Origin of the sequence: Azospirillum ramasamyi, from assembly GCF_003233655.1 — a bacterium.
Classification (GTDB): Bacteria; Pseudomonadota; Alphaproteobacteria; order Azospirillales; family Azospirillaceae; genus Azospirillum; species Azospirillum ramasamyi.
On record NZ_CP029831.1, the window covers coordinates 56,944 to 111,488 of the forward strand.

Consider the following 54,545-nt stretch of genomic DNA (forward strand, 5'->3'; position numbering starts at 1 on the left):
ACCAGTTCCGCCCCTTCGGCCAGCGAGCCGCGCGTCACCACGTCGAAGCCGAAGCGCAGCGCCTCCACCTCCACCCCGGCGAAGCGGCCGATCTCCAGCCGAACCTTCGTCACGCGGCTGAAGCCGTTGGCGCGCCCGGCCTCCTCCATCGCCTGGAGCAGGCTTTCGCAGAGCGCCATCTCATGCATCGCCGGCGTCCCCCGCCCCCATCCCCAGCAGCGCCCGGCGCGACGGCCGCACCGGCTCCGCGGCAGGTTCCGAAGCCGGTTCCGCAACCGCTTCCGCAAAAACCGCTTCCGGCGGCGCCAGTTCGGCTTCGCGGCGGCGGCGGATTTCCGCGGTCTGGGCGCCGTCCTCGCGAATCGACGGATCGAAGAGGGAGACCAGCGCCGCCGAGGCCGTCTCCGTCGCCTGGAGCATCGAGGCGAACTCGAACATCGGCGAGAAGAGCGAGCATGCCTTGTAGGCACCGACGCCCTTGCGGTTGGCATGGACGAACTCGTAGCGGCCGGACGGGAACTCGATCAGTTCCTTGGCGCCGGGAATCAAAGCCGACCAGTCGTCCCCGTCGCCCGGCAACAGGACGAGGTTGAGAAACCAGGGCGTCACCAGCGCACCCAGCCAGCGCCCGTCATGGCGGCGGAAGCCGACGGCCTTCACCGCCAGCGCATCGTTGACGATGGGCATGCCGCGCATCTGCGCGGTGTGAATCTCGCGGAAGGCCGCTTCCAGTTTGGCGATGGTCTCGACAGGCTGGGCGGGCGAGGAAGGGGCAGGGGAAACGGGCAGCGGGGCGGCATTCGTCTCCGCCACGGCGGCTTCGCCGTCCAGCGCCATGAACTGGTCGCGGGCGCCGTCGCAGACCGGGCAGCGCCAATGGCCGGGCAGGGCGGCGAACGGCGTGCCGGGCGGCACCTGCCAATGGTCGCAGCCCTCGGCCGGGTCGTAGACATGCCAGCAGATCTTGCATTCCATCCGGGTGGCCGCGCCGATGCGGGTCGCGTCGCCCAGATAGGAGCCCTCGAACCGTGTGGCGGCGGCGCTCATCGCACCCGCTCCAGGTCGGTCGCCAGCGCGTCGAGGATCTCCGCCAGCCGTTCGGTGCTGTCGGCGATGTCCTCCGCCGCGGCGCAGACCACCGCCGGCACGTCGACGATCTCCACCGTGTCGAGGATCAGCGTGTCGACCGAATTGTAGTAGCGCACCCACCAGACATTCGGCGTCGCGGTGGCGGTGACGCGGCAATTGCCGTAGCCGCGCGACAGGATGGTGGTGGCGCCGACGCCCAGCCGCCGTTCGATGAAGGCCAGATCCTCGGGCGTGTGCGGCAGCAGGCTGAAATTCACCGCGTGGGGGCCGTCGCCGCGGCGCCAGGCGGCGCTGCGGTCCAGCAGTTCGGTCAGGATCGGCATGCCGTTCATCAGCCCGCCCGGCAGCGGACCGGAGGCCGCCGGCGATGCCGGAGTGAAGGCGCGGTTCACCGCCACCCGTGGGAAGGCCCCGATCAGTAGGCTTTCGCGCGCGGTGCCGTCACCGGCCGTTCCATCGCCGAAAGCGCGGACACGCCAGACGCCGGCCAGCGAGGCTTCCTGAATCTCCAGCCGGTCGCCGGCGCGGTCGACCTTCACCGCCACCTCGCCTTCGCCCAGCGCCTCGTCCACCAGGGCGAGCACCGCGGCGTCGAGATCGTCGACCGGAACACGGATTTCCTCGCCCGCCGACCAGCCGGCCAGCGCCTGATGGATGCGAACCAGCACCATGCGCGCCGCTGCGGCGTGGGCTGGGTCGGCGATCTCCGGCAGGTGCGGTTCATAGACGCGCATGCCCGACGGCATCGGCAGATATTCCAGCCCTTCCTCGGTCGTGTCGGGCTGGCTGCCGGGACCGAAGCCGACCGGCGGATGGGTCATGCCGAACAGGGAGGTCATGCCGTCTCCCCTTCCGAAGCGCCTTCAAGGATCTCGCCGATCCGCTGCAGGTAATCGTCCCAGTCGCGCACGCGCGGGATGCTGCCCAGCAGCCGGTCGCCGCGCAGGAAGACCAGGGCCGGCAGGCTCATCATGCCGGTCAGCGCCAGCAGCGCGCGCTCCGCCGCCTCGCCCGCCACCGCCGGGGACAGGCGCGGGCGCAGCGCGCGGACCAGTTCCGGCAGGATGACGGCCACGTCCGCGGTCTCCGCATTGCCTTTGCCATGGCCGGGCAGGAAGACCACCCAGCATTTCGCCGGATCATCCAGCCAGGGGCGGTCGTCGGGGTTGTCGAGCCGTCGATAGCCGTGGACGTCGGTCAGCAGATCGACCAGCGGCGGCAAGGGCAGGCGCGGTTTGACGGGCGGGGGGGCGAGGTCGGTCATGGGGATCAGGCTTCCGTCAGGCCGGCCACGCGGGCCGCCTCCAGATGGGGGGGAAGGGTCGGTTCGCGGCCGGTCAGGTCGGCGAAGGCGCTGTCCAGAGCTTCCCCGTCCAGCGCTGCGGCCATCGCCGCCAGCGCATCGAGGATCTGCGCCGCCTCTTCGGGTTCGAGCAGCCGGCGGGCGGCGCCCAGGAAGCCGAGCACCCAATCGCCGGGTCCGGCCTCCGGGACCAGGGACAGGTCGATGGCCGCCCCATCCTCCGCCCGGCCCACGATGCCGTCGATGGCGGACAGGCGCAGGGGAATGCCGATGCACATGCTGACCGCGCTCCCGTCAGGATGCCGTGGCGGACAGCGCCGCCAGAATGCGGGGATCGCCGATGCGGCAGGCATCCTCGGCGCTGGGCCGGCCGGCCTCATAGGCGTCGCGGCCGATGGCCGGCGCGGCAATTTCGGCAGCGGCGTCCCGGCGTACGCCCTCCACGCCGAATTCACCGCGCAGCAGTTGCAGAATGACGCCGATGGTGGGGGCGACCTGGGCCGCGACGGTATCGGTCAGGCCGCCGCCGTAATCCTCCAGACATTCCGGCTGGACCCCCACGAGGATCAGCTTTTCCGGGCAGCGGTCGAGGAACATGGCGCTGGCCAGCACCTCCTGAAACCCGGTCTGGTGCAGGCTCATCTTCTTGGCGCCCAGGAAAGCCGGCACCTCGTCGCCATGGAAGACGCGGCGGGCGCCCGGCGGCAGGCCATAGTCGATGGCGTCGACCACGATCAGGGCGTCGGCATTCTCCAGATACGGCAGCAGATATAGCCCCTGCGTTCCGCCATCCATCAGCGTGACGTTGTCGGGAAACCGCCACTCGGCGGCCAAGCGCTCCACGGTGCGGACACCGAAACCCTCATCGGCCCACAGGATGTTGCCGATGCCCAACACCAGGATTCGCGGCGCCCCGCGCCCGTTACCGTCCCGAGTTCCGTCCATTCCCATGCCCCGGCCTTTGTCCCATTCCGCAGCGCTCCGCCGCCGGGGCCTGTTCGTACAAGTTCCATGCCAGGACCGGCCATAAGGCCAAGCCCTTGATCGGAAGACATATTCCTCCACCCATCGCTCGTCATGTCAGCGATTGTGGACATCAACATTACAGCATGCATGGAAAGTGGCAACTTACTTGCCGGTCTGGCTGCGCGCTTGCCGCAGAGTGTACGGGCCGATTGTTCGCAGCAGCCGAACGGTGAAACCGGGATCCGCGTCTTTATCCCGGCCACCTGCGGATTTAGATCTTGTCCATCAAGGCGGACATCCCCGGCGGGATGCTCCGCCCGATGGAGGTGGAAATGGCCAGAATGGTTTCTCTTCTGATGTTCGTCGGCGTCATGTCCTACGCGGCATTCATCGTCTCGTGAGCGCCGACCTGTGGCGACACTTCAACTTCATCATTCAAACGGCTGAATTGACGCCGATTTTCCGCAGAGCCAGACTTGCGAGCGAGGCTCCTGAAGGCATGGACAATGGACTAGGCTTCGTCGTATCCCGGCTCCCGCGTCTGGCCTTCGCGGTCGCTGGCCTTTTCTGAAGCGGGCTTCTTCGGGTCGTGCCCGGTCGACGGCGAATCCGGCGCCTGCCGATTGCGCTCGCCCTGGGTGGGTTGGTCTTCGTTGGGTTTGTCGCTCATGATGCGCTCCCTGCTTGGTGATCCAACCCCAACAGGCCTGCAACGGGTTCATCCCCACTCACGGCCCGCATTCGATGGCATCCGGCTATGCCGCAATCCGTGGGACGCTGTTCCACAGCCTCAGACAAACATTAAAAATTGCCGGCAATTCATTGATGTTTATACGAGATCGCGGCACGGATAGTACCGGCGAACGCTTGAACCGACTTCCCAAAGCGTTCGCCGGCCCCCGCGACGGCGATGGTGCGCCCATGAACGCCATGAGAAGGCAGAGGGCGCGCGTCGGTGCCCCGGCCCGCTGCCCGTCCGCAAAGTCCAGACATGCAGCTTCGCCCTGGCGGTCAGCCCTTCAGACAGCTGCTCATGAACGCCTTCCGGTCCTCGCCGGTTTTCCCAGCCGCCTCGGCATTGCACTTCTTCATCTTGCTCTGCTGGGCCGTCATCGGCTTGGCAGTCTCGGCGGCCGGCTTGTTCGAGAGGCAGGTGTTCATGAACGCCTTGCGTTCGTCGCCCTTCAGGCTCCTGGCCGTCGCATCGGCATTGCAGGTCTTCATCTTTTCCTGCTGCGGTGTGGCCGCCGATATAACCGAGCTGGAGGCAAACGTCACAGCAATGGCAGCAGCTGCAAAAACGTACCTTAGCATCTTCGGATCCTCCCAGGCACGCCGCCTCGCGAGAGGCATGTCGCGGTCGGCCGAGGATGCACCCTTGGAATCAAAGCGCCAACGGGCGCATCAGGGCAGTGAACGGTGGACAGATGCCTGGCCGGATCGTCGATATAACTGCGTTACTCCTCAATGCACCGTACAGACCATGCAGGGGTCGAAGGAGCGGACGATGTGCTGAACCGACAGCGGCGTGCGTTCTCCCTCCTGCACCGGGGCGCCGACCAGAGCCTGCTCCAGCGGGCCGGGGACGCCGTCGAGGTCGCGGGGGGAGAAGTTCCAAGTCGTGGGCGCGATGATCTGATAGCCGGCGATGCGTCCGCGCTCGACCCGCAGCCAGTGGCCGAGCGCGCCGCGGGCGGCTTCGGTCAGGCCCACGGCCTGGGCGCTGTCGGGCATGTCCGCCGTCATGCACCAAGGGGCGCTGGGCTCGATGGCACGCAGCCAGCCTTCCATGGCGCGGGTGGTGCGTGCCAGTTCCAGCAGGCGGGCGACCACCCGGCTGCGCACCGATCCGCCATCCAGCGCCACCAGCGCCCGAATCAGCGGATGGCCGTCCACCAGCTGCCGCGCAATCGCCCCGGTCTCATAGGGAAGTCCGGCCAGCCGCGGCGCCTTGCACCAGCTGTATCCCTCCTCGTCCGCCCCGTCGGGCACGGTCGAGCCGGCAAAGGGCGGATGGGGGCGGTCCTGCCCCGCCATGCGGCTGAAACGGTGATGCTCGGTCACCTGATCGGGGTCGAAATCGGCGTCCCGGCCATCGGCGAAGGTGCCGCGGCGGTAGAGATGCCCGCCCTCGGCCTCAGGATAGGCGCCGTAACTGAGAAAGCGGCCATGGGCGCGGCCGGAATGGGCGAGATCCAGATCCTCCGCGATCTCCAGGAACAGGCGGAAATCACCGCCTGGACCGGAAAGGCGCCAGCGTTCCAGATCCTCCGGCGCCGCAAGGTCCAGAATACGGTCCAGCGGGGCGCCGAACAGGCTGTCCTCCAGAAAGCGGCGGAAGGCGCCGACGGTGGCGAGCAGCCGCACCCGGTCGCGCGCATCCGCCGCGCGGGTCACGCCGCCGGGCTGAAGTGTCAGCGTGTGCGGCCACTTGCCGCCCAGGATGCCCAGCACATGGAAAAGTTCGGCCCGCGCCGCGGTGGCGCCACGCACGGCGCTGCCCTGCGCCGCCTTGAAGCGCGCCTCCGCCCGCTCGAACCACGGGCGGCCCTGGTAGGCGGGCCGGGCGAAGTCGGGCATGAAGAACAGGTGGAAATGGGTCAGGTGATCGGCGGCGTTCTCCGTCGCCGTCATCAGGTTGGTCGCCAGAATGCCGTTGCGCGGCGCCTCCACCCCCATCGCCCCGGCCAGCGCCAGCGCCGCCGCATGGCTTTGCGAGACGGAGCAGATGCCGCAGATGCGCGGCGCCACCACCAGCGCATCCATCGGGTCGCGCCCCTCCAGAATGCGCTCGAACCCGCGGAAGAGCGGGGAGTTCACATAGGCGGCGGAAACACGTCCGCCCTCGACCTCAAGCTTTACCTCAAGATCGCCCTCTACACGATTGAAAGGACCCACGATCAGGCGGCGTGTCGGCACTTCACTCACCGGTTCAGCCTTTCCGGGTGGGGCGGATGGTGGGCGGCACGACGATGCGGTCGGCGGCGGCGTTGCGGCGTACCCGTTCCGGGGTCGCCGCCTTGGCGAGGGAGGCCAGCGCCACGAACCACGCCTTCGGCATGTCGGTCGGCAGGCCGATGGGGATGCCGGCGAACTTCGGCGTCTGCTGGAACGGATGCCCCGGCTCCTCGAATCCCGGCGCCGTGCAGTTGATGCAGGCGGAGCCGCCGCGGGTGCAGGATCCCTCGCCGTTCCACAGGCGTGTGTTGCAGTCGGCATGGGCCTGGGTGCCCAGGCAGCCGAGATGCTCCATCAGGCAGCCGAGGTCCGAAGGCTTCTCCGCACTGGCCTTGTATTCGTAATACTCGTTGCGCGGACAGCCATGGTGGACCAGATGGTCGGCGTAGAAACGCGGGCGCTGGTACGGGTCGAGATCGTCGGCCGCCAGGGCATCCTCGGCCAGCAGCATCAGCGTCTCGGTCACCCAGTTGGGATGGGTCGGGCAGCCGGCGACATTCACCACCGGCAGGCCGCCGCGCGCGCGGAACTCCCCGCCCAGCGCCCCGCCGCGTTGCGTCCCCTCATATTGCAGGCCGCAGGCATCGGCGATGTTCTCGCCGCCCGCGGTGATGCCGCCATAGGCCGCACAAGTGCCGACGGCCACCACGGTGCCGGCGACGGCGGCCAGTTCGCGCGCCCAGTCGATGGTGGGCCGGCCGGTTCCCGCCAGGACGTGGAATCGTCCGGTGCCGTTGGGGCCGCGCAGCAGCGATCCCTCCACGCACAGCACGTCGAGCGGCTCCGTCCCGGACCGGATGCGCTCGAACAGATCCAGCGCCTCATCCCCGGTTTCCTCGGACAGGCTGGGATGCCAGAGCAGCCGGATGCCGGCCGTCTCGAACAGCGCCATCAGATCCGGGGATTCGGCGCAGAGCAGCGACATGGTGCAGCCGCCGCAGCCGCCCGATTGCAGCCACAGCACCGACAGCGGACGCTCTCTCATCGCTCGGCCGCTCATCGCACCGCCCCTTGCCTGTGCCCGGCCGCCGGCAGGGTCAGGGTAAACAGCGCCCCGCCGTCGGGATGGTTGGCAGCGGCCAGCGCGCCGCCATGGTCCCGAACCAATTGGTAGCTGATCGACAGCCCGAGCCCGGTGCCCTTGCCGACCGGCTTGGTGGTGAAGAAGGGGTCGAAGATACGGCCCAGGATCGTCTCGGGAATGCCGTGGCCGGTATCGCGGATGGTGACGACGACCTCCCCGGCCTCCTGCCGGCCATGCAGTTCCAGCCGTTTGGGCGCAGCGCCGGCCATGGCGTCGATGGCGTTCTGGACGAGGTTCATGGCGACCTGATGCAGATGACCGGGATGGCCGGCGATCTCCAGCGTCTCCGGCAGGTCGAAGACGACGGTCAGGTCGGGCATCTGCGCCTTCGCCACCCAGGTCACGGCTGAGCGAAGAAGTGCGGTCAGATCAAAGCGTTCGGAGGCATGCTTCTGTTCCGACGAGAAGCGGCGAAGCTCCGCCACGATGTCGCGCACCCGCTCCGTCCCCTCGAGCATGCCGTCCAGCGTCGCCGCCGCGTCGGCGCGGGCGCGGTCGATGCGCAACTCCTTGCGCAGACCCGCCAGTTCTGCGGCGCCGGCCCCCTCATGCACGCGGTCGAGATAGGCGGTCAGGCGGTCGACATAGCGGCGCATGGCATGGGCGTTGCCGTAGACGAAGGAGATCGGGTTGTTCAGCTCATGCGCCACGCCGGCGACCAGCCGGCCGAGCGAGGCCATCTTTTCCGAATGGACGAGCTGCTGCTGGGTCTGCTTCAGCCCCTCATGGGCGGCGGCGAGGTCGCGGTAGGCGCGCCGCAACTCCCCGATCGGCCGGCCGACCAGGACCAGCCCGATGGCATGGCCGCGCTGGTCGTAGCGCACCGTGCTGTTGACCGCGACGGGGAAAGGTCCGGTCGGCCCGTGCAGGGACAGCTCCACATCGCTGCCCCCCTCCCGCTGAAGTGCGGCGCTGCACAGCCGCGCGAAGGCGGCGTGGGAGCCGGGGTCGAGGAAATCGCGCAGCAGCCGGCCGGTCAGCTCCCGCCCGGTGCAGCCGAGCGCCCGCTCGGCGGCCGGGTTGGTCTGCTCGATCCGGCCGTCGCGGTCGCAGGCGATCAGCACGTCGGTCATGGAGCCGAGGACGCTGGCGATGAAGGCCTGCGCCTCCTCCAGCTCGGCATTCTTGCGCTCAAGCTCCACCTGCTGCGACACCAGATTGGCGTAAGTCTCGTCCATCTTCCGGATCACCTCGATCCAGGCGCTCTCGGCGTCGGCATCGGGCAGCATGCCGGGGATGGAAAAGGGCTGCGACAGGGGGGCGGTCATGCGCCCAGCCTAGCATGCTCCGCCTGCTTTGGGTGCGGCGGATTTCGTCAGGTCGTCCAGGCCGACCACAGCCCGGCAAGGCCGCTCAGCACCAGCACATAGAGCGCGAAGTCGAACAACGGCGGGTGCCAGACCCAGCCATAGGCGCCGACCGCGCGCAACCCCCGGCGCAGCAGCGCCGACACCGCCCAGGCCACGACGGCCAGCACCAGGAGCGGCGGAACGAACAGGCCGTAGACATCGATCTCGCCGATCATGCGCGTGCCCTTTCAGGAAAATCCAACTCGTCCGCCGGCTGGGGGGCGCAGATCGCGGCGTCGGGGAACAGGCTGCGCCGCAGCGACGCCAGCGCCACCACCGCCCGGTCGCGTTCGGGGCAGCGTGGAGCCGCGGCGACCGCCGACAGCACCGCGTCCATGCTGCCCAGAAGTTCGGCCGGAGCCGGCTCTGGGCGCCTGGCCGACAGGGCGCGGAAATGGGCGGCCACGCCGCGCAGAAGCCGGTCCAGCTCCGGCCCGGCCCTGGCGCCCAGCACCGGCCTGACCCGTTGAAGCTCCACCACGTTCAGTCCGACCCGCAGGTCGCGCACCGCATCGATGGCGTCCACATCCACCGATCCGCCGGCCTGCGCCAGCCGCGCCGAGAGCAGTCCCACGCGGTCAAGCATGCGGCTTTCGAAACCGTCCGCCGACGGAGCGGCCCTGCGTCCGGCCAGATCGGCGATTTCGCGCCAGCCGACATGGAGCAGGCGCCGGGCGCTCCAGGCGGCGCCGACCGACCGGCACAAACGGGTGACCAGCATGGCGGTGACGATGCCGACGATCTGCCCGGCGCTGCTGTTCAGGAAGGAGGCGAAGTCGCCGGTCCCGGTGTCGAGCAGGCTGAGCGAGCCGCCGAGGCCGAAGATCAGCGCCATCGCCTTGCCCATCGTCGCCGGCCGGGCGACGAATACGCCCAAGCCCACCAGCGTCGGCGCCAGACAGAGCACCAGGATCGGGAAGCTGTCGAAGGACGGCAGCACCACCAGCAGATAGAAGGCCGACAGCGGCATCGAGGCCAGCGTATAGACCAGGAACAGCCGGATGCCCGGCACCGGATCGTCGAAGGACGCGAAGAAGCAGGTGAAGACCGCCACCATCATCGCCGCCACCGAGCCGGACGACCAGCCGGTCAGGATCCAGAAGGCACAGATGACGGTGATCCCCAGCAGCGCCGCCGCCGCCGACCACAGCGCCATGCCGTGGTCGAGATGGAAGACGCCGCGAGACCGCTTGCGCGCCAGCGGGTCCAGATGGTCGGGCAGGGCATGGTCGCCGGAGGCGATGTGCGCCCGCAGGTTCCGACAATCGCGGTGGATTTCCACCAGCGCCCGCAGGCGCCGGATCAAGCTGAAGCGGATGGCAGCCTCCCAATCGCCGGCCGAATCCGCGGACTCCTCCGCCTCCAGCCGGTCGAGCCAGCCGATCAGGCGCTCGGCCTCCGCCGGATCGGCCGCGGCCCCGGCGGCGATCCAGTCGCGCACGGCGGTCAACACGGGGGCCACATCCGGCGGCAGCGAGCCGTCCGGCCGGCGCAGCGCGATCAGCCGGTCCTGAACCGCGGTCAGCACCGGCAGCAGATACGCCATCCGGTCCTGCAAGGCCCGCATCGGCCGGGTCATCCAGCGCAGGTCCGAAGTGTCGTAGGGCAGGTGGGTGGTCATCACCCGCAATTCGGTCAGGTCCGTGGCCATCTTGTGGCGGTCGCGCAGCCGGGCGTCCATCTCCGCCCCGTCCAGCGCGTCGAGCGTCCAGCGCTCCGCATCGCGCAGCGCCGCATCGAGCTTGCCGAGCAGCACCGGACCCAACCCGCGCGGCAGCACCACGCTGTGGATGACGGTGGCGCAAACGATGCCCAGGATGATCTCCTCCACCCGGGCAAGGCCGGTGTCGAAGATCGCTTCGGGATTGGCGACGCCGGGAAAGACGATCAGCCCGGCGGTATAGCCGGCCAGCATGAAGACGTAGCTGCGCGGCGTGCGGTCCAGCAGCGAGACGAACAGGCAGCCGCCGACCCACAGCCCGACCGCCAGCGACAGCAACTCCGGCGCGTTGATCAGCTCCACCGTCAGTATTATGGAGGCGATGCTGCCGATCACCGTGCCGGCGACGCGGTACACGGCCTTGGACCGAACGGTTCCCGACAGCGGGCTCGACACCACATAGGCGGTCAGCATCGCCCAGAAGGGGCGCGGCAACCCCATGCCGAAGGCGATGTAGAGCGCCAGCATGGAGGCCGCGAAGGACTTCAGCGAGAAGACCAGCTCGTCGAAGGTCGGCGCCCGGGGCAGGGCGAGGGCAGGGGATTTCGCCGTCACGATGCGCTCACCGCCCGGCCGCCAGCCCGGCGACCTCGGGCGCGCGGTCCGGAGCGCCGATGACCGACACCGTCGCGGTGCGTCCGGCCACCAGCTGCAGCGAGTCCGGCACCTCCTCCAGCGCGATGCGCACCGGAATCCGCTGTGCCAGCCGCACCCAGTTGAAGGTCGGGTTGACGTTTGCGACCAGCCCGGTTCCTTCCGCCCGGTCGCGGTCGACGATGGCATGGGTGATGCTGTCGACCCGCCCGCGCAGTTCAGCGTCCGTCCCCATGATCCGCACGGAGACGGGCGCCCCGGCATGGATGCGCGGCAGCTTCGTTTCCTCGAAATAGCCCATGACGTAGAAGGAATGCCGGTCGATCAGCGCGACCACCGCCTGCCCGGCGGCAACGTAATTGCCGGTCTTCAGCTGAAGATTGGTGACGTAGCCGTCGACCGTCGCCCTGACCTCCGTCCGCTCCAGGTTGAAACGGGCGAGGTCGAGCGCGGCTTCGGCCTGCTTCGCGGCAGCGGCGGCCTTCGCCAGCGCCGACATCACCTCCTGCCGCTGGGCGGTGGAGACGACGTTGTTGCCCAATTGCTCGTAGCGATGGGCCTCGGCGCTGCGGTAGGACTGCTCCGCCTTCGCGCTGTCGAGATTGGCCTGAGCCTGCTCCACCGCCAGCCGGTAACGGCCGGGATCGACGACGAACAGCACGTCTCCCTTGTGGATCAACTGGTTGTCGGACACCCGAACATCAGTCACCAGTCCGGCGACGTCTGACGACACCTGCACGATGTCGGCACGGACGCGGCCGTCACGGGTCCAGGGCTCGTTCATGTAATAGTCCCACAACCAGAGGCCACCGCCGACCGCCGCCACGGTGATCAGCAGGGTCACGGCGATCCGGGCCACGGTCCGCAGGGAAGGCAGGAATTTCACGGTCTTGGGCTCCGGTCAGGTGTGTTCGCGCTTGGCGTTGGCTTCGATGGTGGCGAGCACGCGGAAGCAGGCCTCCACGTCGGCCTCCGTCACATTCGCCATCAATCGCTGGCGGACGTCGTTCAATGCCTCGTTCACCTGCGCCAACAACTGACGTCCGGCGTCGGTCATGTGCAGGGTTTTCGCCCGCCGGTCGCCGGCATCCTCCCGCCGTTCCACCAGCCCCGCGGCCTCCAACCCGTCGAGCAGCCGGACGAGCGACGGTCCCTCAACGGCCATCTCCTCCGCCAGTTCCCGCTGGCGCAACCCGTCGCCGAGTTCGGCCAGCAGCATCAGGGGCGTGATCGCCGAGCTGGAGAATCCGCTCTCAGCCAACACCTTGTTCGCCGCCCGCCGCCACAGATGGGAGGCGCGGAACAGGTGCAGGCCGAAATTGGGAGGGAGGCGCAGGGGCTTATCTTGTAGCATACCTAATTAATAGGTTTGCTATCTAAATCCGGCAAGCCGCCTCAGCGCCGCGAAAGCCCCGGCTGCCGCATGGCTGGTCTGAGGCGTACGGAGCACGCGTTATTTTACATAAGAAACGTTATGCATTCTTGGTGCGCCCGCAAAGTGGGAATGGCAGTGTCCGATCCGCGCAACTTCCCCCGGCCGTCCCTGTCCGCTATCGTCGGCGGACCTTCCTGCCCGTATCCGGAGACCGCAAGTCATGACCCGCAACATCGACCGGCTGCTCGACGTGATGGCGCGGCTGCGGAATCCCGACGGCGGATGCCCGTGGGATCTGGAGCAGACCTACCGCAGCATCGCTCCGCATACGATCGAAGAAGCCTATGAGGTCGCCGACGCCATCGAGAAGGACGACAAGGTCGCCCTGCGCGAGGAATTGGGCGATCTGCTGTTCCAGGTCGTCTATTACAGCCAGATGGCGCGCGAGGAAGGCCTGTTCGACTTCGACGAGGTGGCCGGCGTCATCACCGACAAGATGATCCGCCGCCATCCCCATGTCTTCGGACCGGAAGAGGTGAAATCCTCCGACCAGCAGACCTCGCGCTGGGAGGACCACAAGGCGGCCGAACGCGCGGCCAAGGCCGCCGAGGAAGGCCGGGCGCCGTCGGCGCTGGAAGGCGTGATCGCCGGCCTGCCCGCCCTGACCCGCGCGCTGAAGCTGCAGAACCGCGCGGCGCGGGTCGGCTTCGACTGGACCGACGCCCGCGACATCCTCGACAAGATCGAGGAGGAAGTGCGGGAATTGCGGACGGAGATGGATGCCGGATCGGCCCAGGAGCGGGTGGCCGACGAGCTGGGCGACCTGCTGTTCGCGCTGGTCAACCTCGCCCGCCGGCTGAAGGTGGAGCCGGAAACGGCGCTGCGCGGCACCAATGCCAAGTTCGAACGCCGTTTCCACCGGATCGAGGCGCTGCTGTCCGAACAGGGCCGCAAGCCGCAGGACGCCACGCTGGACGAAATGGAAGCGCTGTGGCAGCAGGCCAAGCGCGAGGAACGCGGCGAATCCTGAGGCGTCAATAATCCCAGCGGTCGAAGGCGAAGGCCCATTGCCGGCGCACCGCGCGGCGGGCCTGCTCCTCCAGATCGTGGCGCGCGCGCCGGTAGTCGCGCACGCCGGCCAGATAGCGTTCCATCCGCGGCTGCACCGGCTCGAAGGGTCCGAGATTCAGCCCGTCATAGACCCGGCGCAACGTCTCCAGCGGATCGGCGATGAAGCGGTCATAGCGGATTTCCACCAGCCGGCCGGGCGGCAATAGCCCCCGGTCGCGGTCGAACCGCGCCATCATCGCCGGATAGAGGTCCAGCACCAGCCCGTCCACCACCTGGGGATCATAGGATTGCAGCGAGAATTCCCGCAGCAGGGTCAGCAGCATGCGGCGGGTGGAACTGAAGACCTCATAGGGGTCGCGGTGGATGTGGAGGAAGACCGCATCCGGCCGCAGGGCCAGCAACTCCCCTACCCTTGCGGTGTGGGCCGGATTCTTGATCAGCAGGCGCCGGCTGCCGGAATAGAGCTGCAGCTTGGTCAGGTAATGGTCCATCCTGCGGCGCCACAGGGCGACAGCCTGCGGACGGCAGCCTTCGAACAGCACGCCCTGACGGAAGTCGCGGTACAAATGCTTTGGGAAGAAGATGCCGTGGTAGTAGGACAGCGGCTGCATCAGCGCCAGCGCCAGCTCGTCCTCCTGCGGGGCGGTCGGGTCGATCGGCATCGGGTCGATGATCCGGTCGGGCGGCAGCCACGCCTCCAGCCGCGAGCGCCAGAAGGACGTCAGGCCCAGGAATCCCCAGGGCAGGCCGACCGCCAGCGGATCGGGGGCGGCGAAGCGCTCGTCCTGCGCCAGCAGGTTCAGCAGATGGGTGGTGCCGCTGCGCCAGTGGCCGAGGATGAACAGCGGCGGCGGGGCCTTGCCTTGCCCACTGCCCCGCTCCCTGCCCTGCTCCTTGCCTTCTCCGGTCAGCCGGGCCACCCGTCGCCGCTCCAGCAGGTCCATCGGCGCGCGGATGGCGGCGGCGCCGACCGCCGTCACCACCCGGTGCAGATGCAGCGGCCCCACTCCGCCGCCCTTCGCCAGGACCGTGGCCAGCGTCGCCGCGTCGGCTCCGGCCAGCGGGTGGAAGATGCGGTGGGCGTTGCGGCGCAGCCAGGGGGTCATGACGCCCCCGGCCCGACCGGATAGGCCCGCCCCCGCCATTCCGACGGCCGGCCATGGCGGGCGCGCAGCAGCGCCGCCCATTGGATCGCCAGCATGATCAGGATGCCGACGGGGTGCAGAATCGCGCCGGCGACGCTCTGGCGGAAGCGGACCACCAGCAGCAGCCGGAACAGCAGGCCGGCCGCCGCCGCCAGCCCCGCCATGACCACCGCCGCGCCGGGAAGCGGGGCCAGCGCCGCCCAGCCCAGCAGGATCCAGGGCAGGACATGGCCGCCGAACAGCAGGAACGTCCAGACCGGCAGGGCGGCCGGCGTCGCCATCCCCTCCGTCGCATTCTTGGTGAAGCCGGACCACACCTCCCGCCAGCCGCGATACATGCGGCAGCGGGCTAGGCCGGTGGCGTCGAACAGGTCGGTCCCCTGCCCCGCCCGCCGGAAGGCGCGCGGCAGAGTCACCCCGTCATGCAGCGACGCCGATATGGCTGCATGGCCGCCGGCCTGCCAATAGGCCTCCCGCCGCACCGCGATCAGCTGGCCGCAGGCGGCGCCGAAACGCGGATCGCCCGACCGCCGCATCCCCAGCATCGGCAGATAGCCCAGCAGCAGCACATGGATCAGCGGGATCACCAGCGCTTCCGCCAGCGTCCCGGTCTCCTGCCGGGGAAAACCGCTGACCAGACCATGCCCGCCCGACAGCAGGGCGCCGCAGGTCAGGCGGGCGGCATCGGGTGACAGCCGGACGTCGGCATCCTGGAACAGCAGCACCGGATGCCGCGCCAGCTTGGCGAGCGCCTGACAGGCATGCTGCTTGCCCGACCAGCCCGGCGGCAGCGGCGGCGCGCCTTCCAGCCGGACGCGCGGGTCGCGCACGGCGATGGCGCGGACGATATCGGCGGTGCCGTCGGTGGAGTGGTCGTCCAGCACCACGACCTCCACCTCGACGCCGCGGCTGAGCAGGGCCGCGTCGACGGCTGCGGCGATGCCGGACTCTTCGTTGCGGGCGGGGATCAGGATGCTGACGGCGCTGCCGGGCGGCGGCTCGGCGGTGGGACGGCGATAGAGCAGCAGGTTCACGATTCCCTGCCCCAGCGGCAGCAGGGCAAGGATCAGCGACAGCGCTGCGATCAGGACGATGACACTCATGGCCGCTTCACCTCCTGCCGCCCCACCCGCCCCGGCCCGCCGCCATGGGCCGGGGAAAATGCCCGTCCGCCGGCCCAGGCCCGCGCCCGGCGCCACAGGTCGTAAACCCCGCCGACCCCGACCGTTCCATCGATCAGCGTCAGGAAACGCGCCGGTTCGCGGCTCTGAGCGTCGAGCGCCAGCTGATCCATCACCGCCTCCAGCCGCGCCTCCAGCTCCGCCCCGATCTCGGGCACCGGCAGGCCGGCGAGGACTGCGGCATCCATCGGCTCGCCGAACCGCATCAGCGCCTCCGGCGTGCGCTCGTCCCAGAACGGGTATTCCACCGCCAGCGGCACCACCAGGGCGGACGGCATGCGGCGGACCAGATGGGCGATGCCCGGACGCAGGGTCACAGGCCGGCAGCGCGGATCGGTGAAGGCGCCTTCCGCCGTGATCCACAGCATGGCGCGCGGGTCGGCCAGGATGCGCTCGGCATTGCGCAGGAAGGCGACGGCCCCGGCGCGGCCGGGCTCCAGCCCGAACAGGCCGAGGCGCCGCATGAAGCGGTAGCGGCGCAGCATCTCCGCATCGATCGGCCCATAACCCGGCCGGCCGCGGAAACGGGTGGTGCCCATCATGATCAGCAGCGCGGGATCCCACCAGGAAGGATGGTTCAGATAGACGATTACCGGCCGGCCGGCCGGCAGCACCGGCCAGCCCGGCCGCGCCAGCCGCACCGCGTGGAAGCCGCGCCGCAGCCGCCGGGCCATGATGCCGCCGAAGAACCAGCAGCGCAGCCGGGACCGTAACGCGACCGGGTCGTCCGTCATCCGCCTGCGGCCCTCCGTCAGGCGACGGCGCGGGCGGCTTCCGCGCCGTCCCGCACGCCGCCGCGCAGGTCGCGGTCCAGGCTGTCGGCGGCGATCCAGCCCGACATCAGCACCATCGGCATGCCCGGCCCCGGATGGGCGGCCCCCCCGGCCAGATACAGCCCCTCCACGTCGCGGGACCGGTTGCCCGGCTTGAAGGCGCCCATGAAGCGGCCGTGGCTCGCCAAGCCATAGATGGCGCCGTTCAGCACATTGTAACGGTCGTGGATGTCCTGCGGGGTCAGAACATGCTCCACCCGGATGCGGTCCTCCAGATCGGCCATGCCGGCGGTGCGCTTCAGCTTGTCGAACACCACGCGGCGGTATTCCGGCAGCATGCGCTTCCAGTCATGGTGCGGGCGCAGATAGGGGGTGTGGACCAGCACATACAGCGCCTCGCCCCCCGACGGGGCGACGCCCGGCTCGGTGCGGGCGGGGGCGGCGATGTAGCAGGTCGGGTCGGGCGCCGGCTCGCCGCGGCGGTAGATCCAGTCGAACTCCTCCGCCGGGTCGCGGGAGAAGACGAAGTCATGGTGCAGCAGATGATCGTAGCCGCGGTCGAGCCCGAGATAGAACACCACGCCCGAACAGGCCGGCTCGTAGCTGCGGCGCTTGGCGAAGCGCTTGGCCGGCGCGCCCCCCACCAGTTCCTGATAGGTGCGGACGGAATCCATGTTGGACACCACGGCGGAGACGGGGATGCGCTCGCCCGTGTCGGTCTCCACCGCCACGGCGCGTCCGCCCTCCACCTGCAGGCGGCGGACGCCGGTGCCGGTGTGGATCTCGACGCCCAGCCGCCGCGCCACCCGTTCCAGCGCCACCGGCACGGCGCGGGTGCCGCCCATCGGATACCAGACGCCGTCATTGGTCTGCATGTGGGCGATGGCGCACAGCACCGCCGGGGAGCCATAGGGTGAGGAGCCGACATACTGGGTGAAATGGTCCAGCATCTGCGCCGCCCGCGCGTCCGGCACATGGCCGCGGATGGTGCCGGCCACCGTGCTGCCCATGCGCAGGGCCAGGACGTCCGACAGGGTGCCGGCGTTCAGGCTGTTGCGGAAGTTCAGCGTGTCGCCGAGATCCTCCACCGACTTCCAGAAGAAGAAGCGTTCCGAGATGCCGTGCAGCCGTTCCGACAGCGCCTGGAAGCGGCGATAGCCCTCCCCCGCCCCGCGGCCGGGCGCCAGCCGGTCGAGTTCGGCCGCCATCTTGCCGATCTCCTCCGACAGGTCCAGCACCGTGCCGTCGTCGAAGAAGCAGCGCCATTGCGGCTCCAGCCTGACCATCTCCAGCTCGCGGTCGAGGTCGCAGCCGGCCTCCTCCAGGATGCGGCGCAGGACGCGCGGCACCGTCAGGATGGTCGGCCCCATGTCGAAGCGGAAACCGCCGTCCTCCAGCACGGCGGCCTTGCCGCCGACCCAGCCGTTCTTTTCCAGCAGGATCACCTTGTGCCCGCGTGCCGCCAGCACCACCGCCGACGCCAGCCCGCCGAGTCCCCCGCCGATCACCGCGATCCGATCCGTCATGCCATCCCCCCTGCAACGGCCTGCCTCAGCATGCCGGACAATCCCATGGTCTTTGCGCGCCAAGGCGTCGGCAGGCCCAGCTCCTGGGCCAGCAGCCGAGACGTGATGCGTGCGCCTTCGAAGATGACCGGCAGGCCGCTGCCGGGATGGGTGCCGCCGCCCACCAGATAGACGCCGTCCAGATCCTCGAACCGGTTGCGCGGCCGGCGGTGGAGCATCTGGTCCAGGCTGTGAGCCAGATTGAAGGTGGCGCCGCGATGCACCGCGAACTGGCTTTCCCAATCGGCCGGCGTCACCACCCGTTCAACCCGGATGCGGCGCTCGATGTCCTTCAGCCCGAAAGCGGCCAGCCGGTCGAGCACGACCCGGCGGTAGCGCGGCGCCTCCGCCCGCCAGTCGATGTGGCCGCGCTGGTGGCCGACCGGAACCAGGATGTAGAGCGTGCTGCCGCCGGGCGGCGCCAGACCGGGGTCGGTGACGCAGGCGTTCTGCACATAGATCGACGGCTCGCGCGGCAGCTCCCGGCATTCCTCGATTTCCGCGAGGTTGCGGGCGTAGTCCTTCGCCAGATAGACGGTGTGGTGGTCCAGCCCGTCCACCATGCCCTCGATCCCGAGATACAGCATGAAGGTGGAGCAGGAGAATTTCTTGGTGGCGAGCCGCGCGTCGGTCCAGCGCCGGCGCAGGTCGTCGGGCACCAGCGTCGTCATCGCCCGCGCGAAATCGGCGTTGATGACCAGCGCGTCGGCCGGATAGTCGCCGGCCTCCGTCCGCACGCCGACCGCGCGGCGGCCCTGGAACTTGATGTGGCGCACCGTCTCGTTCAGCCGCACGGTCACGCCCAGGCTTTCGGCGACGCGGCGCATCGCCGCCATCACCGCGTCCGTGCCGCCGCGCGGATGGAAGATGCCGTGCTCATGCTCCAGGAAGGACAGGATGGTGAACAGGCTGGGGCAGCGGAAGGGCGACATGCCCAGGTACTTGCTCTGGAACGAGAAGGCGAGGCGGATGCGCGGGTCCTGGAAATAGCGGGAGAGATCGCGGTCGACCGAACGGTGCGGCGACAGCTTGCCCAGCGCCTTCAGCATCGGCAGCGACGCGAGCGCCCATGGGCTGGAGAAATCGGATTCCAGCACCGGGCGGAAACGCTCCATCTTCGCCCGGTTGTCGGCCAGGAAGCGCGGCAGCCCTTCGGCGTCGCGCGGGCTTAGCCTGGCGATCTCCGCCATCAGCGCCTTCATCTGGGCGTGGACCCGCAACTCGCCGCCGCCTTCGAACACCAGCCGGTAGAGCGGGTCGAGGCGCATCAGGTCGACCTCGTCCGACAGCCGGCTTCCGCAGGCCTCGAAGATCTCCTCCAGGATGCGGGGATAGAGGAAGAAGGTCGGTCCGCTGTCGAACCGGTATCCATCCATGGAGAAGCCGGCCGACCGGCCGCCGATGCGGTCCTGCCGTTCCAGCACCGTCACCTTGGCACCGGTGAGCGCCAGGAGCATCGCGGATGCCAATCCGCCCGGTCCTGCACCGATGATCACGACTTGTCGTTCCATCCGCTTGCCAAACGCTCCTGCGCTGCCGACATCTATCGTGACGGTTACGAAGCTGGGTCGGAAATGGATCACAACAATATCTCCACCTCTCCAGTCGTAACCCCTTGGCCCTATGAGGTTATCGCACCATCCCCGGAAGTCCGGCAGGAATGGTCCGCTACCGATATTTCGTCGCGACTTGCGGTCATTCGCGGACTTCGCCGCAGGATCGCGGCCAATGCCGAGTACCTCGTGCAGGCATTGGCGGCGCGCCCCGGTCGTAATGCGGCGGAGAGCGTGAGCGCCGAACTCCTGCCGCTGGCCGAGGCCTGCCGCTTCCTGGAGCGCGAGGCCGCCCGGCTGCTGGCGCCCCGGCGCCTGGGGCGGCGCGGCCGGCCGGTCTGGCTGTTCGGCGTGGAGGCGGAGGTGCGGCGGGAGCCGGTCGGCACGGTCCTGATCGTCGGGCCGTCCAACTACCCGCTGCTGCTGCCGGGGGTGCAGGCGGTGCAGGCACTGGCCGCAGGCAACGCCGTGCTGGTCAAGCCGGCGCCGGGATGCCGCGCGCCGATGGATCTGCTGGCGGGATGGCTGGAGGAATGCGGCCTCCCCCAAGGCCTGTTCCGGGTGCTGGACGAATCCGCCGAGGCGGTCGGCGGCGCCGTCGAGGCCGGAATCGACAAGCTGGTCCTGACGGGATCGGCCGGCACCGGCCGGGCGGTGGCGGAACGGCTTGCCCGCCATCTGGTGCCTTCGACCATGGAACTGTCGGGCAACGATGCCGTCTTCGTGCTGCCGGGCGCCGATGTGGAGGAGGTCGCCCGCGCACTGGCCTTCGGCCTGCGGCTCAACGGCTCCGCCACCTGCATCGCGCCGCGGCGGGTCTTCGTGCCGCTGGAATTGGCGGCCGGGTTGGAAAAGGCGGTGGAGCGCCATGCCGCATCCATCCCGCCGGCCCCGGTTCCGGCACCGACCATGCGTCGGCTCGTGGCCCTGGCACGGGATGCCGTCGCGGACGGCGCCCGCCCGCTTTCCGGGCTGCCGGAAGAAAGCGGAACCGGGATGGCGCCGCTGGTGCTGGCCGATGCGCGGCCCGACATGGCGCTGCTGCGCGAGGAGCTGTTCGCCCCGATCCTGTCGCTGGTTCCCGTGCGCGACATGGCGGAGGCGCTGGACGGCGCGGCGCTCAGCCCCTACGCCCTGGGCGCCTCGGTCTTCGGACCGGAGAGGGAAGCGCGGGCGCTGGCACTGCGGATCGATGCCGGAACGGTGACGGTCAACGACCTGATCGTGCCGACCGCCGATCCCCGCCTGCCCTTCGGCGGACGCCATGCCAGCGGCTGGGGCGTCACACGCGGGGCGGAAGGGCTGCTGGAGATGACGCAGGTGAAGGCCGTCTGCGTCCGCACCGGCCGGCAGCGCCCGCATTTCGACCCGCCGCGCGAGGGTGACGACGCACTGATGCTGGCGGCGCTGCGCCTGCTCCATGGCGGACCCGGCACCCGCGCCGGGGCCGTGCGGCGGCTGGTCCGGGCGCTGCGGCGGCGCTTCAAGCCATGATGCGTTCCTCGGCTATGCGGCGCGGATGCGCATGGCGGCGGCCTGAGCGTTGATCATCGCACGGCACTCCCCCTCCCGGGACGGAAGAGGGAGTTGATTGCCCCTGCCCCTTACACCCGCTCGAAGACAGCGGCGATGCCCTGTCCGCCGCCGATGCACATGGTGACCAGGGCGTAACGGCCGCCGACGCGGTGCAGCTCGTGGATGGCCTTGACCGTGATGATCGCGCCGGTCGCGCCCACCGGATGGCCGAGCGAGATGCCGGAGCCGTTCGGGTTCACCTTGGCCGGGTCGAAATCCAGCTCGCGGATCACGGCGCAGGCCTGGGCCGCGAAGGCCTCGTTGGATTCGATCACGTCCATGTCGGCGACCGACAGGCCGGTGCGCTCCAGAACCTTGCGGGTCGCCGGGACCGGACCGATGCCCATGTGGTCGGGCTCGACGCCGGCATGGGCATAGCCGACCAGTCGGGCCAGCGGCTTCAGCCCCAGCGCCTGGGCGCGCCGGGCGTCGGCCAGCACCACGGCGGCGGCGCCGTCGTTGAGGCCGGAGGCGTTGCCGGCGGTGACCGACCCGTCCTTCTTGAAGACCGGCTTCATCTTGGCCAAGCCTTCCGGTGTCACGTCGCCGCGGACATGCTCGTCGGTGTCGAAGACGACGGTGCCCTTGCGCGACGGAATCTCGACCGGGACGATCTGGTCCTTGAAGCGGCCCTCGGCGATGGCGCGGGCGGCGCGGCGCTGGCTTTCCGCCGCCAGGGAGTCCTGCGCCTCGCGGTCGATGCCATAGCGGGCGGCGACGTTCTCGGCGGTGACGCCCATGTGAATCTTCTGCCACGGGTCGTGCAGGATGCCGTTCATGTAATCGACCAGCGCCCCATCGCCCAGGCGGGTGCCCCAGCGGGCGCTGGGAACGAAATAGGGGCCGCGGCTCATCGATTCCGCACCGGCGCCGATGGCGATCTCGCAGTCGCCGAGCGCGATGGACTGCGCCGCCGAGACGATGGCCTGCAGGCCGGAACCGCAGAGCCGGTTGACGTTGAAGGCCGGCACCTCGATCGGAATGCCGGCGTCGATGGCCGCGACGCGGCTGAGATAGGCGTCGTTGGTCTCGGTCGGGATGACGTTGCCCATCACCACATGGCCGATGGCGTCCGCCGCGGCGCCGGAGCGCTCCAGAGCCGCCTTGACGGCCACGGTGGCGAGCCGGGTCAGCGGCACATCCTTCAGCGTGCCGCCGAAGCCGCCGATGGCGGTGCGGGCGGCGCCGACGATGACGATGTCGTTCTGCATGGTTGGGTCCACTTCTCGGGCGGAGGGAAGGGTCAGCGGCCGGTGAAGTCCGGCCGTCTCTTGGCGGTGAAGGCGGCGATGCCCTCGCGGAAATCGTCGGTGACGGCGGTGGCGAGGAAACGGTCGCGCTCGGCGTCCAGCTGCTCGTCCAGCGTCCGGGTGAAGGATTCCCTCATCAGGTGGCGGATGCCGGCATAGGACCGGGTCGGCCCGGCGGCGAGCCGTTCGGCCAGCTTCGCCGTCTCCGCCGCCAGATCGGCGGCCGGCACCACCCGGTTGACCAGCCCGATGCGCAAGGCTTCCGCGGCGTCGATCACGTCCGACAGCATCGCCAGCTCCAAGGCGCGGCGCAGCCCGACCAGGCGCGGCAGATGGAAGCTGCCCGATCCGTCCGGCGTGGCGCCGATGCGGGCATAGGCCATGGTGAACCTGGCGTCGTCGGCGGCGATGCAGAGGTCGGCGGCGGTGGCGAGGCTCATGCCCGCACCGGCCACCGGCCCATGGACCGAGGCCAGAACCGGCAGGTCCAGCCGGTCGAGGATGCGCACCGCCTCGTGCAGGTGGGCGATGATGGCGCCGGCCACCGCGGGGGCGGTGTCGGGATCCTCGTTGAAGCGGCCGACATCGCCGCCCGCCATGAAGCCACGGCCGTTGCCGGCGATGACCAGCACGCGGGTCGGCCCCTGCCCGCCTTCATCCGCCACCGCGCGGCAGGCGTCCTTCAAGGCGGCGGCGGTCTGCTCGTCCAGCGCGTTCAGCACGGCGGGGCGATTCAGCCGGATCCAGGACACGGCCCCTTCGCGGGTGAGGAGGACCGGCGGGGCAGTGTCGGACATGATCGCGTCTCCCGGAGTCCATTTCATGTGGAAATCTACCTCATGGAAGGTATGTTACCGGACGGTATGCTCTGTCAACGGTCAGGTTTGCCAACGGTAAGCCGGCCAGGGCCGCCCCCGTACCAAATCCAGGACTTGGCTGTTAGACATTGGGCTTGGGCGCGGCCGACAATGCGCCGCCCTTCCCGGAACAGCTGAATGGAGTCCCGTCATGCATCTTCGCCCCCTGACCGGTTTGCCGGCTACCAGACGCTGACGACGGACGGGAGGTACGGCATGCCATCGATTGCGCGTTCGGTCGCCTCGCTCCTGCTCGGCGTGGCTTTTCTGATGCTGGGCAACGGCGTCCTGTCCACCGTGATCGGCCTGCGGTTGTCGGCGACGGATTCCGGCCCGACCGCGGTCGGGCTGATAACGGCGGCCTTCTATGCGGGACTGACGATGGGGTCGCTCTACGCGCACCGTGTCATCGCCCGCGTCGGCCACATCCGCTCCTTTTCCGCCTTCGCCTCCGTCGTCTCGGTGGCGGCTCTGTCCCTTGCGCTGTTCGTCGACGTGCCGTTCTGGGCCGCGCTGCGGCTGTTGCAGGGCTTCTGCATGGCCGGCCTCTACATGTGCATCGAAAGCTGGCTGAACGGCAGTGCGACGAACGAAAGCCGCGGACAGATGCTGTCGGCCTACATGGTGACGCTGTACGGCGCGTCGGGCCTCGGACAGCAGTTGCTGAGTCTGGACGACGAGACCGGGGTGCGGATTTTCATGATCGTGTCGATCCTGCTGTCGCTCGCCCTGGTGCCGGTGGCTCTGACGCGCACCACGCCGCCGCAATTGCCCAAGGTTTCCTCCTTCGGCGTGCGACGGCTCTACGAGAGTTCCCCGCTGGGGGTGGCGGGTGTCTTCATCAGCGGGGCGATCACCGGCTCGATCTATGGTCTGGCCCCGGTGTTCGGCGCGGCTTCCGGTTTCGGGGTGTCGGGTACGGCACTGTTCATGTCGGCGCTGATTCTGGGCGGCATGGCCCTGCAATGGCCGCTCGGCCGGCTGTCGGACCGCTTCGACCGGCGGACGGTCATCATCGGCCTGTCGGCCGCGCTGTCGCTGACCAGCCTGGGAATGATGGCCGTCGCCGGAATGGACCAGCCGATGACCCTGATGCTGGTGGCGCCGCTGTTCGGCGGCCTGTCCTTCACGCTCTATCCGATCTGCCTCGCCCACACCAACGACTATGTGCGGCGGGAGGATCTGGTGTCGGCCAGCGGCGGCCTGATCCTCGCCAATTCCATCGGCGCCATCATCGGGCCGCCGCTGGCGTCGGCGATGATGGCCTTTGGCGGGCCGGAGGGGCTGTTCGCCTTCATCGCCGCCGGCGCACTATGCGCCACGCTCTACGGCCTGTGGCGCACCCGCGTCCGCCCGCCCCTGCCCGCAGAGGCGCAGGCCGCCTTCCGTCCTCTGCCCCAAACCACGCCGACGGTCGGCCCGCTGGATCCGCTCGCACACGGGAAGCCGCCGTTGCCGCAATAAAGTCATTCGTCCGTTCGCCGAACGTTCACGCTTCCGGGGATCATAGGCGGTGGAATCCGTTGATGAGTTCGGGGTAAGCTGCCGGCCGGTGGAATGCTGGCTGGTGGTTGCATGCCGTTTTCGCAGAGGCCGTCGCCGCAGGACGCGGTGCCGCAGAGCCCGGCCGACGACCGCTTCGGGGAAATGGTCCGGCTGGTCGCGCAGCAGCGCGACCGCGCGGCCTTTGCCGCCCTGTTCCGCCAGTTCGCCCCCCGCATCCTGCAATATTGCCAGAAGCTCGGTGCCGACCGCGGCGCGGCGGAGGAACTGGTCCAGGAGGTCATGCTGGCCGTGTGGCTGAAGGCCGGCAGCTACGATCCGGCCCAGGCGTCGGTCGGCACCTGGATCTTCACCATCGCCCGCAACAGGCGCATCGACCGACTTCGCAAGGAGGCGCGCCCGGCTCCCGATATGGACGATCCGGCGATGACTCCCCTGTCGCAGGCGACGCCGGAGGAGGCCGCACAGCTGGTGCAGAACAGCCGGCAGCTGCATGGCGCGATCGAAACCCTGGTGCCCGACCAGTCCGAGGTGCTGCGGCGTTCGTATTTCCTTGAACAAACCCATGAAAGGATCGCCGAGGAGACCGACGTTCCTCTTGGGACGGTGAAGACACGGCTGCGCTTGGCGCTCGGCCATCTGAAGCGCAGCATGAAGGATACGGCATGAAGGGCTCAGGCATGAAGGATTGGGCGTGACGTTCCCCCACCATCATCCGGACGACCAGCTTCTGATCGGCTATGCCAGCGGACAGGAGCGGGAGGGCAAGTCGCTTCTGGTCGCGACGCACCTCGCCTATTGTCCCGACTGCCGCCGGCGCGTCGCCGCCTTCGAGGCGCTGTGCGGAAGCTGGTTCGAGGAACTGCCCGGCCAGTCCACGGACGGTCTGGATGGGCTGCTCGACCGGATGGACGGGCTGCTGGCCGCTCCGCCGGGCTCGGCGGACAAACCCATGGAAGGCAAATCCGCGGAGGACGCTGCTCCGCGCCTGACCGGCGTCTCCAGGGAACCGGCCAACACTCTGGTGCCGGAACCGCTGCGCGGCTGGTTGCCGGAGGCGATCGACAGCCCGGTGGATTGCGGCTCCTGGACGGAACTGTCGCCCGGCGTCTGGCTGTCGGCGTGGCAGCGTACGCTTGCCGGCACGAACATCTGCCTGCTGCGGATGGCGCATGACGCGCCGGTTCCGGCGCACCGGCACACGGCCGACGAACTGCTCCTGGTGCTGCGCGGCGCCTTCAGCGACGAATACGGCCGCTATGGGCTGGGCGACGTCGCCCAGTATTCCGCCGACACCGACCATCATGCCCGCGGGGCCAGCGAGGAGGACTGCATCTGCCTGTTCCTGCTGGACGGCGACCTGATCTTCCTCGACGGCCAAGAGGAACGGCGGGCGGGCTGACCGCCCCCCGCCCGCTTTTCCACCCTACTCCACGAGGTCGGCGTAGTCGGGATGGCGCTTGATGTAGCCGTCGATGAAGGAGCAGAGCGGCAGCGCCTTCTTGCCCTGGGCGCGGACATCCGACAGGGCGCCCTTGGCCAGCGCCGAGCCCACGCCCTTGCCGGCCATGCTTTCCGGCACGTTGGTGTGGGTGAAGACGACCTTGCCGTCCCGCAGTTCATATTCCGCCACCGCAGTGGCGCCGTCGACGGTCAGCTCGTACCGGTTGAGCTGTTCGTTGTTACGCACGGCTTCAGTCATGCTCATAGGAGTTCGACCTTTTCCAACTATTCGTTTGACCACCAATCAATGCCCGAAACTCAACCGACCAGCAAGGATTCCGCGCCGTCGATCCAGACCGGCGTGCCGCTGATGTGCCTGGACCGGTCGGAGGCCAGGAACAGGGCGAGTTCCGCCACGTCGAAGCTGTCGCCGGATTTCCCGTCGGTCAGGGGAACCTTGCCCTCGGGATACTCCACCGGAACCCGCAGGGTATCGATGTTGCGGGACCGGGTGTTGTCGGGGATTTCCGTATCGATGATGCCGGGACAGATGGCGTTGACGCGGATGCGGTTCTTCGCCAGTTCCAGCGCCAGCATCTTCACCATCGCCAGCTGGGCCGCCTTGGTGCAGGAATAGGCGGTGGAGCCGGTGTTGCTGAACACCCGCGTGCCGTTGATCGACGCCGTGACGATCACCGAGCCGCCGCCCGCCTTCTTCAGATGCGGAACCGCATGGTGCAGCGTCAGGTAGGTGCCGCGCAGGTTGGTGTTGATGGTGCGGTCCCATTCCTCCGGCGTCAGTTCGTCGATGGGTGCCCAGACGCCGTTGATGCCGGCATTGGCGAAGACGATGTCGATCCGCCCGTACTCCGCCGCCAGCCGCTCCACCGCCTGCCGCATCGCCGCGTCGTCGCCGACATCGGCGGTCAGCGCCAGCGCCTTGCCGCCGGCCGCGCTGATCTCCTCGGCGGTCTTGCGGATTTCCTCCTCGGTGTGGCTCAGCACCCCGACGCTGGCGCCGGCCTTGGCGAACAGCACTGCGGTCGCCTTGCCGATCCCCGACCCGGCACCGGTGACCAGCGCGACCTTCCCCGACAACTCCATGACCTTCGGCTCCAAGCAAGACAGAGAGACGGGAAAGCCAACCGCGCACCCTGCGGTTCGGTTCCCACCCTCCCCCTGTCCCAGAAGCCTGTGATCCTGCCCAGGACTGAATCATGGCATCGGGGGCGGTCCCCCGATTGTCATTCACGTTTGTTCATTCACATAATCTCGTCACAGCGAGGACGTGATACGTCTGATGCCTTGACTCGGACGCCCTGCCTGTTGTGCACTGCAACATAACCATGAAATGAACCCGAACGGCGGAGGTCAAACGGGCTCGCCCCGCAACACTCCTGACTCTAGGAGACGTCATGATCGAGTTGCTCTTCGTGGTCTGCCTCCTGTCCAGCCCCGACCGCTGCACCGTCGAACGCCCGTCGTTTCAGGAGCCCTTCCACAACGTGATGGCTTGTTCGCGCACCGCCATGTTCCGGGCTGCGGAATGGGCGGAACAGCACCCGAAATACACCGTCCGCCGCTGGAAGTGCGAACCGCGTCAAGTTTGACCGCGGCCGCATCGCTTCCCGGATAGCGCTTCCCAAGGCGCGCCCGCTTTCCCGCCCGCCAACTCCTAAGGAGACTCCCCCTCCTTTGGAGTAGACGAGTTCAGTCCGTGTCGGTGATTGTTATATTGGGCAATCATCGCGGATGAACGGTCGCGGCCTCAGGCTGCGATCCGCGGGCAAGAGGGGGAGTATACCGGGCATGCCAGTTCGCATCGCGTTTGGTCTCGCGGCAATCTTCCTCGGGACGGCCCTGCTGCCGGCGCTTCCCGCCGCTGCCGGTCCGGCCAACGACTATCCCACGGCGGCGCGGGCCGATTACGTGATCGCCTGCATGGCGGCCAACGGCCAGTCGCACATCGTCATGGAAAAATGCGCCTGCAGCATCGACGCCATCGCCGACCGCATCACCTATGACGACTACACCGCCATCGAAACGGTGAAGGTGATGGGCGACCTGCCGGGCGAGCGGGCGGGGATCTTCCGCAGCTCCGGCTGGGCCAGGGATCTGATGGACCGCTTCCGCCAGGCCCAGGTCGCCGCCGACCGCCAGTGCTTTTGAGGCGCGCCTCCTTGCTGCCCGCCCTTATCCACCTCCCTGGGCGCCCCCGGCTGTCAGCGGCACCGTCTGGCTGAAGGTGGCGCCCTTGGTGTCCTGGGCGGTCACCTCAAGGCTGCCGCCCGCCACGGGGACGAAGCTGAAGCGCAGGTTCGGATCCTCGCTGATGGAGATGTCGGTGTCCGCCTCCAGCACCGTCTGTCCGCCGACGCGGATGGCGATGGACTGGATGTAGTGGGCGGGGATGTAGGTACGGCTGACCTGATCGAACTGCAGGCCGCTGGCGTTGGGATGGCTGATCAGGAGCTGCGCGTCGGCCGGGCTGCCGGCGGCCCCGGCCGTCTCCGGCAGCTTGACCTTGATGCGGCCGAGCCGGGCCAACGCCTCCTGCGGATCCTTCAGGGCGGGCGCGGAACAGCCGCCGGCCGCCTTGACGAAGACCCGCGTCATCAGCAGCCGCCCATCCTGCGTCTCGCCCACGGCGCGGAGGTTGGTGTACTCATTGACGCGCACGCGGGTCTCGATGGTGCTGCCGGCGCTGGCCGGGCCGTAACGGAAGGTCGCCGCCATCGGCACCGGGTTCTTGTCGACCAGCAGAGACAATGATTTCAGGTGAAGGGAGGGATCGACCTCCACCCGCACCGGCACCAGCGCCGCGTCATGGGCGCGCGCCGGGGCGTCGATCCGCATGCGGTCTCCGGCCTCCTCGACCGGACGGTCCTTGAAATACATGTCGTGCAGCAGATCCCAGCGTTCGGCATCCTCCGCCGCATCGCCGGCGGCGAGCGCCGGCATGGACAGCAGCATCATGAAGCCCCCCGCGAACGCCATCGGCAACGCCTTCGCCAGCGGCTTCCGCATCGGCCTCCGCATCGGATATCCGGTCATCGCTTCCTCCCTCCCGTATCGCGCTCCTATTCCCATTCCAACTCGGCGAAGGTCGCCGTCACGTTGCGCGGATTGTACACATCGAACAACAGCCAGCGCGCCCGTTCATCCTCCGCCACATGCGCGACGGCGTCCTGAATGCTGCCGCCGGCCTTCAGCACCCGCCGCACCCCCTCCACCAGCGTGGTCAGGTAACGTCGCTGAGGATCCAGCGCGCCCGGCCAATCGGCGACGGAGGGGCCGTGGCCGGGGACGGCACGCATCGCCGGAACACGCTCCAGCGCATCGAGCACCCGCAGCCAGCCCACCGCGCTGCCGTCCACCGCCGGCAGATGGTCGAGAAACAGCAGGTCGCCGGCGAACAGCGTCCCGGTCTGCCGGTCGAAGACGGTCAGGTCGTTGTTGGTGTGCGCCGTCGGATGGGCGGTCAGCACGATGACACGGTCGCCGAGGTCGATCCGCACCTCCTCCCCCACCGGGCGGTCCACCCGCACCGGCGCGATCCCGGCCGCCGCCTCCGCGCCCAGTTCCTCGGCCAGCCGGCGCCGGTAGACCTCGATGCGGGCAGCCAGCGCGTCGCGCAAATTGGCGTGGCCGACCACCGGAACCTCACCGAAGGCGGCGTTGCCGAACACATGGTCGGGGTGCATGTGGGTGTTGATGACGACGACCGGCGGCTTGTCGGTCCGGGCGGCGATGGTCTCGCGCAGGCGGTGGCCCAGTTCCGGCGTGCCGCCGGTGTCGATCACCGCCACGCCGCTGCCGCCCACGATGAAACCGATGTTGGCGGTGTCGCCCCGGTTGTCCGGCCCCGGCTCGGCGACGGCACCCTGGTGGACGAAGATGCCGGGCGCGATCTCCGTCACGGCGAGCGGTTCCGCCCATGCCGGTGCGGCGATGGCGACGGACAGCATCGCGCCGAGGATCAGGCGGAAGCCCATGCCGCCCTCCCCCGCCGGGTTCCGTCCGGCGCCCGATCGAGCGCGTTCAGCAGGGCCACGGCGACCGCCGGGGCGCAGTCCGCGGCGATGGACCGCCAGCATTCCGGCACAGTGGCCGCCTCCATCAGGAAGCGGTAGGGCCGGCCGGAGCGCGCGGCCACCCGCTCCACCAGGAAGCGGCCGACGCCGGCCCCGACCAGGGGCGCGTCGTCCGGCACGACGCCGCGGGAGGCGACCTGGGCCAGCCCGTCCTCGATCCTGCGAATCTGGCGGTCGATGAAATGGTTGGCGAGCCGGCGCCATGTCCCGTCGCCGCCATTCGCCGGATCGCCGGAATCGGCCCCGACCATCCGGGCGAGGCGCCGGGCGCTGGCCTCCAGCCCCTTGTCGCGGCCGTCGGCGGTCGGGTGGAGGTCGGCCCCCTCCGGCAGGGTGCCGGCAAGCCGGTGGGCATCGGCCATGGTGGCGAAATACTCAGCCATCACGCCGCGCCATACACCGTTGACCGGGGCCTGCGGGGCGACCGCCATGATGGGCGTGCGGACGACGCCGGTGTAGAGCAGTTCGCCCGTCTCCATCCGTTCCGCGTCGGTGTAGCCCGCATTCAGGACGCTGCCGGCGGCGAAGGGCACGATGTCGGTGGTGGTGCTGCCGATATCAATGAGAATGCCCTCCGGCAGCGCCAGAACGGCCAGCGCCGCCGTGGCATGCCAGTTGGCCGAGGCGACCTCCCCCACCCGATGCCGCGCCTCGGCGGCGGAAAGGAAGCCGGCCGGGCCGGCGAACACCTCCAGCGTCACCCCCGGCAATCCGGCGGCGAGCACGTCGAGGATCCGCCCGACCCCATCGGCACGGTCGGCGAACAGATCGACCAGCTCCCCGGTCATGGTGACCGCCGCCTCGGACAGCGGCCGATGGAGGCCCGCGACCTCCGCCAGCGCCCCCTCCAGCCGGTCGAGCCCCTGCCAGAGCGGGCAGGGCACCTGCACCACGTCGATCAACTCGCCGTCGGCGAGCCATGCGGCCTTCAGATGAGCGCCGCCGACGTCAAGGCCGAGGGTGAACGTCATTCCTGTCATCCTTCTGCTGCCTGTTCCCTTTCCTCCAGCCAGTGGGCGAAGAGGCTGGCCACGGTGAGGTCGGCGGAGGTGCCGGGGTTGATGCCCTGCCATTTCAGCCTTGCATCGAAGGCAAACAGATGGTCGTGCCGGACGGCGTCCGACTTTTCCGCCGCCAGCTGCCGGCGCAGCTCCCGGGCTTCCGCCATCACGGCCGCCGCCGCCGACTCCCCCTGCTTGCGCAGGACGTGGCTGTCGGGGAAGGCGGTCAGGAATTCAAGATAGACCGCTTCGGCGACAGGCACGGGATCCGTGCCGGCAAGCGCTTGCGCACAGGCTACCCCGACCTCGAAGACGTCGCGGTAGCCGTCGGCATATTGGGCGGCGATTCGGTCGCGCGACCTGGCCGCGGCCATGGCGGTGCGCAGATCCACCGTCGCGGGTCCGGCGACGTCATGTTCCGCCGCGCGGCCCAGCCCGCCGGGCGCGGCAAGGCGGATCGCCTCATAGGCGGCCTCGGCGTCCTCCACGCTCAGTTCCGCCAGCACCGTGCACAGCCGGTCGCGGAGGGGGCGGGCCGGCGGCGTCTCGGCCGCGCGGGCAAGCGGGGCGGTGAGCAGCAGGATGCCGAGATTGGTGTTGCAGTTCACCGCCGCCCGCGTCGCCCGCGCGGCCCGCAGGATCCGCTCCCCCACCCCTGCGCCGGGCCGTGCGATCTCCGGCGCCGCGACATCCGCCGACAGCAGGAAATCGGCCACCGTCATGCCGTGGCCGGCGGCATGCACATGGACGTTGCCGGGCTTCAGCGCCATCACCTCCGCCCGGCAGACGGCCATGAAAAGCTCGGCTACGCCACGGGCCATCCCCCCTCATCCCCCGAAGGACCGGTCGAGCATGTCAGGCGCAAGCCGTCCGCCATGGAAGCTGCGGCCGGAGTCCAGTGCCGTCACCACCGCGCGGGCCGGGGCGAACAGCAGCGGGTCGATGGCGTAGAAGTCCTTGTTGACCGCCGCGAACACCTCGGCGAAGGGCCGCCCATAGTCGCGCGATTCCGTGCTCGGCAGCCGTTGGGCGAGATCGGCGGCTGCATCGTCTGGGCCGGTGACGAACAGCTGGACGGTGCCGCCGAACAGGATGGCGTCGTTGGTTCGCCCCATCGCCTCGACGAAGCCCTTGCCCGGCGGCGGCAGCGGCGCCACGCCGATGCCGTCGACGACGTCGTGCAGCGGAAAGCCCAGCGCATGCACCTTGTGCAGGGCGACCTCCAGCACGCGGGCGACGATCTGGACGGTTCCGGCGAGGCTCGCCGTCGGCGTCAGCACCAGGGTCAGCCGCTCCGGCGCCACCCCGCAATCGGCGGCGATCCGCTCCACCAGCGGAGCCGGCGGTACGGTGCCGCTTTCCAGAACCAGAACGGCGTGGTCGCCGCTGTCGGCATAGCCCAACTCGTCGAACAGCGTCTCCTTGCGGGCCATGGCGCGTCCGGGACCGGAGCCCAGCGCGAAGAAGGATCCGGCCTCATCCTTGTGCGACAGGCTCCACCCGGCATATTGGCTACCCAGACAGGCGAGCACCGGGGCGCTGCTGTGAACGGCCACCTGGAAGGGCCAGCGGTCGGATTGGGTGTCGGCCTGGAGACTCACCCGGCCGAGGCCGCCCATGCACAGTTCGGCGATGCGGCGGCCGGCCTCCAGCCCGCCGGGCCGGGCGATCCCGCCATCGACGACGGTCGCGCCGGCAAGCCGGTCGATGCCGATCCGCAATCGCGCCGCATCGGCGGCCAGGGCGGCGGCGAGCGGGGCGGCAAGGGCCGACAGGCTGGGGCGATCCTGCATCACGAAGCCTTTCCGGCGATGGTCCGCGCCGCGTCCATGGCGTCCTGGAAATCGAAGGCGACGGCGGTGCCGCCGGTCTGCATCCGGTCCAGCAGATGGTGCTGGACCTTGAACTTGACGTTGCCGATGGCGAGCGCGCCGATGCCGACGGCGCCCGATCCATTGGGCCCCGATGTATCAGGCAAGGCGACTCCGTCGTCCTGCACGCCGATGCCCTCCACCCCGGCCGGCGGCACGGCGTTGATGTCGGCCGCGACGCGCAGGCGCTTGGCCCCACGCAGATCCCCGGCGGTCAGCACCGTGATCCCGGCCTTGCCGCAGGCGAGCACGACCTCCGCCCGTTCCAGCAGAGCCGCCTTGCCGCCGCCCGCCGTGTCGGCGCAGGACAGCGTGACGCCATAACGGCGCCCGAACTCCTCCGCCTTGCCCTGCACCGCCGACACGCCGCGGTGGCTGACCAGGGTGACGTTGCCGCCGGCCTGGGCCGCGATCAGCCCGGCGATGCCGCCGACCACGCCTGTCGCGCCATAGACCTGGACGTCCAGCCCGGCCAGTCCCTCCTGCCCGGCCCGCCGCAGGGCGCGCTCCACCACCGCGACCATGGCGGCGGCGGTGGTGAAGGCGCCCGAGGGATCGGCGAAGACCGAGATCCGGAAGGGCGGGAACATCGCCTTGCGGGCCTTGTCGAGCATGTCCAGCGCCATCGCCGCATCGCGTCCTCCAATGAACAGGCCGGTGCGCGCGGCATTCCGCGGGTCGCGGGAGAACATGGCGTCCTGGGTCAGGGCTTCGATCTGCGCGGTCTCGATGCCGGTATAGGGGACCACCGTGTCGATGCCGGCATCCACCGCCATGTTGACGTCGAACGGGCTGACATTCGCCAGCGGCGTGATCATGTGCAGCACGTAAGGGGCGCTCATGCCTCCCTCCCTTCTTTTGTTCCCCGGCTGTCGTTGTCCGGCTGTTCTTTCTCAGGCGGATTATTCGCCGGCCGCCCGCCGGACCGCGGTCATGAAGCCCGACCCCGCGCTCATGCTCTCCACCGTCGCGCCGACGTTCCGGCCGCGGCAGACCATGACCTCCAGCGGTGACCCGGCCCAGCGCTCGCGCATCTCACCCGCCAGCCGCTCCGCCGAGGCGGCATCGCCTATGATGGCGAAGCAGGTCGGCCCCCAGGAGCTTTGGCCGACCCCGGCGATCCCCTGCGCCTCCAGCCAGGACAGCGCCTCCGCCGCCAGCGGGCTGGTGAAGCGTCCGCCCTGGGCCGGGGCGAAATGGTCGCCGACCGTGCGCTGAAGCTCGCCGATGGCCCGGCCGAACGCCTCGACGTCCCGCTCCGCCAGGGCCGGCAGCGCCACCATCAGCATCAGCCGGCAGAGATGAGCCGCGGCATCCGGCGGAAAGGGCGGCAGGCGGCGGAAGGCTTCCGCTTCCGGTGCGCCGTGCAGCCCATGGCCGCCGCGGTGGAGCAGAAGCAGGATGCGCCAGTCCTCGGGAAACTCGGCCCGCGCGATCAGCGGGGGCGCCGCATCAAGCCCGCCCCGTCCGCCGTCCAGCAGCACCCCGCCCTGTTCGAAGGCCGCCAGCCCGATGCCGGACCGCGCGCCGCGTTCCAGCGCGCGGGCCAGATCGCGGGCGGCGGTGCCGCGCCCCTCCAGGCATACCAGAGCCGCCGCGACGGCAAGGTCGGTCTGGGTGCCGGAGCCGAGCCCGACATGCGCCGGGATCTCCTCCTCCACCGTTACGGCGACCTTGTCGGAAAGCCCGGCCTCCCGGCCCAGCCGTTCTATGCTGCGCCGGACGCGCTCGGCGGAGGGGCCGGAGACGCTCAGCCGGTCGGCCGGACGCAGGCGCAGGGTGACGGCCGGCCGGTCGATGGCGATGCCGAGGCTGCCGAAGCGGCGCCCGAGCCCGCCGTTGAGGTCGACGAAGCCGGCATGCAGGCGGGCGGGCGCATGGACCCGCAGCTCCCCTATCCGATTGCGCTGGTGGCTCATTTGTATTCCCTTTGCGCGGGCCCGGACACAATGTTAGCTTGACCAACAAAATTGTCCGTAGCGCGAACGAGTTTCTGCGCGCAGTAACCCGAATGGGGTGCGGATTTCCGGGGAGGAAACAGGTCATGAACGGACCGAACGGCATGTCCGGGGCCGGCCATGTCCAAGCATCGGGCGTTCCGTATCGGAGCGGATGCTTGGACGGCTGCCGGCGAAGACGACGGCTCATTTTGAAATCGACCGCATAGGCCGCCGGCAATAGTTCCTGCGGCCTATGCAGTCTACTGCGCATCCGGGTTCATTCTCCGCGGTTTATTCTCCGCGGTTTATTCTCCGCTCAGGCGATTGGGGGGCCATGACCTTCCACCCCGAAATCCTCTGTCCGTTCTGCGGCCTGGGATGCGGCGACATCGGGATCGATCTGGACGATTCCGGCATCGCCCCCCGGCCCAGCGGCTGCCCGCAGGCCGACCGGCTGTTCCGCCGTTCCCTGTCGGTGGCGACGGACGCGCGGCTGGCCGGCACCCCGGTCCCGGCGGACCGGGCCGTCGCCGAGGCGGCGCGGCTGCTCGGCAGCGCCCGCGCGCCGCTGATCGCCGGTCTGGCCGCCGATGTCGAGGGCGTGCTCGCCGCATTGACGCTCGCCGCACGGATCGGGGCGACGGTCGACCATGAGCGGTCCGACGCCCTGTTCCGCAACCTCGCGGTCCTGCGGCGCTTCGGCTGGTCGGTCACGACGCTGGCGGAGCTGCGCAACCGCTGCGACCTCGTCCTGGTCGTCGGGCGTGATCCGGCCGCAGCCTTCCCGCGCCTGTGGGAACGCTGGGTGGCGCCCGCACCGGCCTTCGTCCCCGGCGGCGGCAGGAGCGTCGTCTTCCTGGGCGGAGAGCCACTGCCTGAAACCGTGCAATGCCTTGCCGGCCAGATCGAGACGCAGGGCCTGGACAGCGACCCGCAGCCCGACCTCGCCACCCTGGTTACAAGACTGAGAACGGCCCTGGCTGGCCGAGCAACGGACGATGACCGGATGGCGGAGCTGGCGGCCCGGCTGCGGGCGGCACGCTATGCGGTGGTGGTGTGGGCGGCCGGGCTGTTCGAAGGGCCGCAGCCGGACCTGACCGTCGAGGCGCTGGTCAGGCTGGTCCGCACCGTGGACGGGACGACCCGCTGTGCCGGCCTGCCGCTGTCCGGCGCCGACAACCTGATCGGCGCCAACCAGGCCTGCACATGGCGCACCGGCTTTCCCCTGCGCACCGGCTTCCAGGCGGGCGCGCCCTTCCACGATCCCGACCGCTTCGACTGGCGGGAACGGCTGCGCAATGCAGACGTGACGCTGTGGATTTCCGCCTTCCGGCCGGAGGCGCCGGAGTTCGTCACCGGCGGCAGCGTCATCATGCTGGCGCCGCCGGAAACCGCCGTCACGCCCGAACCGGCGCTGTTCATCCCGGTGGGAACGCCGGGCATCGACCATGCCGGCGACGTGTTCCGCGCCGACAGCGTGGTGGCCCTGCATGCGGGCGCGCTGATCGACCGCGGTCTGCCCAGCGTCGCCGACGTGATCGGCCGGATGCTGGCGGCGCTGGAACAATCCGCCGGAACCGGGGCCGAGACCAGGGAGGAAGCCGGATGCTGACGAAGCTTGCCGGCGGGCGGCTGTTCGACCCGGCCAACGGCCGGCAGGGCGAGGTCGCCGACCTCTGGCTGCGCGATGACCGCATCGCCGCCGATCCGGGGCCGGGAGCCGCGCCCGACGCCACCTATGACCTGACCGGCAAGCTGGTGATGGCCGGCGCCATCGACATCCACAGCCACATCGCCGGCGGCAAGGTCAACCTCGCCCGCCTGCTGATGGGGGAGGAGCACGAACACCACCGCTTCGCCGGAAGCGCCTGCGGCTGCGGCGGGGGCAGCGGCCTCGCCACCCCCTCCACCCACACCACCGGCGCCCGCTATATCGAGATGGGATTCACCGCCGCCTTCGAGCCGGCGATGCTGGGATCCAACGCCCGGCACGCGCATATGGAGATGGGCGACATCCCCTATATCGACACCGGCGGCTATCTGGTGCTGGGCAGCGACGATTTCCTGCTGGACCTGATCGCCACCAATGCCGGGCAGGCCGCGGTCAACGACTATGTCGCCTGGATGCTGACGGCGACCCAGAGCCTCGCCGTCAAGGTGGTCAACCCCGGCGGCATCAACGCCTTCAAGTTCAACGCCCGCAGCCTCGATCTCGACGAGCCCGGACCCTATTACGGCGTCACCCCGCGCAGCGTCCTGACCGTGCTGGCCCGCGCGGTGTACGAGCTGGGGCTGCCCCATCCGCTGCATGTCCATGGCTGCAACCTGGGCGTTCCCGGCAACGTCGCGACGACGCTGGACACCATCCAGGCGGCGGCGGGGCTGCCGATGCACATGACGCATATCCAGTTCCACAGCTACGGCAATGAGGGCGACCGCAAATTCTCCTCCGGCGCGGCGGCGCTGGCCGAGGCGGTGAACCGGACGCCGACCCTGTCGGTGGACATCGGGCAGGTGATGTTCGGGCAGACGGTGACCGCGTCCGCCGACACCATGGCGCAGCGCCGCACCGCGCCGCTGGCCCACCCGCGCAAATGGCTGGCGATGGACATCGAATGCGACGCCGGCTGCGGCGTGGTGCCGTTCCGCTATCGCGACAACTCCTATGTCAACGCGCTGCAATGGGCGATCGGGCTGGAGCTGTTCCTCCTGCTGGACGATCCCTGGCGGGTGTTCCTGACCACCGACCACCCCAACGGCGCGCCCTTCACCTTCTATCCCGAGCTGATCCGGCTGCTGATGGACCGCGATTACCGGCTGGCGAAGCTGGCGGAAATCCATCCCGACGCGCCGGCCCACACCACGCTGGGCTCCATCGCCCGCGAATACACGCTTGCCGAGATCGCGGTCATGACCCGCGCGGCGCCGGCCCGCATCCTGGGCCTCGCCGACCGCGGCCATCTGGCGCCGGGGGCCTCGGCCGACGTCACCGTCTACACCGACCGGCCCGACCGCCGCGCCATGTTCGAGCGGCCGGATCTGGTCTTCAAGGGCGGCCGGCTGGTGGTGCGCGACGGGTCGCTGGTGGCGATGGCGCAGGGCTGCACCCATGTCGTCCGTCCCGGCTTCGACGACCTGATCGAGCGCCGCATCGCCCGCCATTTCGACGAGCGCCTCGGCTTGGCGCTCAAGCATTTCCGCATCCGCGACGAGGAGATCCGCCACGGCGCCGGCCCCCTCCTCCACCCCTGCCGTCGGCGGGAGGTGCCGTGATGGCGGAGTTGCGGATCAACGGCGTGCGCATCGAGGAGACCTTCGCCGAAGCCTTTCCGATGACCTACACCCGGCTGGTCGTCACCGCCGACACGCCCGCATGGGTCGATGCGGCGACCTCCAGCCTGACCGGATTCGCCACCTCGGTCATCGGCTGCGGCTGCGAGGCGGCGGTGGAACGGCTGCTGACGCCGGAGGAGACGCCGGACAGCCGGCCGGGGGCGGCGGTGATGATCTTCGGCATGTCGACCGCCGACCTCGCCAAGCATGTCGTCAACCGGGTCGGGCAATGCGTCATGACCTCGCCGGGCTCGGCCTGCTACGCCGGGCTCCTCGACGGCGCCAAGCGCATCCCGCTCGGCGGCGGCCTGCGCTATTTCGGCGACGGGCATCAGATCTCCAAGAAGTTCGGCGACCGCCGCTTCTGGCGCCTGCCGGTGATGGACGGCGAATTCGTCTGCGAGGACAGCGTCGCCGTGGCGAAGGGGATCGGCGGCGGCAATTTCCTGATCCTGGCCGCCAGCCGACGCCAATGCCTCGCCGCGGCGGAGGCGGCGGTGGCGGCGATCCGGCCGCTGCCCGGCATCATCCTGCCCTTCCCCGGCGGGGTGGTGCGCTCGGGCTCCAAGGTCGGGTCGAAATACAAGGCGCTGGTCGCCTCCACCAACACGCGCTTCTGCCCGACCCTGCGGGCGCTCGAACCCGAGACGCTGCTGACGCCCGATGTCGAGGCCGTTCTGGAACTGGTGCTGGACGGCGCCGACGAGGCCGCCATCCGCACCGGCATGCGGGCCGGGATCGCCGCCGCGACGGCCGGCGGAACCGCCGCCGGCGTGCTGGCGATCACCGCCGGGAATTACGGCGGCAAGCTCGGCCCGCATCACTTCCACCTGCACGAGGTGATGGCATGAGCGGCCTGTCCCTGACCTATCGCGGCGGCCCCGGCTTGACGGTGGACATGTCGGCGCTGCTGCCGGAGCGGCTGGCCGGACTGACGGCGGATGCCGTCGCAGGGATGCCGCTGCCCTGCGGCGGCGGGTCGGCGCGGCTGGGCGACCTGTTCGAGCTGTCGGCCGGCGATGCGGCGGAAGGGCTGCTGATCCGGCCGGGCGGCGCCGTCCTGCACCGGGTCGGCGCCGGCATGACCTCGGGCCGCATCCTGGTCGCGGGCGACGCCGGCAACCATGCCGGCGCGGGAATGGGCGGCGGGCTGCTGCGGATCGACGGCGATGCCGGCGACAGCCTGGGCGGCGTCCTGCCCGGATTGCCCGTGGGGATGCGCGGCGGGCTGATCGGCGTCGGCGGCGATGCCGGGGACCGGGCGGGCGAGCGGATGCGGCGGGGAATCGTGGTGGTGGACGGCCGGGCAGGCGCCTATGCCGCCGCCTTCATGGTCGCCGGCACCCTCGCCGTCGGGGAGGGCTGCGGTCCGCATCCGGGCTTCGGCATGCGGCGAGGCACCCTGCTTCTGGGACGGCCGCAGGATGCGGCGCCGGAGGGCTTCGCCGACGGCGGCACGCGGGACTGGCTGTTCCTGCACCTGCTGCGACGCGCGCTGGAGGGCACCGGAAGCTGGTTCGAGCGCGCGGGCGCCACCCGCGCCCATCGCTTCATCGGCGATCTTGCGGAAGGAGGACGAGGTGAGATTTTGGCCGTTGTCTAGACGACGCAACGACTTATCGAAAGCCGCGGGACGAAGACGCTTCATTGCCGCCCTGCCGCTCGCGGCGCTTCTGCTCACGGCATCGCCGGGGGCGGTGCTGGCCCAGGATGCCGGCGGGCAGGCCATTCTGATCGGCTATCTCGGCCGGCAGGAGGATCCGCGCACACCGGCCAGCTTCCTCGAACCGGTGGCGACGGACGAGGGACTTCAGGGCGCCCGGCTGGCGCTGGCCGACAACAACTCCACCGGCATGTTCCTGAACCAGAGCTACCGGCTGGTGGAGCAGATTCTGCCCCAGGATGGCGACATCGCCGCCGGGCTGAAGGCGCTGGCCGACGAGGGGGTGCGCTTCGTCGTCGCCGATCTGCCGGGCGACGCGCTGCTCACCGTCGCCGACCGGCCGGAAGCGCGCTCCATGCTGCTGTTCAACGCGCGCGCCCCCGACGATGCGCTGCGCAATGAGCAGTGCCGGGCCAACATCCTGCACACCGCCGCCAGCCGGCGCATGCTGGCCGATGCGCTGGCGCAATATCTCGCCTGGAAGAAGTGGACGGGCTGGAGCCTGCTGACCGGCCGCGATCCCGGCGACGCGCTCTATGCCGAGGCGGTGCGCCGCGCGGCCAAGCGCTTCGGCGGCCGGATCGTCGCCGAGAAGGGCTGGACCTTCGACACCGGCAACCGCCGCACCGACACCGGCGTCACCACCATCCAGTCCGACATCCCGCTCGCCACCCAGGGACCGGATTACGACGTGCTGGTCGTCGCCGACGAGGCGGGAAATTTCGGCGATTACCTCGACGGCCGCACCTGGCATCCCCGCCCGGTGGCCGGCACCCAGGGGCTGACCGCCACCGGCTGGTCGCGGGTGAACGAGCAATGGGGCGGCACCCAGCTGCAAAGCCGGTTCGAGAAGCTGGCGGACCGCTGGATGCTGCCGCGCGACTATGCCGCCTGGCTGGCTGTGCGCAGCGTGGGAGAGGCGGCGGCCCGCACCGGCGCCACCGGCTTCGACGACCTCGCCGCCTATCTGCGCAGCCCCGACTTCACACTGGCCGGCTTCAAGGGCGAGGCCCTGTCCTTCCGCAAATGGGACGGCCAGATGCGCCAGCCCATCCTGATCGCCGGGCCGCGCATGCTGGTCTCGGTGTCGCCCCAGGAGGGCTTCCTGCACCCCGTGACACCCCTCGATACGCTCGGCGACGACGCGCCGGAAAGCAAATGCCGTTTCAACCCCTGAAAAAAGGCGAATCAACCCATGCGCTCTTTACTGTGCACCATGCTGCTCCTCGCCGCTCCGGCCATGATCGCCGAGCCGGTACTGGCCGAAACCATCTTCGTGTCCAATGAGAAGGACAACGAGATCGCCGTGGTGGACGGCGACAGCCTGCAGATCATCAACAAGATCAAGGTCGGCCGCCGGCCGCGCGGCATCACGCTCAGCGGCGACGGAACCCAGCTCTATGTCTGCGCCGGCGACGACAACCGTGTCGACGTGGTCGACATCGCCAGCGGCAAGGTGGTCCATTCCCTGCCCTCCGGCCCCGATCCGGAGCTGTTCGTCCTCTCCCCCGACGGCAACCGGCTGTATGTCGCCAACGAGGACGACAACATGGTGACCATCATCGACATCCCCAGCCGCAAGGCGATCGGCAACATCCAGGTCGGGGTGGAGCCGGAAGGCATGGGGATCAGCCCCGACGGCAAGCTCCTGGTCAACACCTCCGAAACCACCAACATGGCGCATTTCATCGACACCGAGAAACGCGCCGTGATCGGCAACGTTCTGGTCGACAGCCGGCCGCGCGTTGCCCAATTCAGCGGCGACGGCAAGCATGTCTGGGTGTCCAGCGAGATCGGCGGCACGGTCAGCGTCATCGACGCGGCGACCCGCAAGATGGTCAAGAAGATCGGCTTCGAAGTCACCGGCGTCCGGCGCGAGGCCATCCAGGCGGTCGGCATCCAGATGACCAGCGACGGCAAGCGCGCCTTCGTGGCGCTCGGCCCCGCCAACCGGATCGCCGAGATCGACACCGGAACCTTCGAGGTGAAGCGCTATTTCCTGGTCGGCCAGCGCGTCTGGAACCTCGCCTTCTCGCCCGACGAAAAGCGGCTCTACACCACCAACGGCATCAGCAACGACCTGTCGGTGATCGATCTGGAGCGCAACCGGGTGATCAAGAGCATTCCCGTCGGCGGCGCGCCCTGGGGGGTCGTGGTCAAGCCCTGACGGGTGACGGAAGGGGGGCGCCGCATTCGGGAGAGGGACGGCGGCGTTTCATCTCCGAAGCCCTGCTCCCCTTTCGGTCTCCCCTTGTGGGAGAGGATCGTCGGCTGCATGGCGGTACCACGGAACCGGCAGCCGCAGCGTCCGGTTGAAGGAACAGGCCGGGTGCGGCGGCGGCTGTCGGCGACGGCCCGGCCCTAGGGAGGTGTAATCATGACAATGAAGCTCTCCAACGGACCGGTCCGTACCCTGGCCTGTGCAGCCGTGGTCGGTGCCGGCATCCTCGGCGCGGCGGCGCTGTCAACTTCGGCCTCGGCCCAATCCACCAACGGCACCAACACCCAGAACGCCCCGGCGGCGGCCAGCGGACAATTGCCGTCGGACTCGCTGCCCGGCCAGCGCCAGGGCGCCATCGGCGGCGCTCCGGTGCCGCAGGGCAGTTCCGGTACCACAGGCGGTTCTGCCAACGGTTCTGCCGCGGGCTCGACCACCGGGGGCGGCGGCGCTGCGCCGACCGGACAGTTGCCCGATACCTCGCTCCCGCAGCAGCGGCAGGGCACCATCGGCGGTGCCCCGGTGACGCAGGGCGGGTCGGGCGGCACCGCCGGCTCGACCGACAAGCAAGGACAGCAGTGACGCCATCCCGAAGACCGATCGCAGCCGCCGCAAAGATGGGGTAACAACCACCGAACGGTCAGCCTTCCCAGTCGATATTGGTGCGGCATGAAGGCGGCGGCTGCGATTCTAAGGTACTCCAGACCTCTTTTGTGAGTTTGTTGCGCAAACAAACAAACTGCATAATGTCCGCCGTGACCGACGCCGGAACTCTCGGCCGATCCAGACGCCGCGTTACCGGCAACCCGACTGGATCGAGTTGGCAGAATCGAACTGGCCGGCGACCGCATGACTGCGATGGTCCTTCTTCGGCTATCCTTCCGCGGCGATCCTCCTGCGGCGGTCCTCCAATGATTTTCAAGAACATGGGAGAAAACGGCGATGGGCATGTGGCAGGGGTCATCCCCGAAAATCAATCGCGTGCTGGTGGGTGAGTCGCTGGTCGGCGACGGGAACGAGGTTGCCCACATCGACCTGATCATGGGGCCGCGCGGCAGTGCCGCCGAAACCGCCTTCTGCAACGCGCTGACCAACAACAAGGACGGTTTCACCAGCCTGCTGGCGGTCATCGCCCCCAACCTGCAGTGCAAGCCCTCGACCATCCTGTTCAACAAGGTCACGATCAAAGGCGCCGAGCAGGCGGTCCAGATGTTCGGCCCGGCCCAGCACGGCGTCGCCAAGGCGGTGGCCGACTGCGTGGCCGAAGGCACCATCCCGCAGGACGAGATCGACAACATCTTCATCTGCGTCGGCGTCTTCATCCACTGGGAGGCGAAGGACAACGCCAAGATCCAGGACTACAACTACCGTGCCACCAAGGAGGCCATCGAGCGCGCGGTGTCCGGCTATCCCACCGCCAAGGATCTGATGAGCCAGAAGGATGTCGCGAAGCATCCATTCGCCGCCTGATCGTTCACAAGGATCCGTTCTCTGTGAAAGCCCCTCTTCCCTCGCGGGAAAGGGGCTTTCGTCATGGGTGAAAGTCGATGCCACCTTCAGCCCTGCTTGAGCGGAGCAGCGGACAAAGGACCGAATACCTTCCGCCGTAGAATGATTCCGCCTTTACCATTGCGCGGCCAAGGCTGGCCGGACACCGGCGCGGAATCGCTGAGGATATTTGGCTCAAAGGAAGACTCAATACGAGATTGCACCATTTCAGCGCTTAAGACGTTGAATTATTCCAGTTCCAAAGAAGTACGGCCGCGCAGTTCATTTCGCATCGCACAAAGAACTAGCCTAAATTCTCAATTCCCTCCCCATTCGGGTAATGGCCGGGCATGGACATCAGCGGTACCATTTCCTAATGGGCTTCATGGCAATCATGCCGGTTCGCCCATTCCAGCGGAGGAAACGGACATGAAAACCTGGCGCAAACCGAAGACCGCCGAAATCCGGGTCGGAACGGAAATCAACGCCTACGCCTGCGCCGGCCTGTAACCGGCACGGAACCTTCCCACTCAAGAAGAAACCTTCACTTCGGCCACTCAGGCCGGCTGCGGCTCGAAATGGGCGAAGAACTGCCCGGTGCCGTCCGGCGCGCAGGCGTCGTAATGCAGCGCGCAGAGCCGCAGCCGCCCGGCATCGCCCAGTTCCGGCCCGGCCAGCATGCTATGGAAGCTCTCACCGCCGAGCAGCCGGTGGACGCTCGTCAGGTACAGGCGCGACAGCCTGCGGTCCCGCAGCATGGTGTCGAGCATCCGCGGTCCCGTCAGCAGATAGACGCTGCGCAGCCCTTGCCGGCCGAGTTCATCGGCCAGGGCCCCGCCTTCCACCGACGCTCCCGCCCCCGCGACCAGCACCTCATGGCCGGCGGCGCGCCACCGCGCCACACGTTCGGCCGGCGCCGCGGCACCAGTGGCGATGACGACACGCTGGCCATGCCGGGCCGGGGAGTCCGGCATCGGAAAATCCAGGCTGGCGCTGGCGATGACCAGGGCCGGTTGGGGCGCCAGGCCGTTGTCGGCCCGCCATCGCGCGAGATCCCGCGTCGCCTCCTGCGTTCCCACCTGCAGCACATCGTCCAGTCGGCCGGCCGCCAGATCGCGCAGATAGCCGCCATGGGTGACCATGCAGTCCGCCTGCGCCTGGAGTTCCAGGAACAGCCGGAAATCGTTGCCGCTGACCAGCCCGGCGGGCAGCCGGCTTTCCCCGGTGGCAGGGTCGCGCAGGGCGATGCGCCCGTCCAGGCTGACGACGAAGCTGGCATAGACGAAGGGCGCCCCGGCGCTCCCCCGCTCGTGCAGGCGGTGGGCGAGATAGGCGCCGTCGAGCGCGATCTCCTCCGGCGGGCCGGGGAACAGCCGCAGCATGTCGGCGGTCATTGCGGCCCGTGCGATGCGGCAGCCTCGACGCGGGCGAGGAAATCCGCCGCCAGCGCGTCGGCGATGTCGGCTTCGCTCACAGTTTGAAGCCCCTGCCATGCGGGCATCGAATTCACCTCCAGCACCAGCCACCGCCCGTCGTCATGGGGGGCGGCAATCAGATCGACCCCGGCATAGTCGGCGCCCACCACCGCCGCGGCACGCACCGCCAGCTCGGCCACCACGCCGTCCGGCGCCAGGGCCTCGCAGCGTCCGCCCTGATGGACGTTGGTGATCCAGCTGCGGCCGTGACGGATCATCGCCGCCACCGCGCGCCCTCCCACCACGAAGACCCGGCAGTCGCGCCATTCGCCGTCGCGGCGCGGCGGCACGAACGGCTGCAGGTAATAGACGCCGCCCACCGCCTCGGGCTCCGGCACGTCGTCCGGGTGCGGCAGCCGGCGCAGTCCGCGCCCCTGGGCGCCGAACAACGGCTTCAGCACGCAGCCGGGCCAAGACTCCGCCACCGCGCGGGCGGTCGCGCCGTCCTGCACGGCGACGGCGGGCGGCGTCGGCACCCCGGCCTGGGCCAGCCGGAAGCTGGTGGTGCTCTTGTCCACGCAGGCCTCGATGGCGCGGGCGGTGTTGTAGACGGGAACCCCCAGCCGGTCGAGCGCGTGAAGCACCCCCAGCCGCAGCGTCACCTGCTCGAAGCTGCCCTGCCCGACCACCCGCACGAAGGCCCCCGCCGGCAGCGCATCGCCGAATCCCGGCAGCAGAAGCCCCGTCGCCGTCCGCCCGACGGCGAAACCGCAGGCGCTCAGCGGGACGCGGCGGCATTCGACGCCGCGGCGCGTCATCGCCTGTTCCAGCCTTGCCGCATGCCAGTCGGCACCATCGGTGAACAGGGCAACCGCGCCGCTCATGCCGCCTCCGCCAGGACATGCCGCCGGAAAAGCTCCCGCGCGCGCCGGCCGGCAAGGCGGCGGGCCTCCACCGGTTTGGCGGCGTCCGCCAGAACCGTGCAGATCGGCGCGCCCGCCGGGATATGGGCCGGCGTATGGGGACGGTCGGCGGTCCAGTCCGGCCAGCGCATGGAGCCGTCCAGCAGAACGGGCGCCCGCGCGTAGACGACCATGGCGGTGCGGCAGTCGGCCAAGGGCGGCAGAACTCGCGGCAGATCCCCGGCGCAGGCGGCCATGTGCAGGCCCAGCAGGCCGGGCATCGGTGGACGGTCGAACAGGTCGAGCGTCGCCCCCGGCCGCGGGTTGATCTCCAGCAGGCACCAGCCGCCCGGTCCGGCCAGGAAATCGGCGCTGTTGAGCCCGACCAGCCCGACCTCCGCAACGATGCGCGAGACGGCAGCAATCATGGACGCGGCAACGCCTTCGCACTGCGGCCGCACCGGCAGCGGGCCGACCGCGCCGCCATAGCGAAAGGGCTGCCCTGATGCCGGTGCCGTCCACTGCCGGCTGAACCCCACCGGCACCACCCGCCGGCCATCGGCCAGGAACAGCAGGGACACCGGACGCCCCGACATGCGGCGCTGCAGGTAATGTCCCGCCGGAACCCGCCGGCCAGCCGGCCGGATGTGGCCGCCGCCGCAGGCTCCGGCGCGCTTCATCAGCCATCCGCGGCCGTCTTCCTGCGTCGAGTCGGCGATCTCGGGATGAGGGATGCCGAGGCGGGCGAGCAGTGCGGCGAAGGCGAACGGATCCTTCAGCGTCGCCACCACTCCGGCGCCGTTGCCGAGGACCGGTCGGTCGCGCGCCAGCGCCGCCAGCAGTTCCGGCCTGTCCTCGAACCCGGCGCCATAGACCAGCGGCACCCCGCGCAGGTCGTGCGCCGCCAGGGCATGCCGCAGCGCCGGGCCGGGAAGACGCAGCCGCCGCGAGACCAGGGCGAGGCAGCGGTCGGCCATGGCCGCGGTGTCCGCGTCGGCGAACAGGTCGAGGGCGGTGACGCGCAGCCCGCAGCGGCGCGCGCCGGCCGCCAGGGAGCGCGCCGACAGCGCCACCACCAGCACGTCACTCTTCGGGAGTATTGTCGGGGTCAAGCTCACGTCCCGGCACGAAAGTGCCTTGAACATTCATCAGTAATGCTGACAATCATGTAATAAAGCTATCTTTGCAATCACCCTTCCGAACAACGGCGTGTGCCGCCCTTCCGGCGCCCATTCGGGTGGAGACGGGGGTACGGCCTGGGGGAAGACAGGATGTTCGAGGCCGTGGTTCTTCCGGAGTCCCCGTCGACTCCCGCCATCCACGAATCCGCCGCCGGGGCCGTGGCCGCCCTGGCCGTTGAGGATCTGAGCCACAGCTTCGGCAAGCGCGTGGCGCTGGACCATGTGTCCTTCACCGTGCCGCCGGCCGGCTTCACCATGCTGTTGGGGCTGAACGGCGCGGGAAAGACCACGCTGTTCTCGCTGATCACCCGGCTCTATTCCAGCCGCAGCGGCGACATCCGCATCTTCGGCTTCGACCTGCGGCGCCAGCCGACCCGCGCGCTGGAGCGCATCGGCGTGGTGTTCCAGCAGCCGACGCTCGACCTCGACCTCTCCGTCCGGCAGAACCTGCGCTACCATGGCGGCCTGCACGGCATGCGGCCATCGGACTGCGAAGCCCGCGCGCGGGAGGAACTGGCCCGCATCGGCCTGTCCGACCGCGCCGACGACAAGGTGCGCGCCCTGTCCGGCGGGCAGCGCCGCCGGGTGGAGATCGCCCGCGCCCTGCTGCACCGCCCGAGCCTTCTGCTTCTCGACGAGCCGACCGTCGGGCTCGACGTGGACTCGCGCCGCCACATCCTCGCCCATGTCCGCGCGCTCTGCCGCGATCAGGGTCTCGCCGTTCTGTGGGCCACCCATATGCTGGACGAGGCGGAGGAGGAGGATTCCGTCGTCGTGCTGCACCAGGGCCGTCTGCGCGCCTCCGGCAGCGTCCGCGCGGTCTGCGCCGAAACCGGCACGGCAGCCCTGCCCGCCGCCTTCGCCGCCCTGACGGCGGGGGAGCGCCGGCCATGAGCGCCGCCACCTACTGGTACTGCCTGCGCAGCATCATTCTGCGCGAGGGCCTGCGCTTCCTGCACCAGCGCGAGCGCTTCTTCGCCGCACTGGTCCGGCCGCTGGTTTGGCTGGCGATCTTCGCCGTCGGCTTCCGCGCGGTACTGGGCGTGTCGATCATTCCGCCCTACGAGACCTACATCCTCTACGACGAATATGTCGTGCCCGGCCTGGTCGCGATGATCCAGCTGTTCAACGGCATGCAGAACTCCCTGTCGATGGTTTACGACCGCGAGATGGGCAGCATGCGGACGCTGCTGGTCAGCCCGCTGCCGCGCTGGTACCTGCTGGTCGCCAAGCTGCTGGCCGGGGTGACGGTGTCGATCGTGCAGGTCTATGTCTTCCTCGGCATCGCATGGCTGTGGGGGGTGGAGCCGCCGCCGCTCGGCTATCTCGCCGTCCTGCCGGCCCTGGTGCTGAGCGGCCTGATGCTGGGGGCGCTGGGCCTGCTCCTGTCGTCCTTCGTCAAGCAGTTGGAGAATTTCGCCGGAGTGATGAACTTCGTCATCTTCCCGATGTTCTTCGCCTCCTCCGCCCTCTACCCGCTCTGGCGCATCCGGGAAGGCAGCCCGACCCTGTACCTGATCGCCGCCTACAATCCCTTCACCCAGGCGGTGGAGTTGATCCGCTTCAGCCTGTATCTCCGAGTCGACATCACGGCCCTGCTGTCGGTGGCCGGTTGCCTCGCGCTGTTCCTCGGCGCCGCGGTGCTGGCCTATGATCCGGGCCGCGGTTTCTGGGCAAGACGGGGCGGACCGGCGGAACAGGCCTGATCGCGGACGCGCCGAGCCGATCATATCTGACCTTCGAGTTACCGCCTTTGGTTTGATCCGCCCACTATTTAGCTTTGCTCCAAAACTTTCGAACGGCAGTGGAAAATAATCTTCCCAGCCTATCTTTATTTGACCAGACTGACTGTCAGCATCACCAACATAATGCGGGGCAGTTTAGAACCCCGCCAAGGGCCGTGCTCCAGCACTCGATACCGGCACACCTGCAATGCCGGACTCATTGGGAATCGGGATTTCGGGTGCCGCTGCACCCCCGACGCCGCCTGATCGAAATCACGCGCTACCGATGGAGGGAGGCCGCCCTCTCACCAAGACCGCTTCACCGACACCATCGCCTGTCGCCGTGCAGTCCCTGGGACCATGGACCAAGCCCCATAAAAACGGGAGGAATCAGATGAACCCCTTTGTGCGCTGTCTGCTCGTCACCGCCGCGATCCAGGCGGCCACCGCCACGGTCGCTTACGCCAACGAAGACACCCTGAAGAATCAGAAGGATCCTGCCAACTGGGCGATGCAGCTCGGCAACTATGCCGGCCAGCGCTACAGCACGCTCGACCAGATCAACCGCGACAACGTGAAGAATCTCAGGCCGGTCTGGCAGTTCTCCACCGGTGTGCTGCGCGGGCACGAGGGTGGTCCCGTGGTGATCGGCGACACGATGTACATCTCCACGCCCTTCCCCAACATCGTCTATGCGCTGGACCTGAACGACAACGGCCGCATCAAGTGGAAGTACGAACCCAAGCAGGATTCGTCCGTCATTCCCGTGATGTGCTGCGACACCGTCACCCGCGGCGTCGCGGTGGCCGGCGACAAGGTCTTCCTGGGTCAGGCCGACAACACGCTGGTGGCGCTGGACGCGCAGACCGGCAAGGTCCTGTGGTCGGCCAAGAACGGCGACGCCAGCAAGGGCGAGACGCTGACCGCGGCCCCCATGGTCGTTAAGGACAAGGTCTATGTCGGCATCAGCGGCGGCGAGTTCGGCGTCCGCGGGCACCTGACGGCCTACGACACCAACACCGGCAAGATGGTGTGGCGGGCCTATTCGACCGGTCCCGACAAGGACGTGATGATCGACCCGCAGAAGACGCTGATGATGGGCAAGCCGATCGGCGAGCCTGATCTCGGCATCAAGACCTGGCCGGCGGACCAGTGGAAGATCGGCGGCGGCACCACCTGGGGCTGGTACACCTACGACCCCGAGCTGAACCTGATCTATTACGGCACCGGCAACCCCGGCACCTGGAATCCGACGCAGCGCGCCGTCGACAAGGACCGGGCCAAGAGCGACAACAAGTGGTCGATGACCATCTTCGCCCGCGATGCCGACACCGGACAGGCGAAATGGGTGTTCCAGAAGACGCCGTTCGACGAGTGGGACTATGACGGCGTGAACGAGAACATCCTGGCCGACATCAACATCGGCGGCCAGCCGCGCAAGGTCCTGATCAACATGGACCGCAACGGCTTCGGCTATACGCTCGACCGCAACACCGGCGAGCTTCTCGTCGCGAAGAAGTTCGATCCGACCGTCAACTGGGCATCCGAGATCGACATGACGACCGGCCGGCCCAAGGTCGTCGACGCCTACAGCACCTTCGTCCAGGGCGAGGACACCAACGCCACCGGCATCTGCCCGGCGGCGCTCGGATCGAAGGACCAGCAGCCGGCCTCCTATTCGCCGGACAGCGGCCTGCTCTATGTGCCGACCAACCACATCTGCATGGATTACGAGCCGTTCAAGGTGGAGTATTCGGCCGGCCAGCCCTATGTCGGCGCGACGCTCAGCATGTATCCGGCCCCGAATTCGCACGGCGGCATGGGCAACTTCATCGCCTGGGACCCGGCGGTCGGCAAGATCGTCTGGTCGAAGCCGGAACGCTTCGCGGTATGGAGCGGCGCCCTGACGACCAAGGGCGGCGTCGGCTTCTACGGCACGCTGGAAGGCTTCCTGAAGGCCTTCGACCTGCGTGACGGCAAGGATCTCTACAACTTCAAGACGTCGTCCGGCATCATCGGCAACGTCAACACCTACACGCACAAGGGCAAGCAGTACATCGCCGTGCTGTCGGGTGTGGGCGGCTGGGCCGGCATCGGGCTGGCCGCCGGGCTGACCGGCGAACAGGAGGGCCTGGGCGCCGTCGGCGCGCACAAGTCGCTGGGCGAATACACCCAGCTCGGCGGCACGCTGACCGTCTTCGCCCTCCCGGACAACCAGTGAACCAGTGACGGCCAAGGCTTGGCGCCGGACCGGAAAGGAACCGGCGCCAAGCCCTTCCATGCTGATGGAAAGACACGAACAAAGGCAGTGGGGAGAGACAGTGTGATGCCCAGATACCTGATCGGGCTGTGCGCCGCGGTTGGGTTCACCGCCACGGTGACCCTCGGCAGCGCGTTCGGCCAGCAGGATGCCGCACAGAAGCCGGCGCAGAACGACTCGACACAGAACCAGCCGACCCAAAGCCAGCCGGCCCAAAGCCAGTCCGCTCAGGCACCGGCCCAGGCACCGTCATCGGGCGGAAGCCCGCCGCAGGAAGCGAAGGTCGCCGAGCCCGAGGAACTGGTGGACGACGAAGGGGTGCCGCTCTATGCCGTGCGGGACGGCAAGGTGGACCAGGGAACCTACAACGGCTACCGGCGCTACGCCTCGGCCTGCCATGTCTGCCACGGACCGGACGGGCTTGGATCGACCTTCGCCCCGGCCCTGACCGACTCGCTGAAGCGAATTGATTACTGGCAGTTCGCCGAGGTGGTGACCAACGGCCGCACCAACAAGGGCGGCGCCACCGGCGACCGGGTGATGCCCACCTTCGGCACCGATCCCAACGTGATGACCAACCTCGCCGACATCTACCGCTATCTGAAGGCGCGGTCCGACGAGAAGATCGGCCGCGGCCGGCCCGAGCGGTACAAATCGGCATCGTGAGTCCGTCATGAACCGCGGACCCGTCCTTTCCCTGATGCTGGCCGCCGCGCTCTGTGCGGCGGCACCCGCCGGCCGACCGGCCTTTGCGGCGGAAGGCATCCCGACGGAGGTGCTGCGCGTCTGCGCCGACGCCAGCCTGCTTCCCTTCTCCAACGACCGGCAGGAGGGTTTCGAGAACCGCATCGCCAAACTGATCGCCGACGAGCTGAAGGTGCCGCTGACCTTCACCTGGTGGCCGCAGACCATCGGTTTCGTCCGCAACACGCTGCGCACCCGGCAATGCGACCTGGTGATGGGGACGGCGGTCGGCGAAGAGCTGATGCAGAACACCAACCCCTATTACCGCTCCACCTACGCGCTGATCTACCGCAAGGATTCCGGGATCACGGCCAGGACGCTGGCCGATCCGTCGCTGCAGGGCGCCCGCATCGGCGTCGTCGCCCGCACGCCGCCCTCCGCGGTGATGCTCCGCCACGGGCTGACCAACCTGGAGCCCTACCAGCTCGACACCGACACGCGCACCCACCACCCGGCCCAGCAGGCGGTGGAGGACGTCGCGGCTGCCCGCACCGACGCCGCCATCGTCTGGGGCCCCATCGCCGGCTTCTTCGCCGCCCGGCAGTCCGTGCCGCTGGCGGTCGTGCCGCTGAAGGACGAACCGGGCGTTGCGCCGTTCCAGTACATGATCTCCATGGGCATCCGGCCGGACGAGCCGGACTGGCGCCACTGGCTGAACGACTTCATCGTCCGCCGCCAGGACGACATCGACCGCATCCTTGCCGAGTACCATGTCCCGCTCGCCAATGCAGACGGGTCGATCCGGGCTGCGGCGGCAGACTCAGCTGTGGACAAGGCGGCAGTGTCCGAGCCGGACGGCTACCGCATGACCGACTACCGCGCCCCCACCCCGCCGGCCCTGCGCGGCGCCGAGACGGTGGGGCCGGAGGAGGTCGAGCGGCTGGCGAAGGCCGGCGCAGTGCTGGTGGACGTTCTGCCCACGCCGCCAATGCCGGAGGGGTTGGCGGCGGGCAGCCGTTGGGTGCCGCCGCCGCATCGCAGCCTTCCGGGAGCCCACTGGCTGCCGAATGTCGGCTACGGCGCGCCATCCGCCGAGCAGGAGGCCTATTTCCGCACCAGCCTGGAGGCGCTGACCGCGGGCGACCGCAAGCGTCCGCTGGTGGTGTTCTGCCAGCCGGATTGCTGGATGAGCTGGAACGCCGCCAAACGGGCGCTGGCGCTGGGCTATCAGGCGGTCAAATGGTACCCGGCCGGCACCGAGGGCTGGACGGCGGCGGGCCGCGAACTCGTCACGGTCGAACCCGAACCGGCGCCGGGGAAACCGCCCGAAGCCAAGGCGGCGAACTGAGTGCAGTCCTCAGGACAGAAGCGCCGACAGCATGCGCGCGATCTGGCCGAGCCGCTGTTCGATGCGGGCGGGCTGCTCGCATACCGCGGTCTGCGACCGGCGGCGGTCGTCGAGGATGCGGCGGTCCCAGGCGATGGCGGCCTTGATCTCCTGCGTACGGGCAGCGTCGCCCGACGCGGCATCGAGGTCGCGCAAGGCGGCGGCGATCCGCTCGCGCAGGGCGCGCTGGTGCTGGGCATAGCGCTCGATGGACGCGATGGCGGCGGAGCGCTGACGATCCAGGGTCTGGAACGCCCCGGCGAAGACCAGCGCCAGCTTGCGGTCATGCTCCTGCTCCGCGCCCGTCTGCACCGGGCCGGCCAGCGCGTTCGCTTCCCCTTCGAGGCTGGCGGGGTCGATGCTGTCGTCGGCCGCGCGCCGGACCAGGGTGGCGATGGCGGCATCCCTCTGCCACTCGTCCCCCAGCCCGTCGATCGACGGACCATCCCAGACCGAAGCCGCCGACAGGGCCGGGACCAGAACCTGCGGACAGGGCCAGTCGGGATTCTTCGAATCCAGAGAAGCCGGCTGGGCCGCCGCAAGGGCGGGCGAGCCTGCGATCAGCGCCACGGCCAGGGCAGCAGCGGAGATGGAAGAAATTCGATGCATACCGAGAATGATGGCAACACCAACGATCCGGTGCAATCGGAACCGTTGCGCAAAAGGGGAAGCCCGATGGATCATGCGGGGAGGAGGATCGGAGCCGCTATGATCGCAGGGTTCGCCCTCGGTCTGGCGCTGGGCTTCACGGGCGCGGGAGCCGCATCGGCGCGGACGCTGGTGCTCGATCTGGAGCTTGAGGACAGCAGCGGCGAACCCCAGTCGGCCGAGCATGCGGAGCGTCTGAAACGGGTCAGCGCGGAGCTGCGCCGGGCGCTGGACGCCAAGGGCTATGACGTGATCGACGACGCCACCACGGCGGGGCTGGTGCCGCCGGGGACGCGGATCCTGACCTGCAACGGCTGCGAGACCGACATCGCCCGTGCCGCCGGCGCCGATCTGGTCGTGTTCGGCGTGGTCCGCAAGGTCA

At 69.2% G+C, this 54,545-nt stretch carries 58 protein-coding genes (2 of these 58 only partly in view); 23 read left to right on the top strand and 35 right to left on the bottom strand.

Going from position 1 to position 54,545, the window contains the following annotated elements:
* The 6 genes in view from hypA to DM194_RS16935 are tightly spaced (at most 16 nt apart) and all read right to left on the bottom strand, a layout consistent with a single transcriptional unit that may run on beyond the window.
* Positions 1-188, bottom strand: partial view of a hydrogenase maturation nickel metallochaperone HypA gene (hypA, locus tag DM194_RS16910; protein ID WP_111068763.1) — the 5' portion only. The gene continues 154 nt to the left of window position 1, outside the view; 188 of the gene's 342 nt are visible here — the first part of the coding sequence; its start codon is at positions 186-188; its stop codon lies beyond the left edge, outside the window.
* A complete protein-coding gene (locus tag DM194_RS16915) occupies positions 181-1,047 on the bottom strand; it encodes a [NiFe]-hydrogenase assembly chaperone HybE (protein WP_111068764.1) in 867 nt (288 codons plus the stop codon). Before DM194_RS16915 ends, hypA begins: the two co-directional genes overlap by 8 nt.
* On the bottom strand, positions 1,044-1,928 hold the full coding sequence (locus tag DM194_RS16920; protein WP_111068765.1) for a hydrogenase expression/formation protein: 885 nt from the start codon (positions 1,926-1,928) through the stop codon (positions 1,044-1,046). Before DM194_RS16920 ends, DM194_RS16915 begins: the two co-directional genes overlap by 4 nt.
* Positions 1,925-2,353: a thioredoxin domain-containing protein gene (locus DM194_RS16925; RefSeq protein WP_111068766.1), complete on the bottom strand. Its 429-nt coding sequence runs from the start codon at positions 2,351-2,353 to the stop codon at positions 1,925-1,927. The genes DM194_RS16920 and DM194_RS16925 overlap by 4 nt, the downstream gene beginning before the upstream one ends.
* Positions 2,354-2,358: 5 nt before the next feature.
* Entirely contained in the window at positions 2,359-2,670 is a 312-nt protein-coding gene (locus DM194_RS16930) for a HypC/HybG/HupF family hydrogenase formation chaperone (protein WP_111068767.1), read from the bottom strand.
* A 16-nt stretch (positions 2,671-2,686) separates the two neighbouring features.
* On the bottom strand, positions 2,687-3,337 hold the full coding sequence (locus tag DM194_RS16935) for a HyaD/HybD family hydrogenase maturation endopeptidase (RefSeq protein ID WP_111068768.1): 651 nt from the start codon (positions 3,335-3,337) through the stop codon (positions 2,687-2,689).
* Between the two features lie 299 nt (positions 3,338-3,636).
* On the opposite strand from DM194_RS16935, the gene DM194_RS28975 reads away from it, so the two are divergent.
* Complete coding sequence (locus DM194_RS28975) at positions 3,637-3,759, top strand: hypothetical protein (RefSeq protein ID WP_281280317.1); 123 nt, start codon at positions 3,637-3,639, stop codon at positions 3,757-3,759.
* Positions 3,760-3,869: 110 nt separating this feature from the next.
* Here DM194_RS28975 and DM194_RS28225 read toward each other — a convergent pair whose 3' ends face one another.
* From DM194_RS28225 to DM194_RS16975, 9 genes are all read right to left on the bottom strand, one after another.
* Positions 3,870-4,028, bottom strand: a complete 159-nt coding sequence (locus DM194_RS28225; protein WP_162630102.1) for a hypothetical protein — start codon at positions 4,026-4,028, stop codon at positions 3,870-3,872.
* Positions 4,029-4,369: 341 nt separating this feature from the next.
* Positions 4,370-4,672, bottom strand: coding sequence for a PsiF family protein (locus tag DM194_RS16940; RefSeq protein ID WP_111068769.1), 303 nt, complete (start codon positions 4,670-4,672; stop codon positions 4,370-4,372).
* A gap of 150 nt (positions 4,673-4,822) precedes the next feature.
* The gene (locus tag DM194_RS16945) at positions 4,823-6,286 is read right to left on the bottom strand and encodes a nickel-dependent hydrogenase large subunit (RefSeq protein ID WP_111068770.1); all 1,464 of its coding nucleotides are present in this window, start codon (positions 6,284-6,286) and stop codon (positions 4,823-4,825) included.
* A 4-nt stretch (positions 6,287-6,290) separates the two neighbouring features.
* Complete coding sequence (locus DM194_RS16950) at positions 6,291-7,301, bottom strand: NADH-quinone oxidoreductase subunit B family protein (protein ID WP_246024424.1); 1,011 nt, start codon at positions 7,299-7,301, stop codon at positions 6,291-6,293.
* A gap of 11 nt (positions 7,302-7,312) precedes the next feature.
* Positions 7,313-8,668 (bottom strand): sensor histidine kinase, encoded by a 1,356-nt coding sequence (locus DM194_RS16955; RefSeq protein WP_111068772.1) that lies wholly within the window; start codon positions 8,666-8,668, stop codon positions 7,313-7,315.
* 47 nt (positions 8,669-8,715) lie between these two features.
* Complete coding sequence (locus DM194_RS16960; RefSeq protein WP_111068773.1) at positions 8,716-8,925, bottom strand: DUF1656 domain-containing protein; 210 nt, start codon at positions 8,923-8,925, stop codon at positions 8,716-8,718.
* On the bottom strand, positions 8,922-11,024 hold the full coding sequence (locus DM194_RS16965; protein WP_281280318.1) for an FUSC family protein: 2,103 nt from the start codon (positions 11,022-11,024) through the stop codon (positions 8,922-8,924). Before DM194_RS16965 ends, DM194_RS16960 begins: the two co-directional genes overlap by 4 nt.
* A gap of 7 nt (positions 11,025-11,031) precedes the next feature.
* Complete coding sequence (locus DM194_RS16970) at positions 11,032-11,949, bottom strand: efflux RND transporter periplasmic adaptor subunit (protein WP_246024425.1); 918 nt, start codon at positions 11,947-11,949, stop codon at positions 11,032-11,034.
* 15 nt (positions 11,950-11,964) lie between these two features.
* A complete protein-coding gene (locus DM194_RS16975; RefSeq protein ID WP_111068774.1) occupies positions 11,965-12,417 on the bottom strand; it encodes a MarR family winged helix-turn-helix transcriptional regulator in 453 nt (150 codons plus the stop codon).
* A gap of 241 nt (positions 12,418-12,658) precedes the next feature.
* On the opposite strand from DM194_RS16975, the gene mazG reads away from it, so the two are divergent.
* Positions 12,659-13,468, top strand: a complete 810-nt coding sequence (gene mazG, locus DM194_RS16980; protein ID WP_111068775.1) for a nucleoside triphosphate pyrophosphohydrolase — start codon at positions 12,659-12,661, stop codon at positions 13,466-13,468.
* A gap of 4 nt (positions 13,469-13,472) precedes the next feature.
* Here the strand turns inward: mazG and DM194_RS16985 are convergent, their stop codons facing one another.
* The 5 genes from DM194_RS16985 to crtI are packed head-to-tail and all read right to left on the bottom strand — an operon-like array spanning position 13,473 to position 19,684.
* The gene (locus tag DM194_RS16985; protein WP_111069195.1) at positions 13,473-14,615 is read right to left on the bottom strand and encodes a sulfotransferase family protein; all 1,143 of its coding nucleotides are present in this window, start codon (positions 14,613-14,615) and stop codon (positions 13,473-13,475) included.
* A complete protein-coding gene (locus tag DM194_RS16990; protein WP_111068776.1) occupies positions 14,612-15,757 on the bottom strand; it encodes a glycosyltransferase family 2 protein in 1,146 nt (381 codons plus the stop codon). The genes DM194_RS16985 and DM194_RS16990 overlap by 4 nt, the downstream gene beginning before the upstream one ends.
* Positions 15,754-16,569 carry a lysophospholipid acyltransferase family protein gene (locus DM194_RS16995; RefSeq protein WP_111068777.1) on the bottom strand — a complete coding sequence of 272 codons (816 nt, stop codon included), beginning with the start codon at positions 16,567-16,569 and terminating at the stop codon, positions 15,754-15,756. The genes DM194_RS16990 and DM194_RS16995 overlap by 4 nt, the downstream gene beginning before the upstream one ends.
* 17 nt (positions 16,570-16,586) lie before the next feature.
* On the bottom strand, positions 16,587-18,134 hold the full coding sequence (locus tag DM194_RS17000) for a phytoene desaturase family protein (RefSeq protein ID WP_111068778.1): 1,548 nt from the start codon (positions 18,132-18,134) through the stop codon (positions 16,587-16,589).
* Positions 18,131-19,684: a phytoene desaturase family protein gene (crtI, locus tag DM194_RS17005; protein ID WP_111068779.1), complete on the bottom strand. Its 1,554-nt coding sequence runs from the start codon at positions 19,682-19,684 to the stop codon at positions 18,131-18,133. Before crtI ends, DM194_RS17000 begins: the two co-directional genes overlap by 4 nt.
* A 63-nt stretch (positions 19,685-19,747) precedes the next feature.
* Between crtI and DM194_RS17010 the strand changes: the two genes are divergently transcribed.
* Entirely contained in the window at positions 19,748-21,220 is a 1,473-nt protein-coding gene (locus DM194_RS17010; protein ID WP_246024427.1) for an aldehyde dehydrogenase family protein, read from the top strand.
* Positions 21,221-21,330: 110 nt separating this feature from the next.
* On the opposite strand, the gene DM194_RS17015 is transcribed toward DM194_RS17010, so the two are convergent.
* Both DM194_RS17015 and DM194_RS17020 read right to left on the bottom strand, forming a co-directional pair.
* Positions 21,331-22,512 (bottom strand): acetyl-CoA C-acyltransferase family protein, encoded by a 1,182-nt coding sequence (locus DM194_RS17015; protein ID WP_111068780.1) that lies wholly within the window; start codon positions 22,510-22,512, stop codon positions 21,331-21,333.
* A 32-nt stretch (positions 22,513-22,544) separates the two neighbouring features.
* On the bottom strand, positions 22,545-23,348 hold the full coding sequence (locus DM194_RS17020; protein ID WP_111068781.1) for an enoyl-CoA hydratase/isomerase family protein: 804 nt from the start codon (positions 23,346-23,348) through the stop codon (positions 22,545-22,547).
* 276 nt (positions 23,349-23,624) lie between these two features.
* Between DM194_RS17020 and DM194_RS17025 the strand changes: the two genes are divergently transcribed.
* The 3 genes from DM194_RS17025 (at position 23,625) to DM194_RS17035 (ending at position 26,313) form a co-directional block, all read left to right on the top strand.
* Positions 23,625-24,872: an MFS transporter gene (locus tag DM194_RS17025; protein WP_111068782.1), complete on the top strand. Its 1,248-nt coding sequence runs from the start codon at positions 23,625-23,627 to the stop codon at positions 24,870-24,872.
* Positions 24,873-24,983: 111 nt separating this feature from the next.
* Complete coding sequence (locus DM194_RS17030; RefSeq protein WP_111068783.1) at positions 24,984-25,580, top strand: sigma-70 family RNA polymerase sigma factor; 597 nt, start codon at positions 24,984-24,986, stop codon at positions 25,578-25,580.
* A gap of 25 nt (positions 25,581-25,605) precedes the next feature.
* Complete coding sequence (locus DM194_RS17035) at positions 25,606-26,313, top strand: ChrR family anti-sigma-E factor (RefSeq protein ID WP_111069197.1); 708 nt, start codon at positions 25,606-25,608, stop codon at positions 26,311-26,313.
* A gap of 24 nt (positions 26,314-26,337) precedes the next feature.
* On the opposite strand, the gene DM194_RS17040 is transcribed toward DM194_RS17035, so the two are convergent.
* A complete protein-coding gene (locus DM194_RS17040) occupies positions 26,338-26,619 on the bottom strand; it encodes a GNAT family N-acetyltransferase (RefSeq protein WP_111068784.1) in 282 nt (93 codons plus the stop codon).
* 53 nt (positions 26,620-26,672) lie between these two features.
* Positions 26,673-27,458, bottom strand: a complete 786-nt coding sequence (locus DM194_RS17045) for an SDR family oxidoreductase (protein ID WP_111068785.1) — start codon at positions 27,456-27,458, stop codon at positions 26,673-26,675.
* Between the two features lie 311 nt (positions 27,459-27,769).
* On the opposite strand from DM194_RS17045, the gene DM194_RS17050 reads away from it, so the two are divergent.
* Together DM194_RS17050 and DM194_RS17055 are read left to right on the top strand one after the other, a co-directional pair.
* On the top strand, positions 27,770-27,964 hold the full coding sequence (locus DM194_RS17050; protein WP_111068786.1) for a hypothetical protein: 195 nt from the start codon (positions 27,770-27,772) through the stop codon (positions 27,962-27,964).
* 199 nt (positions 27,965-28,163) lie between these two features.
* The gene (locus DM194_RS17055) at positions 28,164-28,523 is read left to right on the top strand and encodes a hypothetical protein (protein ID WP_111068787.1); all 360 of its coding nucleotides are present in this window, start codon (positions 28,164-28,166) and stop codon (positions 28,521-28,523) included.
* A 24-nt stretch (positions 28,524-28,547) separates the two neighbouring features.
* Here the strand turns inward: DM194_RS17055 and DM194_RS17060 are convergent, their stop codons facing one another.
* The 7 genes from DM194_RS17060 to DM194_RS17090 are packed head-to-tail and all read right to left on the bottom strand — an operon-like array spanning position 28,548 to position 35,239.
* Complete coding sequence (locus tag DM194_RS17060) at positions 28,548-29,408, bottom strand: quinoprotein dehydrogenase-associated SoxYZ-like carrier (protein ID WP_246024428.1); 861 nt, start codon at positions 29,406-29,408, stop codon at positions 28,548-28,550.
* Positions 29,409-29,434: 26 nt separating this feature from the next.
* Positions 29,435-30,349, bottom strand: coding sequence for a quinoprotein relay system zinc metallohydrolase 2 (locus DM194_RS17065; RefSeq protein ID WP_111068788.1), 915 nt, complete (start codon positions 30,347-30,349; stop codon positions 29,435-29,437).
* Positions 30,334-31,419, bottom strand: coding sequence for a hydantoinase/oxoprolinase family protein (locus DM194_RS17070; protein WP_111068789.1), 1,086 nt, complete (start codon positions 31,417-31,419; stop codon positions 30,334-30,336). Before DM194_RS17070 ends, DM194_RS17065 begins: the two co-directional genes overlap by 16 nt.
* 5 nt (positions 31,420-31,424) lie before the next feature.
* On the bottom strand, positions 31,425-32,270 hold the full coding sequence (locus DM194_RS17075; protein ID WP_111068790.1) for a triphosphoribosyl-dephospho-CoA synthase: 846 nt from the start codon (positions 32,268-32,270) through the stop codon (positions 31,425-31,427).
* A 6-nt stretch (positions 32,271-32,276) separates the two neighbouring features.
* Positions 32,277-33,242 (bottom strand): methenyltetrahydromethanopterin cyclohydrolase, encoded by a 966-nt coding sequence (gene mch / locus DM194_RS17080; RefSeq protein WP_111068791.1) that lies wholly within the window; start codon positions 33,240-33,242, stop codon positions 32,277-32,279.
* Positions 33,242-34,162, bottom strand: a complete 921-nt coding sequence (locus DM194_RS17085; protein ID WP_111068792.1) for an NAD(P)-dependent methylenetetrahydromethanopterin dehydrogenase — start codon at positions 34,160-34,162, stop codon at positions 33,242-33,244. Before DM194_RS17085 ends, mch begins: the two co-directional genes overlap by 1 nt.
* A gap of 60 nt (positions 34,163-34,222) precedes the next feature.
* Positions 34,223-35,239, bottom strand: a complete 1,017-nt coding sequence (locus DM194_RS17090; RefSeq protein WP_111068793.1) for a beta-ribofuranosylaminobenzene 5'-phosphate synthase family protein — start codon at positions 35,237-35,239, stop codon at positions 34,223-34,225.
* Positions 35,240-35,594: 355 nt separating this feature from the next.
* On the opposite strand from DM194_RS17090, the gene DM194_RS17095 reads away from it, so the two are divergent.
* From DM194_RS17095 to pqqA, 9 genes are all read left to right on the top strand, one after another.
* A complete protein-coding gene (locus DM194_RS17095; protein WP_111068794.1) occupies positions 35,595-36,872 on the top strand; it encodes a molybdopterin-binding domain-containing protein in 1,278 nt (425 codons plus the stop codon).
* The gene (locus DM194_RS17100) at positions 36,866-38,533 is read left to right on the top strand and encodes a formylmethanofuran dehydrogenase subunit A (RefSeq protein WP_111068795.1); all 1,668 of its coding nucleotides are present in this window, start codon (positions 36,866-36,868) and stop codon (positions 38,531-38,533) included. The genes DM194_RS17095 and DM194_RS17100 overlap by 7 nt, the downstream gene beginning before the upstream one ends.
* Positions 38,533-39,444, top strand: a complete 912-nt coding sequence (fhcD, locus tag DM194_RS17105) for a formylmethanofuran--tetrahydromethanopterin N-formyltransferase (RefSeq protein WP_111068796.1) — start codon at positions 38,533-38,535, stop codon at positions 39,442-39,444. Before DM194_RS17100 ends, fhcD begins: the two co-directional genes overlap by 1 nt.
* On the top strand, positions 39,441-40,196 hold the full coding sequence (locus tag DM194_RS17110; protein WP_111068797.1) for a formylmethanofuran dehydrogenase subunit C: 756 nt from the start codon (positions 39,441-39,443) through the stop codon (positions 40,194-40,196). Before fhcD ends, DM194_RS17110 begins: the two co-directional genes overlap by 4 nt.
* Complete coding sequence (locus DM194_RS17115) at positions 40,189-41,433, top strand: ABC transporter substrate-binding protein (protein WP_246024429.1); 1,245 nt, start codon at positions 40,189-40,191, stop codon at positions 41,431-41,433. The genes DM194_RS17110 and DM194_RS17115 overlap by 8 nt, the downstream gene beginning before the upstream one ends.
* 18 nt (positions 41,434-41,451) lie before the next feature.
* Positions 41,452-42,423: a PQQ-dependent catabolism-associated beta-propeller protein gene (locus DM194_RS17120; RefSeq protein WP_111068799.1), complete on the top strand. Its 972-nt coding sequence runs from the start codon at positions 41,452-41,454 to the stop codon at positions 42,421-42,423.
* Positions 42,424-42,633: 210 nt separating this feature from the next.
* A complete protein-coding gene (locus DM194_RS17125) occupies positions 42,634-43,056 on the top strand; it encodes a hypothetical protein (protein WP_162630103.1) in 423 nt (140 codons plus the stop codon).
* 360 nt (positions 43,057-43,416) lie between these two features.
* On the top strand, positions 43,417-43,944 hold the full coding sequence (gene fae / locus DM194_RS17130; RefSeq protein WP_176581455.1) for a formaldehyde-activating enzyme: 528 nt from the start codon (positions 43,417-43,419) through the stop codon (positions 43,942-43,944).
* A 447-nt stretch (positions 43,945-44,391) separates the two neighbouring features.
* Positions 44,392-44,472 (top strand): pyrroloquinoline quinone precursor peptide PqqA, encoded by an 81-nt coding sequence (gene pqqA, locus DM194_RS17135; protein ID WP_111068801.1) that lies wholly within the window; start codon positions 44,392-44,394, stop codon positions 44,470-44,472.
* Positions 44,473-44,519: 47 nt separating this feature from the next.
* Here pqqA and DM194_RS17140 read toward each other — a convergent pair whose 3' ends face one another.
* From DM194_RS17140 to DM194_RS17150, 3 genes are read right to left on the bottom strand one after another with little or no spacing between them, the layout of a single operon-like run.
* The gene (locus DM194_RS17140) at positions 44,520-45,356 is read right to left on the bottom strand and encodes a RibD family protein (RefSeq protein WP_111068802.1); all 837 of its coding nucleotides are present in this window, start codon (positions 45,354-45,356) and stop codon (positions 44,520-44,522) included.
* Positions 45,353-46,261 (bottom strand): RimK family alpha-L-glutamate ligase, encoded by a 909-nt coding sequence (locus DM194_RS17145; RefSeq protein WP_111068803.1) that lies wholly within the window; start codon positions 46,259-46,261, stop codon positions 45,353-45,355. The genes DM194_RS17140 and DM194_RS17145 overlap by 4 nt, the downstream gene beginning before the upstream one ends.
* The gene (locus DM194_RS17150; protein ID WP_246024430.1) at positions 46,258-47,397 is read right to left on the bottom strand and encodes an ATP-grasp domain-containing protein; all 1,140 of its coding nucleotides are present in this window, start codon (positions 47,395-47,397) and stop codon (positions 46,258-46,260) included. Before DM194_RS17150 ends, DM194_RS17145 begins: the two co-directional genes overlap by 4 nt.
* A 153-nt stretch (positions 47,398-47,550) precedes the next feature.
* Between DM194_RS17150 and DM194_RS17155 the strand changes: the two genes are divergently transcribed.
* The 5 genes from DM194_RS17155 (at position 47,551) to DM194_RS17175 (ending at position 53,476) form a co-directional block, all read left to right on the top strand.
* A complete protein-coding gene (locus DM194_RS17155; RefSeq protein WP_176581456.1) occupies positions 47,551-48,354 on the top strand; it encodes an ABC transporter ATP-binding protein in 804 nt (267 codons plus the stop codon).
* Positions 48,351-49,166, top strand: coding sequence for an ABC transporter permease (locus tag DM194_RS17160; RefSeq protein ID WP_111068805.1), 816 nt, complete (start codon positions 48,351-48,353; stop codon positions 49,164-49,166). The genes DM194_RS17155 and DM194_RS17160 overlap by 4 nt, the downstream gene beginning before the upstream one ends.
* 412 nt (positions 49,167-49,578) lie before the next feature.
* Positions 49,579-51,405, top strand: coding sequence for a methanol/ethanol family PQQ-dependent dehydrogenase (locus tag DM194_RS17165; RefSeq protein WP_111068806.1), 1,827 nt, complete (start codon positions 49,579-49,581; stop codon positions 51,403-51,405).
* A gap of 105 nt (positions 51,406-51,510) precedes the next feature.
* On the top strand, positions 51,511-52,110 hold the full coding sequence (locus tag DM194_RS28750; RefSeq protein WP_246024431.1) for a c-type cytochrome: 600 nt from the start codon (positions 51,511-51,513) through the stop codon (positions 52,108-52,110).
* A 7-nt stretch (positions 52,111-52,117) separates the two neighbouring features.
* Complete coding sequence (locus DM194_RS17175; protein WP_111068807.1) at positions 52,118-53,476, top strand: quinoprotein dehydrogenase-associated putative ABC transporter substrate-binding protein; 1,359 nt, start codon at positions 52,118-52,120, stop codon at positions 53,474-53,476.
* A 9-nt stretch (positions 53,477-53,485) separates the two neighbouring features.
* On the opposite strand, the gene DM194_RS17180 is transcribed toward DM194_RS17175, so the two are convergent.
* Positions 53,486-54,085, bottom strand: coding sequence for a hypothetical protein (locus DM194_RS17180; RefSeq protein ID WP_246024432.1), 600 nt, complete (start codon positions 54,083-54,085; stop codon positions 53,486-53,488).
* A gap of 138 nt (positions 54,086-54,223) precedes the next feature.
* Here DM194_RS17180 and DM194_RS17185 point away from each other — a divergent pair, with 138 nt between their 5' ends.
* Positions 54,224-54,545, top strand: partial view of a DUF3280 domain-containing protein gene (locus tag DM194_RS17185; protein ID WP_111068808.1) — the 5' portion only. It continues 167 nt past the right edge of the window; only the first 322 of its 489 coding nucleotides appear in the window; it begins with the start codon at positions 54,224-54,226; its stop codon lies off the right edge, out of view.

Excerpts from the sequence above, each read along its gene's own strand:
- DM194_RS16915 (WP_111068764.1), bottom strand. The coding sequence starts at position 1,047 with ATGAGCGCCGCCGCCACACGGTTCGAGGGCTCCTATCTGGGCGACGCG.
- DM194_RS16920 (WP_111068765.1), bottom strand. The coding sequence starts at position 1,928 with ATGACCTCCCTGTTCGGCATGACCCATCCGCCGGTCGGCTTCGGTCCC.
- DM194_RS16925 (WP_111068766.1), bottom strand. The coding sequence starts at position 2,353 with ATGACCGACCTCGCCCCCCCGCCCGTCAAACCGCGCCTGCCCTTGCCG.
- DM194_RS16930 (WP_111068767.1), bottom strand. The coding sequence starts at position 2,670 with ATGTGCATCGGCATTCCCCTGCGCCTGTCCGCCATCGACGGCATCGTG.
- DM194_RS16935 (WP_111068768.1), bottom strand. The coding sequence starts at position 3,337 with ATGGACGGAACTCGGGACGGTAACGGGCGCGGGGCGCCGCGAATCCTG.
- DM194_RS28225 (WP_162630102.1), bottom strand. The coding sequence starts at position 4,028 with ATGAGCGACAAACCCAACGAAGACCAACCCACCCAGGGCGAGCGCAAT.
- DM194_RS16940 (WP_111068769.1), bottom strand. The coding sequence starts at position 4,672 with ATGCTAAGGTACGTTTTTGCAGCTGCTGCCATTGCTGTGACGTTTGCC.
- DM194_RS16950 (WP_246024424.1), bottom strand. The coding sequence starts at position 7,301 with ATGAGAGAGCGTCCGCTGTCGGTGCTGTGGCTGCAATCGGGCGGCTGC.
- DM194_RS16955 (WP_111068772.1), bottom strand. The coding sequence starts at position 8,668 with ATGACCGCCCCCCTGTCGCAGCCCTTTTCCATCCCCGGCATGCTGCCC.
- DM194_RS16960 (WP_111068773.1), bottom strand. The coding sequence starts at position 8,925 with ATGATCGGCGAGATCGATGTCTACGGCCTGTTCGTTCCGCCGCTCCTG.
- DM194_RS16975 (WP_111068774.1), bottom strand. The coding sequence starts at position 12,417 with ATGCTACAAGATAAGCCCCTGCGCCTCCCTCCCAATTTCGGCCTGCAC.
- mazG (WP_111068775.1), top strand. The coding sequence starts at position 12,659 with ATGACCCGCAACATCGACCGGCTGCTCGACGTGATGGCGCGGCTGCGG.
- DM194_RS16985 (WP_111069195.1), bottom strand. The coding sequence starts at position 14,615 with ATGACCCCCTGGCTGCGCCGCAACGCCCACCGCATCTTCCACCCGCTG.
- DM194_RS16990 (WP_111068776.1), bottom strand. The coding sequence starts at position 15,757 with ATGAGTGTCATCGTCCTGATCGCAGCGCTGTCGCTGATCCTTGCCCTG.
- DM194_RS16995 (WP_111068777.1), bottom strand. The coding sequence starts at position 16,569 with ATGACGGACGACCCGGTCGCGTTACGGTCCCGGCTGCGCTGCTGGTTC.
- DM194_RS17000 (WP_111068778.1), bottom strand. The coding sequence starts at position 18,134 with ATGACGGATCGGATCGCGGTGATCGGCGGGGGACTCGGCGGGCTGGCG.
- crtI (WP_111068779.1), bottom strand. The coding sequence starts at position 19,684 with ATGGAACGACAAGTCGTGATCATCGGTGCAGGACCGGGCGGATTGGCA.
- DM194_RS17010 (WP_246024427.1), top strand. The coding sequence starts at position 19,748 with ATGGATCACAACAATATCTCCACCTCTCCAGTCGTAACCCCTTGGCCC.
- DM194_RS17015 (WP_111068780.1), bottom strand. The coding sequence starts at position 22,512 with ATGCAGAACGACATCGTCATCGTCGGCGCCGCCCGCACCGCCATCGGC.
- DM194_RS17020 (WP_111068781.1), bottom strand. The coding sequence starts at position 23,348 with ATGTCCGACACTGCCCCGCCGGTCCTCCTCACCCGCGAAGGGGCCGTG.
- DM194_RS17025 (WP_111068782.1), top strand. The coding sequence starts at position 23,625 with ATGCCATCGATTGCGCGTTCGGTCGCCTCGCTCCTGCTCGGCGTGGCT.
- DM194_RS17030 (WP_111068783.1), top strand. The coding sequence starts at position 24,984 with ATGCCGTTTTCGCAGAGGCCGTCGCCGCAGGACGCGGTGCCGCAGAGC.
- DM194_RS17040 (WP_111068784.1), bottom strand. The coding sequence starts at position 26,619 with ATGAGCATGACTGAAGCCGTGCGTAACAACGAACAGCTCAACCGGTAC.
- DM194_RS17045 (WP_111068785.1), bottom strand. The coding sequence starts at position 27,458 with ATGGAGTTGTCGGGGAAGGTCGCGCTGGTCACCGGTGCCGGGTCGGGG.
- DM194_RS17050 (WP_111068786.1), top strand. The coding sequence starts at position 27,770 with ATGATCGAGTTGCTCTTCGTGGTCTGCCTCCTGTCCAGCCCCGACCGC.
- DM194_RS17055 (WP_111068787.1), top strand. The coding sequence starts at position 28,164 with ATGCCAGTTCGCATCGCGTTTGGTCTCGCGGCAATCTTCCTCGGGACG.
- DM194_RS17060 (WP_246024428.1), bottom strand. The coding sequence starts at position 29,408 with ATGACCGGATATCCGATGCGGAGGCCGATGCGGAAGCCGCTGGCGAAG.
- DM194_RS17065 (WP_111068788.1), bottom strand. The coding sequence starts at position 30,349 with ATGGGCTTCCGCCTGATCCTCGGCGCGATGCTGTCCGTCGCCATCGCC.
- DM194_RS17070 (WP_111068789.1), bottom strand. The coding sequence starts at position 31,419 with ATGACGTTCACCCTCGGCCTTGACGTCGGCGGCGCTCATCTGAAGGCC.
- DM194_RS17075 (WP_111068790.1), bottom strand. The coding sequence starts at position 32,270 with ATGGCCCGTGGCGTAGCCGAGCTTTTCATGGCCGTCTGCCGGGCGGAG.
- mch (WP_111068791.1), bottom strand. The coding sequence starts at position 33,242 with ATGCAGGATCGCCCCAGCCTGTCGGCCCTTGCCGCCCCGCTCGCCGCC.
- DM194_RS17085 (WP_111068792.1), bottom strand. The coding sequence starts at position 34,162 with ATGAGCGCCCCTTACGTGCTGCACATGATCACGCCGCTGGCGAATGTC.
- DM194_RS17090 (WP_111068793.1), bottom strand. The coding sequence starts at position 35,239 with ATGAGCCACCAGCGCAATCGGATAGGGGAGCTGCGGGTCCATGCGCCC.
- DM194_RS17095 (WP_111068794.1), top strand. The coding sequence starts at position 35,595 with ATGACCTTCCACCCCGAAATCCTCTGTCCGTTCTGCGGCCTGGGATGC.
- DM194_RS17100 (WP_111068795.1), top strand. The coding sequence starts at position 36,866 with ATGCTGACGAAGCTTGCCGGCGGGCGGCTGTTCGACCCGGCCAACGGC.
- fhcD (WP_111068796.1), top strand. The coding sequence starts at position 38,533 with ATGGCGGAGTTGCGGATCAACGGCGTGCGCATCGAGGAGACCTTCGCC.
- DM194_RS17110 (WP_111068797.1), top strand. The coding sequence starts at position 39,441 with ATGAGCGGCCTGTCCCTGACCTATCGCGGCGGCCCCGGCTTGACGGTG.
- DM194_RS17120 (WP_111068799.1), top strand. The coding sequence starts at position 41,452 with ATGCGCTCTTTACTGTGCACCATGCTGCTCCTCGCCGCTCCGGCCATG.
- DM194_RS17125 (WP_162630103.1), top strand. The coding sequence starts at position 42,634 with ATGACAATGAAGCTCTCCAACGGACCGGTCCGTACCCTGGCCTGTGCA.
- fae (WP_176581455.1), top strand. The coding sequence starts at position 43,417 with ATGGGCATGTGGCAGGGGTCATCCCCGAAAATCAATCGCGTGCTGGTG.
- pqqA (WP_111068801.1), top strand. The coding sequence starts at position 44,392 with ATGAAAACCTGGCGCAAACCGAAGACCGCCGAAATCCGGGTCGGAACG.
- DM194_RS17140 (WP_111068802.1), bottom strand. The coding sequence starts at position 45,356 with ATGACCGCCGACATGCTGCGGCTGTTCCCCGGCCCGCCGGAGGAGATC.
- DM194_RS17145 (WP_111068803.1), bottom strand. The coding sequence starts at position 46,261 with ATGAGCGGCGCGGTTGCCCTGTTCACCGATGGTGCCGACTGGCATGCG.
- DM194_RS17155 (WP_176581456.1), top strand. The coding sequence starts at position 47,551 with ATGTTCGAGGCCGTGGTTCTTCCGGAGTCCCCGTCGACTCCCGCCATC.
- DM194_RS17160 (WP_111068805.1), top strand. The coding sequence starts at position 48,351 with ATGAGCGCCGCCACCTACTGGTACTGCCTGCGCAGCATCATTCTGCGC.
- DM194_RS17165 (WP_111068806.1), top strand. The coding sequence starts at position 49,579 with ATGAACCCCTTTGTGCGCTGTCTGCTCGTCACCGCCGCGATCCAGGCG.
- DM194_RS28750 (WP_246024431.1), top strand. The coding sequence starts at position 51,511 with ATGCCCAGATACCTGATCGGGCTGTGCGCCGCGGTTGGGTTCACCGCC.
- DM194_RS17175 (WP_111068807.1), top strand. The coding sequence starts at position 52,118 with ATGAACCGCGGACCCGTCCTTTCCCTGATGCTGGCCGCCGCGCTCTGT.